The 56,010-nt window shown below is 75.5% G+C and carries 57 protein-coding genes and 1 tRNA gene (1 of these 58 only partly in view); 37 read left to right on the top strand and 21 right to left on the bottom strand.

What is annotated here, in order from left to right; translation table 11 throughout:
• Positions 1-275 carry the 5' portion of a hypothetical protein gene (locus VEW93_03370; protein HYI60827.1) on the bottom strand. 73 nt of this gene lie to the left of the window's left edge, so 275 of the gene's 348 nt are visible here — the first part of the coding sequence; it begins with the start codon at positions 273-275; its stop codon lies off the left edge, out of view.
• Here VEW93_03370 and VEW93_03365 point away from each other — a divergent pair.
• Positions 274-1,044 (top strand): sugar phosphate nucleotidyltransferase, encoded by a 771-nt coding sequence (locus tag VEW93_03365; GenBank protein HYI60826.1) that lies wholly within the window; start codon positions 274-276, stop codon positions 1,042-1,044. The two genes, VEW93_03370 and VEW93_03365, sit on opposite strands and share 2 nt — an antisense overlap.
• Here the strand turns inward: VEW93_03365 and VEW93_03360 are convergent.
• Positions 1,041-2,462, bottom strand: coding sequence for a lytic murein transglycosylase (locus tag VEW93_03360; protein HYI60825.1), 1,422 nt, complete (start codon positions 2,460-2,462; stop codon positions 1,041-1,043). The two genes, VEW93_03365 and VEW93_03360, sit on opposite strands and share 4 nt — an antisense overlap.
• Positions 2,463-2,517: 55 nt before the next feature.
• A complete protein-coding gene (gene rlmN / locus VEW93_03355) occupies positions 2,518-3,576 on the bottom strand; it encodes a 23S rRNA (adenine(2503)-C(2))-methyltransferase RlmN (GenBank protein ID HYI60824.1) in 1,059 nt (352 codons plus the stop codon).
• A gap of 46 nt (positions 3,577-3,622) precedes the next feature.
• Here rlmN and VEW93_03350 point away from each other — a divergent pair, with 46 nt between their 5' ends.
• Positions 3,623-4,183, top strand: coding sequence for a DUF4870 domain-containing protein (locus VEW93_03350; GenBank protein ID HYI60823.1), 561 nt, complete (start codon positions 3,623-3,625; stop codon positions 4,181-4,183).
• Here the strand turns inward: VEW93_03350 and mshD are convergent.
• Positions 4,165-5,019, bottom strand: coding sequence for a mycothiol synthase (gene mshD, locus VEW93_03345; GenBank protein HYI60822.1), 855 nt, complete (start codon positions 5,017-5,019; stop codon positions 4,165-4,167). The two genes, VEW93_03350 and mshD, sit on opposite strands and share 19 nt — an antisense overlap.
• 31 nt (positions 5,020-5,050) lie before the next feature.
• On the opposite strand from mshD, the gene nth reads away from it, so the two are divergent.
• Positions 5,051-5,707 (top strand): endonuclease III, encoded by a 657-nt coding sequence (gene nth, locus VEW93_03340; GenBank protein HYI60821.1) that lies wholly within the window; start codon positions 5,051-5,053, stop codon positions 5,705-5,707.
• Between the two features lie 188 nt (positions 5,708-5,895).
• On the opposite strand, the gene VEW93_03335 is transcribed toward nth, so the two are convergent.
• Positions 5,896-6,099, bottom strand: coding sequence for a hypothetical protein (locus VEW93_03335; GenBank protein ID HYI60820.1), 204 nt, complete (start codon positions 6,097-6,099; stop codon positions 5,896-5,898).
• Between the two features lie 63 nt (positions 6,100-6,162).
• Between VEW93_03335 and hisD the strand changes: the two genes are divergently transcribed.
• Genes hisD through hisA form a run of 5 tightly spaced genes read left to right on the top strand, consistent with a single transcriptional unit; the run spans position 6,163 to position 10,571 of the window.
• The gene (gene hisD / locus VEW93_03330; GenBank protein ID HYI60819.1) at positions 6,163-7,467 is read left to right on the top strand and encodes a histidinol dehydrogenase; all 1,305 of its coding nucleotides are present in this window, start codon (positions 6,163-6,165) and stop codon (positions 7,465-7,467) included.
• Positions 7,464-8,528, top strand: a complete 1,065-nt coding sequence (gene hisC / locus VEW93_03325) for a histidinol-phosphate transaminase (GenBank protein HYI60818.1) — start codon at positions 7,464-7,466, stop codon at positions 8,526-8,528. The genes hisD and hisC overlap by 4 nt, the downstream gene beginning before the upstream one ends.
• Entirely contained in the window at positions 8,525-9,133 is a 609-nt protein-coding gene (gene hisB, locus VEW93_03320; GenBank protein HYI60817.1) for an imidazoleglycerol-phosphate dehydratase HisB, read from the top strand. Before hisC ends, hisB begins: the two co-directional genes overlap by 4 nt.
• Positions 9,134-9,183: 50 nt before the next feature.
• On the top strand, positions 9,184-9,837 hold the full coding sequence (gene hisH / locus VEW93_03315; protein HYI60816.1) for an imidazole glycerol phosphate synthase subunit HisH: 654 nt from the start codon (positions 9,184-9,186) through the stop codon (positions 9,835-9,837).
• Entirely contained in the window at positions 9,837-10,571 is a 735-nt protein-coding gene (hisA, locus tag VEW93_03310) for a 1-(5-phosphoribosyl)-5-[(5-phosphoribosylamino)methylideneamino]imidazole-4-carboxamide isomerase (protein ID HYI60815.1), read from the top strand. Before hisH ends, hisA begins: the two co-directional genes overlap by 1 nt.
• Before the next feature lie 2 nt (positions 10,572-10,573).
• On the opposite strand, the gene VEW93_03305 is transcribed toward hisA, so the two are convergent.
• The gene (locus VEW93_03305) at positions 10,574-11,386 is read right to left on the bottom strand and encodes an isocitrate lyase/phosphoenolpyruvate mutase family protein (protein HYI60814.1); all 813 of its coding nucleotides are present in this window, start codon (positions 11,384-11,386) and stop codon (positions 10,574-10,576) included.
• Between the two features lie 86 nt (positions 11,387-11,472).
• On the opposite strand from VEW93_03305, the gene hisF reads away from it, so the two are divergent.
• The 13 genes from hisF (at position 11,473) to VEW93_03240 (ending at position 23,169) form a co-directional block, all read left to right on the top strand.
• Positions 11,473-12,246 (top strand): imidazole glycerol phosphate synthase subunit HisF, encoded by a 774-nt coding sequence (hisF, locus tag VEW93_03300; protein ID HYI60813.1) that lies wholly within the window; start codon positions 11,473-11,475, stop codon positions 12,244-12,246.
• Between the two features lie 38 nt (positions 12,247-12,284).
• Positions 12,285-12,602, top strand: coding sequence for a co-chaperone GroES (locus tag VEW93_03295; GenBank protein HYI60812.1), 318 nt, complete (start codon positions 12,285-12,287; stop codon positions 12,600-12,602).
• Between the two features lie 50 nt (positions 12,603-12,652).
• Positions 12,653-13,009: a phosphoribosyl-AMP cyclohydrolase gene (gene hisI, locus VEW93_03290; GenBank protein ID HYI60811.1), complete on the top strand. Its 357-nt coding sequence runs from the start codon at positions 12,653-12,655 to the stop codon at positions 13,007-13,009.
• On the top strand, positions 13,002-14,576 hold the full coding sequence (locus tag VEW93_03285; GenBank protein HYI60810.1) for a chorismate-binding protein: 1,575 nt from the start codon (positions 13,002-13,004) through the stop codon (positions 14,574-14,576). Before hisI ends, VEW93_03285 begins: the two co-directional genes overlap by 8 nt.
• Positions 14,577-14,634: 58 nt before the next feature.
• Positions 14,635-15,471: a hypothetical protein gene (locus VEW93_03280; protein HYI60809.1), complete on the top strand. Its 837-nt coding sequence runs from the start codon at positions 14,635-14,637 to the stop codon at positions 15,469-15,471.
• Positions 15,472-15,475: 4 nt separating this feature from the next.
• The gene (locus tag VEW93_03275) at positions 15,476-16,360 is read left to right on the top strand and encodes an alpha/beta hydrolase (protein ID HYI60808.1); all 885 of its coding nucleotides are present in this window, start codon (positions 15,476-15,478) and stop codon (positions 16,358-16,360) included.
• Positions 16,353-16,913, top strand: a complete 561-nt coding sequence (locus VEW93_03270; GenBank protein HYI60807.1) for a J domain-containing protein — start codon at positions 16,353-16,355, stop codon at positions 16,911-16,913. Before VEW93_03275 ends, VEW93_03270 begins: the two co-directional genes overlap by 8 nt.
• A 30-nt stretch (positions 16,914-16,943) precedes the next feature.
• Positions 16,944-17,756, top strand: coding sequence for an indole-3-glycerol phosphate synthase TrpC (gene trpC, locus VEW93_03265; GenBank protein ID HYI60806.1), 813 nt, complete (start codon positions 16,944-16,946; stop codon positions 17,754-17,756).
• Between the two features lie 43 nt (positions 17,757-17,799).
• Entirely contained in the window at positions 17,800-18,465 is a 666-nt protein-coding gene (locus VEW93_03260; GenBank protein ID HYI60805.1) for a phosphoribosylanthranilate isomerase, read from the top strand.
• A gap of 2 nt (positions 18,466-18,467) precedes the next feature.
• Positions 18,468-19,667, top strand: coding sequence for a tryptophan synthase subunit beta (gene trpB / locus VEW93_03255; GenBank protein ID HYI60804.1), 1,200 nt, complete (start codon positions 18,468-18,470; stop codon positions 19,665-19,667).
• Positions 19,664-20,452 carry a tryptophan synthase subunit alpha gene (gene trpA / locus VEW93_03250; protein ID HYI60803.1) on the top strand — a complete coding sequence of 263 codons (789 nt, stop codon included), beginning with the start codon at positions 19,664-19,666 and terminating at the stop codon, positions 20,450-20,452. The genes trpB and trpA overlap by 4 nt, the downstream gene beginning before the upstream one ends.
• A 1-nt stretch (position 20,453) precedes the next feature.
• Complete coding sequence (locus VEW93_03245) at positions 20,454-21,452, top strand: 2-oxoglutarate and iron-dependent oxygenase domain-containing protein (GenBank protein ID HYI60802.1); 999 nt, start codon at positions 20,454-20,456, stop codon at positions 21,450-21,452.
• 121 nt (positions 21,453-21,573) lie between these two features.
• Positions 21,574-23,169, top strand: coding sequence for a DUF222 domain-containing protein (locus VEW93_03240; protein HYI60801.1), 1,596 nt, complete (start codon positions 21,574-21,576; stop codon positions 23,167-23,169).
• Positions 23,170-23,231: 62 nt separating this feature from the next.
• On the opposite strand, the gene VEW93_03235 is transcribed toward VEW93_03240, so the two are convergent.
• The 4 genes from VEW93_03235 to VEW93_03220 form a co-directional block, all read right to left on the bottom strand.
• Positions 23,232-24,479, bottom strand: coding sequence for a hypothetical protein (locus VEW93_03235; protein ID HYI60800.1), 1,248 nt, complete (start codon positions 24,477-24,479; stop codon positions 23,232-23,234).
• Positions 24,480-24,617: 138 nt separating this feature from the next.
• Entirely contained in the window at positions 24,618-25,148 is a 531-nt protein-coding gene (locus VEW93_03230) for a sigma-70 family RNA polymerase sigma factor (protein HYI60799.1), read from the bottom strand.
• A 26-nt stretch (positions 25,149-25,174) separates the two neighbouring features.
• Complete coding sequence (locus VEW93_03225; protein HYI60798.1) at positions 25,175-25,693, bottom strand: hypothetical protein; 519 nt, start codon at positions 25,691-25,693, stop codon at positions 25,175-25,177.
• A 10-nt stretch (positions 25,694-25,703) separates the two neighbouring features.
• Entirely contained in the window at positions 25,704-26,375 is a 672-nt protein-coding gene (locus VEW93_03220; protein HYI60797.1) for an alpha/beta fold hydrolase, read from the bottom strand.
• 85 nt (positions 26,376-26,460) lie between these two features.
• Between VEW93_03220 and ilvD the strand changes: the two genes are divergently transcribed.
• Positions 26,461-28,167, top strand: a complete 1,707-nt coding sequence (gene ilvD / locus VEW93_03215; protein HYI60796.1) for a dihydroxy-acid dehydratase — start codon at positions 26,461-26,463, stop codon at positions 28,165-28,167.
• A gap of 21 nt (positions 28,168-28,188) precedes the next feature.
• On the opposite strand, the gene mce is transcribed toward ilvD, so the two are convergent.
• A complete protein-coding gene (mce, locus tag VEW93_03210) occupies positions 28,189-28,605 on the bottom strand; it encodes a methylmalonyl-CoA epimerase (GenBank protein ID HYI60795.1) in 417 nt (138 codons plus the stop codon).
• Positions 28,606-28,790: 185 nt separating this feature from the next.
• Between mce and VEW93_03205 the strand changes: the two genes are divergently transcribed.
• The 4 genes from VEW93_03205 (at position 28,791) to VEW93_03190 (ending at position 35,918) form a co-directional block, all read left to right on the top strand.
• Positions 28,791-31,913 carry a DEAD/DEAH box helicase gene (locus VEW93_03205; GenBank protein ID HYI60794.1) on the top strand — a complete coding sequence of 1,041 codons (3,123 nt, stop codon included), beginning with the start codon at positions 28,791-28,793 and terminating at the stop codon, positions 31,911-31,913.
• The gene (locus VEW93_03200; GenBank protein HYI60793.1) at positions 31,910-32,200 is read left to right on the top strand and encodes a hypothetical protein; all 291 of its coding nucleotides are present in this window, start codon (positions 31,910-31,912) and stop codon (positions 32,198-32,200) included. Before VEW93_03205 ends, VEW93_03200 begins: the two co-directional genes overlap by 4 nt.
• 65 nt (positions 32,201-32,265) lie before the next feature.
• On the top strand, positions 32,266-33,603 hold the full coding sequence (locus VEW93_03195) for an alpha/beta hydrolase (GenBank protein ID HYI60792.1): 1,338 nt from the start codon (positions 32,266-32,268) through the stop codon (positions 33,601-33,603).
• Positions 33,603-35,918 carry an arylsulfatase gene (locus VEW93_03190; GenBank protein ID HYI60791.1) on the top strand — a complete coding sequence of 772 codons (2,316 nt, stop codon included), beginning with the start codon at positions 33,603-33,605 and terminating at the stop codon, positions 35,916-35,918. The genes VEW93_03195 and VEW93_03190 overlap by 1 nt, the downstream gene beginning before the upstream one ends.
• A 10-nt stretch (positions 35,919-35,928) precedes the next feature.
• On the opposite strand, the gene VEW93_03185 is transcribed toward VEW93_03190, so the two are convergent.
• A complete protein-coding gene (locus tag VEW93_03185; protein ID HYI60790.1) occupies positions 35,929-36,312 on the bottom strand; it encodes a type II toxin-antitoxin system VapC family toxin in 384 nt (127 codons plus the stop codon).
• A gap of 5 nt (positions 36,313-36,317) precedes the next feature.
• On the bottom strand, positions 36,318-36,548 hold the full coding sequence (locus VEW93_03180; GenBank protein ID HYI60789.1) for a type II toxin-antitoxin system Phd/YefM family antitoxin: 231 nt from the start codon (positions 36,546-36,548) through the stop codon (positions 36,318-36,320).
• A 72-nt stretch (positions 36,549-36,620) separates the two neighbouring features.
• Between VEW93_03180 and VEW93_03175 the strand changes: the two genes are divergently transcribed.
• A complete protein-coding gene (locus VEW93_03175; protein HYI60788.1) occupies positions 36,621-37,487 on the top strand; it encodes a hypothetical protein in 867 nt (288 codons plus the stop codon).
• Between the two features lie 10 nt (positions 37,488-37,497).
• On the opposite strand, the gene VEW93_03170 is transcribed toward VEW93_03175, so the two are convergent.
• Positions 37,498-38,820, bottom strand: coding sequence for an acyl-CoA dehydrogenase family protein (locus VEW93_03170; GenBank protein HYI60787.1), 1,323 nt, complete (start codon positions 38,818-38,820; stop codon positions 37,498-37,500).
• Between the two features lie 123 nt (positions 38,821-38,943).
• Between VEW93_03170 and VEW93_03165 the strand changes: the two genes are divergently transcribed.
• The 3 genes from VEW93_03165 to VEW93_03155 all read left to right on the top strand — a co-directional run bounded on the left by VEW93_03165 (position 38,944) and on the right by VEW93_03155 (position 42,016).
• Positions 38,944-40,050, top strand: a complete 1,107-nt coding sequence (locus VEW93_03165; GenBank protein ID HYI60786.1) for a hypothetical protein — start codon at positions 38,944-38,946, stop codon at positions 40,048-40,050.
• A 56-nt stretch (positions 40,051-40,106) separates the two neighbouring features.
• Positions 40,107-41,144 carry a 1-acyl-sn-glycerol-3-phosphate acyltransferase gene (locus VEW93_03160; protein ID HYI60785.1) on the top strand — a complete coding sequence of 346 codons (1,038 nt, stop codon included), beginning with the start codon at positions 40,107-40,109 and terminating at the stop codon, positions 41,142-41,144.
• A 68-nt stretch (positions 41,145-41,212) separates the two neighbouring features.
• Positions 41,213-42,016, top strand: coding sequence for an HAD-IIB family hydrolase (locus VEW93_03155; GenBank protein ID HYI60784.1), 804 nt, complete (start codon positions 41,213-41,215; stop codon positions 42,014-42,016).
• On the opposite strand, the gene VEW93_03150 is transcribed toward VEW93_03155, so the two are convergent.
• From VEW93_03150 to VEW93_03140, 3 genes are all read right to left on the bottom strand, one after another.
• A complete protein-coding gene (locus VEW93_03150) occupies positions 42,013-43,290 on the bottom strand; it encodes a serine/threonine-protein kinase (protein HYI60783.1) in 1,278 nt (425 codons plus the stop codon). The genes VEW93_03155 and VEW93_03150 overlap by 4 nt on opposite strands.
• A gap of 83 nt (positions 43,291-43,373) precedes the next feature.
• The gene (bfr, locus tag VEW93_03145) at positions 43,374-43,850 is read right to left on the bottom strand and encodes a bacterioferritin (GenBank protein ID HYI60782.1); all 477 of its coding nucleotides are present in this window, start codon (positions 43,848-43,850) and stop codon (positions 43,374-43,376) included.
• A 133-nt stretch (positions 43,851-43,983) separates the two neighbouring features.
• On the bottom strand, positions 43,984-44,181 hold the full coding sequence (locus tag VEW93_03140; protein ID HYI60781.1) for a (2Fe-2S)-binding protein: 198 nt from the start codon (positions 44,179-44,181) through the stop codon (positions 43,984-43,986).
• Between the two features lie 114 nt (positions 44,182-44,295).
• On the opposite strand from VEW93_03140, the gene VEW93_03135 reads away from it, so the two are divergent.
• Both VEW93_03135 and VEW93_03130 read left to right on the top strand, forming a co-directional pair.
• The gene (locus tag VEW93_03135) at positions 44,296-45,390 is read left to right on the top strand and encodes an S-(hydroxymethyl)mycothiol dehydrogenase (GenBank protein HYI60780.1); all 1,095 of its coding nucleotides are present in this window, start codon (positions 44,296-44,298) and stop codon (positions 45,388-45,390) included.
• Positions 45,390-46,031 carry an MBL fold metallo-hydrolase gene (locus VEW93_03130; GenBank protein HYI60779.1) on the top strand — a complete coding sequence of 214 codons (642 nt, stop codon included), beginning with the start codon at positions 45,390-45,392 and terminating at the stop codon, positions 46,029-46,031. The genes VEW93_03135 and VEW93_03130 overlap by 1 nt, the downstream gene beginning before the upstream one ends.
• 12 nt (positions 46,032-46,043) lie before the next feature.
• On the opposite strand, the gene VEW93_03125 is transcribed toward VEW93_03130, so the two are convergent.
• From VEW93_03125 to VEW93_03115, 3 genes are read right to left on the bottom strand one after another with little or no spacing between them, the layout of a single operon-like run.
• Complete coding sequence (locus VEW93_03125) at positions 46,044-47,234, bottom strand: cytochrome P450 (protein HYI60778.1); 1,191 nt, start codon at positions 47,232-47,234, stop codon at positions 46,044-46,046.
• A 9-nt stretch (positions 47,235-47,243) separates the two neighbouring features.
• Positions 47,244-47,918: a hypothetical protein gene (locus VEW93_03120; protein ID HYI60777.1), complete on the bottom strand. Its 675-nt coding sequence runs from the start codon at positions 47,916-47,918 to the stop codon at positions 47,244-47,246.
• A gap of 6 nt (positions 47,919-47,924) precedes the next feature.
• Positions 47,925-48,692, bottom strand: coding sequence for a glucose 1-dehydrogenase (locus tag VEW93_03115; GenBank protein ID HYI60776.1), 768 nt, complete (start codon positions 48,690-48,692; stop codon positions 47,925-47,927).
• A 79-nt stretch (positions 48,693-48,771) separates the two neighbouring features.
• On the opposite strand from VEW93_03115, the gene VEW93_03110 reads away from it, so the two are divergent.
• The 5 genes from VEW93_03110 to VEW93_03090 all read left to right on the top strand — a co-directional run bounded on the left by VEW93_03110 (position 48,772) and on the right by VEW93_03090 (position 55,578).
• On the top strand, positions 48,772-50,106 hold the full coding sequence (locus tag VEW93_03110) for a glycine--tRNA ligase (protein ID HYI60775.1): 1,335 nt from the start codon (positions 48,772-48,774) through the stop codon (positions 50,104-50,106).
• A 196-nt stretch (positions 50,107-50,302) separates the two neighbouring features.
• Entirely contained in the window at positions 50,303-51,418 is a 1,116-nt protein-coding gene (locus tag VEW93_03105) for a TerC family protein (protein ID HYI60774.1), read from the top strand.
• Positions 51,419-51,517: 99 nt separating this feature from the next.
• On the top strand, positions 51,518-54,244 hold the full coding sequence (gene dnaG, locus VEW93_03100; protein ID HYI60773.1) for a DNA primase: 2,727 nt from the start codon (positions 51,518-51,520) through the stop codon (positions 54,242-54,244).
• Positions 54,241-55,431 carry an RNA polymerase sigma factor RpoD gene (gene rpoD / locus VEW93_03095; protein HYI60772.1) on the top strand — a complete coding sequence of 397 codons (1,191 nt, stop codon included), beginning with the start codon at positions 54,241-54,243 and terminating at the stop codon, positions 55,429-55,431. Before dnaG ends, rpoD begins: the two co-directional genes overlap by 4 nt.
• Before the next feature lie 71 nt (positions 55,432-55,502).
• Positions 55,503-55,578: transfer RNA gene (locus VEW93_03090), tRNA-Asn, on the top strand.
• Positions 55,579-55,697: 119 nt separating this feature from the next.
• Here VEW93_03090 and VEW93_03085 read toward each other — a convergent pair.
• The coding region (locus tag VEW93_03085) for a hypothetical protein (GenBank protein ID HYI60771.1) at positions 55,698-56,010 on the bottom strand (313 nt) is incomplete at its 5' end.

Here is a 56,010-nt window from a genome sequence, read left to right as displayed (position 1 = left end):
AGCAGGCCCAGCACGGCGTCGAGGCCGGCGACGCCGAAGGTGAGCAGGGCGAAGAGCAGGCCCACGGCCGAGACGACCACGCCCAGCACCCAGCCCCACCGGCGCTCGTTGGCGATGCCCAGCCCGGCGGCCGCCGAGCCGACGACCAGGGCGGTGCCGACGGGGAACACGAACACCTTGCCGAACAGGCCGAAGACGGCGTCGATGTAGAGCAGGAACATCCCGATCTGCAGGGTCTGCGGGAGGGACTGGTTGCTCCACCGGTGCAAGGGCATGGCTGACAGTCTGGCAGCCGTCGTCCTGGCCGCCGGAGCCGGGACCCGTCTGCGGCCCCTGACCCGGCGCCGCCCCAAGGCCCTGTGCCCGGTCGGGGATCGGCCCCTGGTCGACCACGCCGTGGCCCGGGTGGCGGCCGTGGCCGGGGCGCCGGTGGCGGTCAACGTGCACCACGGCCGCGAGGCCATGGAGGCCCACCTGGCCCGGGCCGGCGCCGCCGTGCACGTCTCGGTCGAGGAGGGGCAGGCCCGGGGCACGGCCGGGGCGCTGGGGCTGCTGAGGGAGTGGGTCGACGGTCGCCCCGTGCTGGTCACCAACGCCGACGCCTGGCTGCCCGCCGACCTGGGCCCGTTCGTGGCCGGCTGGGACGGCGAGCGCACCCGCCTGCTGTGCGTGGTGGATGCCGCCCGGGGCGACTTCGGACCCCTCCGCTACTGCGGGGCCGCCCTCATGCCGTGGGCCGCGGTGGCGCCCCTGGGGACCGAGCCCTCGGGCCTCTACGAGGTGGCCTGGCGGGCGGCCCGCCTGGCCGGCACCCTCGACCTGGCCGTCCACGACGGGCCGTTCGTGGACTGCGGCACCCCGGCCGACTACCTGGCCGCCAACCGGGACTGGTCGGGGGGTGGCAGCGTGGTGGGGGTGGGCGCGGTGGTGGGCGAGGGGGCCCGTGTGGTGCGCTCGGTGGTGTGGCCCGGCTCCGAGGTGGCCCCGGGGGAGCACCTGGTCGACGCGGTGCGGGCCGAGGACCTCACCGTCCTGGTCCGCTAGCCCCCCGCGGGGGCCGGCGGCACCGCCGGCACGGTGAGGGCGGCCTGGTAGCGGCGGGCCTCGGCCAGCACGGCCTCCACGTAGGCCCCCGAGTGGTTGTAGGAGAAGTAGCCGGCCCGCAGCTGGGCCTCGTCGGTCAGGTCGCTGCGCCCGGCGCACAGGTAGGCGGCGGCCGCCGCGGTGGCGTCGTAGAACGACTGGGGGTCGGCGGTGCCGTCGCCGTCGCCGTCGCGGGACCACGCCCGCCACGTCGAGGGGATGAACTGCATGGGGCCCACGGCCCGGTCGTACGCCGCGTCGCCGTCCCAGGCCCCGCCGTCGCTGTCGCCCACCACCGCGAAGGGACCGCCGTCGAGGCGGGGCCCGATGATGGCCCTGGTGGGCCGGCCCCGGGCCGTGAGGGTGCCGCCCCCGTAGGTGCCGTGGCGCCCCTCGACCTTGGAGATGCCGGCCAGGGCCCACCACTCCAGGCGGCAGGGGGCGGTGTCGGCCGCCTTCACCCAGGCGTCGAGGGCCACCAGCTGGAAGTCGAGCCCCACCACGTCGGCCCGTAGCCGGGCCGGGCCCAACCGGTCCAGGGCCACCAGGACCTCGCCCTCGCGGCGCTGCACGTCGGCCGCCGCCACGGCCTCGTCCTCGACCGTGCGCCGGGCCTCGGCGTCGAGGTCGGCGATGTGCTGCTCGGTGGCCCGGCGGGCGGCGATGGCGTCCCGCTCGGCCTGCTCGGCCCGGCGGCGGGCTTCGAGGGCCCGGCCCCGGGCGGCCAGGGCGTCGTCCCGGGCCACGGTCAGCTGCTCGACGTCGCGGGCCCGGCCGGCCACCGTCGACTCGCCCAGGGTCAGGCGCACCAGCGAGTCGTTGATCCCGCCGGTGCCGGACAGGGCGGCCAGCTCGTCGGCCACCGCGGTCGAGCCCGACATGTAGGAGTCGACCAGCAGCCCCCGCAGGCGGTCCTGGGCCCGCCCCAGGCGCAGCCCGGCCTCCTTGGCCTCGGCTGCGCGCTGCCGGTGGGCTCGGACGGCGGCGGCCCGCTCCTCGCCCCGCTGGGCCTCCTCGGCCCGGCGCTGCTCCAGGGCGGTGACGGTGGCCGCCCGCTCGGCGGCGATGTCGACCAGCCGCTGGCGCAGCTCGTTGCGGTGGCGGACGGCGGCGTCGCGGCGGTCCCGGGCCTCGTCCAGGACGCCCCGGCGGCTGTCCAGCTCGTCGCTGGCCAGCCCCACGTCGTCCAACCGGGGCGAGATCGGGTTGGTGGGCAGGGGCACGTCGGGCTCCGGGGCCTGGACCGGCGGCGGGCCCGGGGCCCGGGCCGGCCCGGGCAGCGCGGCGGCCGCCGGGTCCCCGGCCAGGACGGCGGCGGCCAGCGCCGCCACCAGGACGACGGCCGGGGCGCGGCGAGCGGGGGGCGCCGTCGGCTGCACGTTCCGTCGTCGGGGGATCACGTCGCTCCGGGTGGTCGGCTGCCCCCCGGTGACGCTACCGCCGGGCTCGCCGGACGGTGGGGGCGGCCAGCGGGGTGGCTGCCCCGGCGGCCAGCTGGCCGCAGGCGGCGTCGATGGACGTGCCCCGGGTGTCGCGGACGGTGACGTTCACGCCCCGGGCCGCCAAGTCGTCACGGAAGGCCTCGACCCCGGCCGGCGGGGTGCCGCGGGTGGGGTAGCCGGGCGTGGGGTTGAGGGGGATGAGGTTGACGTGCGCCCGCAGGGGCCTGGCGTAGTCGGCCAGCTGGGCGGCGTCGCGGGGCTGGTCGTTGACCCCGTCGATCAGGGCCCACTCGAAGGAGAGCCGCCGCCCGGTGGCCTCCACGTGCTGGCGGCAGGCGTCGGCCAGCACCGCCAGCGGGTAGCGGCGGTTGATGGGGACCAGCTCGTCCCGGCGGGTGTCGTCGGCCGAGTGGAGCGAGACGGCCAGGTTGACCGGCAGGTCCTCGGCGGCCATGCGCCGGATGCCGGGCACGATCCCCACCGTCGACACGGTCAGGTGCCGGGCCCCCAGGCCCAGGTCGCCGTGGATGCGGCGGATGGCGCCCCAGGTGGCGTCGTAGTTGGCCAGCGGCTCGCCCATGCCCATGAACACCACGTTGGCCAGGCGGCGCCCGTCGTCCCGGGCCCGGCGGGCGGCCCGCACCACCTGCTCGACGATCTCCCCGGCGCTCAGGTGGCGGGAGAACCCGGCCTGCCCGGTGGCGCAGAAGCCGCAGCCCATGGCGCAGCCGGCCTGGCTGGACACGCACACCGTGGACCGCCCCGGGTAGTGCATGAGGACGGTCTCGACCCGGGCCCCGTCGGCCAGGCTCCACAGCCACTTCACGGTGTCTCCGCCGTCGGCGGTGGCCTCGGTGGCCAGGGCCAGGCCCGCGGGCAGGGCCTCGGCCAGGTGGCGCCGCAGGGCCAGGGGGATGTCGGTCATCTCCTCGGGCCCGGCCAGGCGCTGGTGGAGGCCGGTCCACACCTGGTCGACCCGGTATCGGGGCTGGCCCTCCAGCAGGGCGCCCAGCGCGGCCCGGTCGACGTCGTAGCGGGAGGGCCGGACCACGCCCCGAGGGTACGCCCGCCCCGGGGCCGGGCCGTAGCCTGCGGCCATGGACGCCACCACCGTTCCCGAGCAGCCGGGCTGGTACGCCGATGCCGAGGGGGCCTGGTGGTGGTGGGACGGCCTGTCGTGGACGTCGGCCCGGGTGGCCGTGGCCGCCGGGGTGGGCCGCGCCCCGCGCCCCGGGGCGGACCCGGCCGCCGAGCGGACGCAGGCCCTGTTGGTGTGGGGGCTGAGCCTCGTCACCTGGATCGGTCCCCTGGTGCTCTACTTCGGGGCCAAGGACCGTCCCTTCGTGCGGCACCACGCCGCTGAGGCCCTGAACCTGGCCCTCGTGGGCCTGGTGCTCTCGTTTCCCTTCGCCCTGGTCTCGGTGGCGATCCTCTTCGTGGGCCTGGCCGCCAGCGAATCGGGCGGGTCGTCGGGGGGCGTCGTCGCCCTGGTCGTGATCGGGGTGCTGACGCTGGCCTCGGTCGGCTACAGCGTGGGCATCTCCGTGGTGGGCCTCGTGCGGGCCCACCGGGGGATCTGGTGGCGGGCTCCGCTCCCGTTCCGGTGGGTGCCGGGCGCGGCACGGCCCGGGGAGGAGCCCTACTCGGTCCGGCCCTGACCGGGTGGGAGCCCGGGGCCGGCGCGGCGGGTGCGGACCCGGCGGGTGCGGTGGAGGGTGAAGCCCAGGCCGTCGTAGAGGCGGCGGGCCGGGGCGTTGTCGGCGTCCACGTAGAGCAGGGCCAGGCCCACGCCTCCGGCGGCCAGGTGGGCCAGGCCGGCCACCACCAGGGACCGGCCCAGGCCCCGCCCCCCGGCCGAGGGGTCGACGCCGATCACGTAGATCTCGCCCCGGCGAGGGCCGTCGCCGTCGGCGGGGTGGACCTTGGTCCAGCAGAAGCCGTCCAGGTCGCCGCCCTCGTCGACCGGGGGGTGGCCGTCGGCCACCAGCAGGCCGGCCGGGTCGAACCAGGGCTCGGCCATGGTGGCCCGCAGCGAGGCCACGGTCTCGTGGCCCTGGTCGGGGTGGCCGGCGAAGGAGCGGTTGTTGCACCGCACCCAGGCCTCCTCGTCCGTGGTGCCGGGGCGTAGGGGCCGGACGGCGACGGGAGCGGTGACGGCCACCAGGCCGTCCTCCAGGGGGAGGGGGCGGCGGAGGTGGAGGATGGCCCGCTGGGCGGGCAGGCCGGCGGCGGTGGCCACGGCGTCGACGGTGGACTCGTCGTCCTCGGTCTCCCAGTGGGCGGCCGGGGCCCCGGCGGCCAGGGCCCGGGTGGCCAGGGCGTCCAGGAGGGCGGATGCGGCGGCGGCGGCCGGGCCGGTCCCGGCGGGCAGGGGATCGGTGGCCATCCACAGGTCGCCACCCCGCACCCGGGCCCGGGCCCGCAGGCCGGCGGCCGGTCCGTCGGCCACCTCGCCGCCGGCCTCGGTGAGGCGCAGGTCGGGGGGGCCGGGCACGGCGGCGACCCTACCGGCCTACTCTCCGGGCATGGCTCGCCCTCGCTCCCCCCAGGGCCGGGCTCGGGTGGTCCACGAGCGGCTCGGCGAGCTGTACCCGGGGACGGCGACCGAGCTTTGCGCCCTCGACCACCGCAACGCGTACGAGCTGCTGGCCGCCACCATCCTGTCGGCCCAGTGCACCGACGAGCGGGTCAACCTGGTGACGCCGGCCCTCTTCGCCCGCTACCCGACGCCCCACGACCTGGCCGGGGCCGACCCGGGCGAGGTGGAGGAGCTCATCCGCCCCACCGGGTTCTTCCGCAACAAGGCCAAGAGCCTGCTGGGCATGGCCCACGCCGTCGACACAAGCTTCGGGGGCGAGGTGCCGTCCCGCATGTCCGACCTGGTGACCATCCCGGGGGTGGGGCGCAAGACGGCCAACGTGGTGCGCACCGTGGCCCTGGGCCAGCCCGGCCTGCCGGTCGACACCCACGTGGGCCGGGTGTCGCGCCGCCTGGGCCTGACCGAGGAGACCGACCCGGTGCGGGCCGAGCGGGCCCTCAACCCCCTGGTGCCGGCGGGGCAGCGGGGCATGTTCAGCCTGCGCCTCATCCTCCACGGCCGGGCCACCTGCCGGTCGCGGTCGCCCCGCTGCGGGGAGTGCGTGCTGGCCGACGTCTGCCCCTCGGCCGGTCAGGTGCCCTGATCCCGACATCGGGACAGCAACTGCCAAAGAAAAGACCCGGCGGGCGGGTCGAAGGGCTGGACGGGGTCCGGGTCTACGTGCGTATGATGACGGCTGACCAGGTTCCCGCCACCTGGTTCCTGCGACGCTGGGATCCGCCGCCCGGTGTCGCCTCGACGGGGGCGCCTCTGGCGCCCCCGTCGTCTTTTTCACCCCAGCCTGCGCCCGGCGGCCTCCAGGGCCCGGCGGGCCGACCGCAGGGCCCGCTCGGCGTCGTACAGGGCGGCCGACACCGCCTCGGTGCCGTCCCGGTCGGTGGCCCGGGCCCCGACCAGGGTGCGGGCCAGGAGCTCGTCGACCTGCGAGGTCATGGTGCTGAGGGAGGCGGTGGTGGGCATGTCGGGGGCGGCCATCGTCCCAGTGTGGCGGCCGGAACCGGTGGGGGACGGCCCTCCTGGCTTCGGTAGCGTGCTGCCGTGCTCACCCGCCTCGACCTGCGTGGCGTCGCCGACGGCGCGCTCGCCGACCTCCTGCCCCCGGTGGCCCTCGACGGCGACGGCCCCCGGGCCGCGGTGCGCGAGGTGCTGGAGGCGGTCAGGGCTGGCGGCGACGCCGCGGTGCGCCAGCTCACCAGTCGCTTCGACGGCGTCGACGTGGCCGAGACCCGGGTCCCCGAGGCGGCCCTGGCCGCGGCCCGGGCCGCGGTGCCGGCCGAGGTGGGCGCGGCCCTGGAGGCGGCGGCGGCCGGCATCGAGGACTTCCACCGCCACCAGCTCCGGCCGGCCACCACCTACCGGAGGGACGGCATCACCATCGCCGGGCGGGCCCAGCCCGTCGACCGGGCCGGCTGCTACGTGCCCGGTGGCCGGGCCCTGTACCCCTCGACCGTGCTCATGACCGCCATCCCGGCCCGGGTGGCCGGGGTGCCGGAGGTCGTCCTGTGCGTGCCCCCCGGGCCCGACGGCGAGGTCCCGGCCCTGACCCTGGCCGCCGCCGCGGTGGCCGGCGTGGCCGAGGTCCACCGGGTGGGCGGGGCCCAGGCCATCGCCGCCCTGGCCTACGGCACCGAGTCCATCCCCCCCGTCGACGTCATCGTGGGGCCGGGCAACGTGTACGTGGCCGAGGCCAAGCGCCAGGTGGCCGGGGAGGGCCGGGTCGGCGTGCCCTCCGCCTTCGCCGGCCCGTCCGAGGTCATCGTGGTGGCCGACGCCTCGGCCCCGCCGGCCCTGGCCGCGGTGGACGTCATCCTCCAGGCCGAGCACGGCCCCGGCGGCCGGGCCTGGCTCATCACCTGGGACGAGGCCGTGGCCGATGCCGTCGATGCCGAGATCGCGGCCCAGGTGGCGACCTCCCCCCGCCGGGCCGACATCGAGGCCACCTTCGCCGCCGGCGGCCACCTGGCCCTGGTCGACGGGCCGGCCCAGGCCGCGGCGGTGGTCAACCTGGTGGCCCCCGAGCACCTGGAGGTCATCTGCGAGACGACGGCGTCGGACCAGGTGGTGGCGGCCGTCCGCCACGCCGGGGCGGTGTTCGTGGGGCCGTGGGCCCCGGCCTCGGTGGGCGACTACGTGGCCGGGCCCAGCCACGTCCTGCCCACCGCGGGCACGGCCCGGTTCGGTTCGGCCCTCACCGTCACCGACTTCACCAAGGACGTCCACGTGGTCACCCTCGACCGTGAGGCCCTGGCCCTGGTCGGTCCCCACGTGATGGCCCTGGCCGAGGCCGAGGGCCTGCCGGCCCACGCCGACTCCGTCCGCCGCCGCCTGGCGCCCTCGCCATGACCCCGCTGGTCCAGCCGCGCCCCGACCTGTCCCTGGTGGAGGGCTACCACTCGCCCCAGGTCGACGTGGAGGTCCGGCTCAACACCAACGAGTCGCCGGTCCCGCCGCCCGCCGCCTTCCTGGAGGCGGTGGCCGCCGCCGTGGCCCGGGTCGACTGGCACCGGTACCCCGACCGGGGGGCCACCGCCCTGCGGGCCCGCATCGCCGCCCTCCACGGCGTCGAGCCGGCCCAGGTGTTCGTGGCCAACGGGTCCAACGAGGTGCTCCAGACCCTGTCCCTGGCCTACGCCGGGCCCGGGCGGTCGGTGGCCGTGTTCGAGCCCACCTACGCCCTCCACTCCCACATCGCCCGCATCACCGGGGCCACCGTGGCCGAGGGCGAGCGGGCCGCCGACCTCTCCCTCGACCGGGACGAGGTGCGCCGGGTGCTGGCCGGCGCCGATCCCGCCCTCACCTACCTGTGCTCGCCCAACAACCCCACCGGCATGGTCGAGGCCCCGGAGGTGGTGGCCGAGGTCCTGGGCCTGGTGCCCGGGCTGCTGGTGGTGGACGAGGCCTACGGCCAGTTCGCCCCGTGGTCGGCCCTGGAGCTGGTGGGGGAGGGCGTCCCCCTGGTCGTCACCCGCACCTTCTCCAAGACGTGGTCCATGGCCGCGGCCCGCCTGGGCTACCTGGTCGGGCCGTCGTGGGTGGTGGCCGAGCTGGACAAGGTGGTGCTGCCGTACCACCTCGACGCGCTCAAGCAGGTGGCCGGGGTGGTGGCCCTCGACTTCGTGGGCGAGATGGAGGCCCGCGTCTCCCACCTGGTCGAGGAGCGGGGCCGGCTGGAGGCCGGCCTGCGCGACCTGCCGTGCGACGTGTGGCCGTCGGCCGCCAACTTCATCCTGTTCCGGCCCCGGGCCGCCGATGCCGCCGCCGTGTGGCGGGCCCTGGTCGACCGCTCCGTCCTGGTGCGCGACTGCTCGTCGTGGCCCCGCCTGCAGGGCTGCCTCCGGGTCACCGTCGGCACCACCGACGAGGACGACCGCTTCCTCACCGCTCTCCGAGAGGTCCTCGCATGACCGAGCCCCGCCCCGCCCGCGCCGCCTCCCGGTCGCGCACCACCAAGGAGACGGAGATCTCCGTCACCCTCGACGTCGACGGCCCGCAGGGCCAGGTGGCGGCCCGCACCGGCCTGCCCTTCTTCGACCACATGCTCGACCAGGTCGGTCGCCACGGCGGGTTCGACCTGACCGTCGAGGCCACCGGCGACCTGCACGTGGACGGCCACCACACCGTCGAGGACGTGGGCATCCTGCTGGGCGAGACCTTCCGCGAGGCGCTGGGCGACAAGGCCGGCGTGCGCCGCTTCGCCTCGGGCCTCTACCCCCTGGACGAGGCCCTGGTGGAGGTGGCCCTCGACCTCTCGGGGCGCCCGTTCGTGGCCTACGACGTGCCCTTCGGCGAGGTGCTGCCCCTGGGCGACCCGCCGTTCAACCCCGAGATGGCCGAGCACTTCTGGCACTCCTTCGCCACCTCGGCCGGCATCACCCTGCACGTCACCCGGCGGGCCGGCCGCAACACCCACCACGTGCTGGAGGCCACGTTCAAGGGCGTGGCCCGCTGCCTGCGCGACGCCGTGCGCATCGAGGGCACCGGCGTCCCCTCCACCAAGGGCCTGTTGTGACCGCGTCGGCGCAGCCGACCCCGTCAGGGCGGCGGGTGGGGTCGGCGGACGTGAGGGCCCCGCTGGTGGCCGTGCTCGACTACGGCATCGGCAACCTGCGCTCGGCCCAGAAGGCCCTGCAGCTGGTGGGGGCGGACGCCCGCCTCACCGCGGATGTCGAGCTCATCGCGGCCGCCGACGGCGTGGTGCTGCCCGGCGTGGGCGCCTTCGGGCGGTGCATGGAGGCCCTGGCCGAGGCCGGCCTGGCCGACGTGGCCGCGGCCGGGGTGGCCGACGCCACCGCCGGGGGCCGGCCCTTCCTGGGGGTGTGCGTGGGCATGCAGATGCTCTTCGAGGGCTCCGACGAGACCCCTGGCGTCCCCGGCCTGGGCGCCCTGCCGGGCTGGGCCCGGCGCCTGCCGGAGGGGGTCAAGCACCCGCAGATGCAGTGGAACGTCCTGGACTGGCGCCGCCGCCCGGCCCTGGCCGCCGAGCTTCCCGACCCGGCCTGGGTGTACTTCGTCCACTCCTACGCGGTGGAGGCGCCCGACGACCTGGTCGTGGCCACCTGCGACTACGGCGGGCCGGTGGCGGCCATGGTCGAGCGGGGCCGGTGCTGGGCCACCCAGTTCCACCCCGAGAAGTCGAGCGCGGTGGGCCTGGCCCTGCTGGCCGGGTTCGTGGCCGAGTGCGGGGCCGATCGGGCGGTGGGGGCGCCGCGCTGATGGACCTGTTCCCGGCCATCGACCTGCGGGGCGGCCGTTGCGTCCGCCTCACCCAGGGCGACTTCGCCCGCGAGACCGTCTACGGCGACGACCCCGTGGCCCAGGCCAAGGTGTTCGCCGACGCCGGGGCGCCGTGGGTCCACGTGGTCGACCTGGACGCGGCCCGGACCGGGGCGCCGGTCAACCGGCCGGTCATCGCCGCCATCGCCGCCGCCGTGGCCACCCCGGTCCAGACCGGGGGCGGGGTCCGCTCCGACGCCGACGCCGAGGAGCTGCTGGCCGCCGGCGTGCGCCGGGTGGTGGTGGGCACCGCCGCCCTCGACGACCCGGCGTGGGCCCGGTCGCTGGCCGCCCGCCACCCGGGCCGGGTGGTGCTGGGCCTCGACGCACGGGGCCAGGAGGTGGCGGTGCGGGGCTGGCAGGAGGGCTCGGGCCGGGCCCTCCTGGACGTGGCCCGGGAGATGGACGACGCCGGCTTCGCCGCCTACGTCGTCACCCAGATCGACGTCGACGGCGTGGGCTCCGGCCCCGACCTGGACACCTACGCGTCCCTGCTGGACGAGCTGGAGACCGAGGTGGTGGCGTCCGGCGGCGTGGGGGCGGCCGAGCACCTGCGGGCCCTGGCCGGCCTGGAGTCCGGCAACCGGGTGCTGGCCGGCGTCGTGGTCGGCAAGGCTCTCTACGACGGCTCCCTCACCATCGACGACGCCCTGGCCGCGGCCGAGACCGCCTGAGCTCAGCCCGCGGCGTCGGCGCGGAAGGCCCGGGCGGCGACGGGTCCGGGGACCTGCGGGGTGGCGGGGTCGAGGGTGCCGTGGTCCAGGAGCCCTTGGGCGGCGGCGGCCACCGCGCCGTAGGCGGCCGAGGACAGGGCGCTGCCCACCGACACCCGGCGCACCCCGGCGGCGGCCAGGTCGGCCACCGACGGGCCGCCGGGCAGGAGCAGCACGTTGACCGGGACGCGGAGCTCGTCCACCACCCGGCGGATGACGTCCAGGTCGAGCAGGAGCGGGGCGTAGACCACCTCGGCCCCGGCGTCCCGGTAGGCCGACAGGCGGGCCACGGTGTCGTCCAGGTCGTCGACGCCGTGCAGGTGGTTCTCGCAGCGGGCGGTGAGGACCAGGCCGTGCTCCCTCGCCGCCTCGGCCGCGGCGGCCACCCGGGCCACCGCCTCGTCCTGCGGGTCGATGCGCCCGGCGGCCGGGTCCCAGTCCTCGATGGAGCAGCCCGCGGCCCCGGCCTCGGCCAGCAGGCCCACCGTCTCGGCCACCCCGGCCGGATCGGCGGCGAAGCACCGCTCGGCGTCCACGTGGAGGGGCAGGTCGGTGGCCGGGGCCAGGTCGGCCACGTGGTCCAGCAGCACGTCCCGGGTGATGTGCATGTCCTCCCGGCCCCGGCTGTGGGCCAGGCCGGCGCTGGTGGTGGCCAGGGCGGCGAAGCCCTGGGCGGCCAGGATGCGGGCCGAGCCCCGGTCGAACGGGTTGGGGATCACGAACGTGCCCTCCCGGTGGAGGTCGCGGAGGCGGGTGCGGCGATCGGCGGCGGTCATGGGCCGCAGTCTGCCGGTGGTCGCCGGCCCGGGGGCCGCGGGATCCGACGAGGAGGCCGGGGGCGGGGAGCGGTACCGTCGCCGCCGTGCGCACCGCCCGGGTGATCCCCTGCCTCGACGTCACCGCCGGCCGGGTGGTCAAGGGCGTGAACTTCGTGGGCCTGCGCGACGCCGGCGACCCGGTGGAGCTGGCCGCCCGCTACGACGCCGAGGGGGCCGACGAGGTGGTGTTCCTGGACATCACCGCCAGCTCGGACGACCGCGACACCATGGTCGACGTGGTGGCCCGCACCGCCGAGCAGGTGTTCATCCCCCTGACCGTGGGCGGGGGCATCCGCACCGTCGAGGACGCGCGGCGCATGCTGCGGGCCGGGGCCGACAAGGTGTCGCTCAACACCGCGGCCATCGCCCGGCCCGAGGCCATCTCCGAGGTGGCCGCCGAGTTCGGCAGCCAGTGCGCGGTGGTGGCCATCGACGCCCGGCGCCGGGTGGCCGACGACCCCTCGGCCGGCTGGGGGGTGTTCACCCACGGGGGCCGCCACCCCACCGACCTCGACGCCGTCGAGTGGGCCGCCGCGGCGGAGCGCCGGGGGGCGGGGGAGATCCTGCTCACCTCCATGGACCGCGACGGCACCCGCGACGGCTTCGACGTGGAGCTGACCCGGGCCGTGACCGACGCCGTGGGCGTCCCGGTCATCGCCAGCGGCGGGGTGGGCACCCTCGACCACCTGGCCCGGGGCGTGCTCGACGGGGGGGCCGACGCCGTGCTGGCCGCCTCCATCTTCCACTTCGGCGAGCACACCGTGGCCGAGGCCAAGGCGGTCATGGCCGCGGCCGGCATCACCGTCCGCCCCGGGTGACCGGCGGCGCCGGCCGGGGTGACCGGTAGCCTCGACGGGTGGCCGACAAGCTCCCGATCAAGATGCTCAACGACCGGGTCCTGGTGCGCATCCAGAGCGACGGCGAGCGCAAGAGCACCGGCGGCATCCTCATCCCGGCCACGGCCCAGCAGGCCAAGCGGCTGGCCTGGGCCGAGGTGGTGGCGGCCGGGCCCAACGTCCGGTCCATGGAGGCCGGCGACCACGTCCTGTTCAACCCCGAGGACCGCTACGAGGTCGAGGTGCGGGGCGAGGACTTCGTGATCCTGCGCGAGCGCGACGTCCACGCCGTGGCCTCCGAGCGCCTCGAGGACAGCCCCACCGGCCTGTACCTGTAGGCCGAACCCGTGGGGGAGGGGCGGCGGCCCGGGCCCTATCCTCGGCGGCCATGCCCACCCCCATCGACGCCCGCCCCGAGGACCTGGACCGGGTCCGCTACGACGAGCGGGGCCTGGTGCCGGCCATCGTGCAGGAGCACGGCACCGGGCAGGTGCTGATGATGGCCTGGATGAACGAGGCCACCCTGGCCCGCACCCTGGCCGAGGGGCGGACCGTGTTCTGGAGCCGGTCCCGCCAGGAGGAGTGGCGCAAGGGCGACACCTCGGGCGACATCCAGATCGTGCGCGAGGCCTACTACGACTGCGACGGCGACACCCTCCTGTTCGTGGTCGACCAGGAGGGCGCCGGGGCGTGCCACACCGGTGAGCACACCTGCTTCTACCGGTCGTTCCGCCACGATGGCTGAGGCCGCCGCCCTGCCCCTCACCCCGGGGCCGGAGGAGTTCGCAGCCCTGGCCCGGGCCCACCGGGTGGTGCCGGTGGCCGTGCACCTGGTGGCCGACACCATCACCCCGGTGGCCGCCTTCGGCCGCCTGTGCCGGGGCGAGCCCGGCTTCCTGCTGGAGTCGGTGGAGCACGGCGAGCGGTGGGGCCGCTGGTCCTTCGTGGGCCGGCGCCCGGCCGCCACCGTCGTCTCGCACCACGGCCGGGTGGAGCTCCGGCCCACCGCGGACGGCCGCCCGGGGGTGGCGCCGCCCCCCGGCACCACCGCCGTCGACGCCGGCGGCGGGGTGCTGGCCGCCCTGGAGGAGCTGCTGGGCGCCTACCGGTCGCCGGCGGTCGAGGGCCTGCCCCCCCTCCACGGTGGGCTGGTCGGCTACCTGGGCTACGACGTCATCCGCGAGGTCGAGCACCTGCCCGCCGTGCCCCCCGACGACCAGGACCTGCCCGAGGCCATCCTGTCCCTGGTGGGGGAGCTGGCCGCCTTCGACCACTGGCGCCAGCGGGTCACCCTGGTGGCCAACGTGTTCGTGCCCGACGACGCCGACGACGCCTGGCTGGCCGCCGCCTACGCCACCGCGGCGGCGCGGCTGGCCGCCCTGGCCGCCGACGGGGCCACGGCGGTGGACGAGCCCCTGGTCGCCCCGCCGAGCCCCGACGACCCCCTGCCCGAGGTGACCCCCACCGTGCCGCCCGAGGCCTTCGCCGCCGCGGTGGAGGTGGCCAAGGAGCACATCCTGGCCGGCGACGTCTTCCAGGTCGTCCTGTCGCAGCGCTTCGACCTGGACCTGGACGCCGACCCCTTCGACCTCTACCGGGTCCTGCGCCAGGTCAACCCCAGCCCGTGCATGTACCTGGTCCGCCACGACGAGGTGACCCTGGTGGGGTCCTCGCCCGAGCCGCTGGTGCAGCTGCGCGACGGGCGGGTCATCTCCCGGCCCATCGCCGGCACTCGCTACCGGGGGCGCACCGAGGAGGAGGACCGCCGCCTGGCCGCCGAGCTGGTCGAGCACCCCAAGGAGGTGGCCGAGCACGTGATGCTGGTCGACCTGGCCCGCAACGACGTGGGCCGGGTGGTGCGCTTCGGAACCTGCCGGGTCGAGGAGATGATGACCCTGGAGCGCTACAGCCACGTCATGCACCTGACCTCGCAGGTGGCCGGGGAGCTGGCCGAGGGCCTCACCCCCATCGACGTGCTGCGGGCCACCCTGCCGGCCGGCACCCTGACCGGCGCCCCCAAGGTCCGGGCCATGGAGATCATCGACGAGCTCGAGCCCACCAAGCGCGGCCCCTACGGCGGGGTGGTGGGCTACGTGGACCTCAGCGGGGTCATCGACACGGCCATCACCATCCGGACCATGGTGTGCCTCCCGGACGGGCGGGCCTCCATCCAGGCCGGGGCCGGCATCGTGGCCGACTCGGTGCCCGAGCACGAGGAGCTGGAGTGCCGCAACAAGGCCCGGGCCCTGCTGGCCGCGGTGCCCGCGGCCCGGCGCATGACCGCGGCCAGCCGGGCGGCCGCCCCGACCTGACCGGCCGGCGGGCCGTCAGGCCGACCGAGGGGGCGCCGCCGCCGCGTACCCTCTGGTGATGGCCGACACCGTCACCGTGACCGAGATCCGACGGGACGTGGTGACCCTCGTCGGTCCGGAGACCACCGCGTACCTGCAGGGCCAGCTCAGCCAGGACGTCGCCGCCCTCAGCAAGGGTGAGGTGGCGCTCTCGTTCGTGCTCCAGCCCCAGGGCAAGGTCGACGTGTGGCTGCGGGTCCTGCGCACGGGCGACGACGCCTTCCGGCTCGACGTCGATGCCGGGGCCGGCGAGGCCCTGGTGGCCCGGCTCCAGCGCTTCAAGCTGCGCACCAAGACCGACATCGCCCTGGTCGCCGGGGTGGCGGTGCGGGCCGTGCGGGGCGTCGACGTGGCCGGCGGCACCCCCTGCCTGTGGCCCGGCGGACCGGGGACCGACCTCCTGCCCGAGGACGGGGCGGCGCCCCCGACCGAGGCCGTGACCCTCGACCAGGAGGCCTACCAGGGGCTCCGCATCGCCTGCGGCGTGCCCGCCATGGGGGCCGAGATCACCCCCGAGGTCATCCCGGCCGAGCTGGGGCCGTGGGTCATCGGGGCCTCGGTCAGCTTCACCAAGGGCTGCTACACCGGCCAGGAGCTGGTGGCCCGCATCGACAGCCGGGGCGGCAACGTCCCCCGCCACCTGCGGGGCCTGGTGGTGGCCGGGCCGCCTCCCGCCCCGGGGACGGCGCTGGAGGTCGAGGGGCGCCAGGTGGGCGCGGTGACCAGCGCCGCGGTCGATGCCGGCGGCCGCACCGTGGCCCTGGCCCTGGTCCACCGGTCGGTGGCCGCCCCGGCCGAGGTCGGCGTGGGCGACGTGGTGGCCCGGGTGGTCGACCTGCCCATCCCCGGGCCGTGAGGGCGTGACCGCCGTCGCCCACGGCCTGCCGCTCAAGGCCCACGAGCGGGTGGGGCCGGCCGACCTGGCCGTCATCGAGGCCGGTCGCCCCGGGGCGCCGCCGGTGCTGTTCCTGCACGGCTTCCCCACCCACGGGGTGGTGTGGCGCAAGGTCCTGCGCGACCTGGGCGACGAGGTCCACGCCCTGGCCCCCGACCTGCTGGGCCTGGGCGACACCGTGGTCTCGCCGTACGAGGACTTCGGGGCCCCCGTGCAGGCCGAGCTGCTGCTCGAGTGGCTGGCCGGCCGGGGCCTGGACCGGGTGGTGGTGGTGGGCCACGAGCAGGGCGGGGCGGTGGCCCAGCAGGTGGTGGCCACCCATCCCGAGCGGGTGGCCGGCCTGGTCCTGGTGGACACGGTGGCCTACGACAACTGGCCCATCCCCCTGGCCGCCCAGGTCATGCGCCTGGCCCGCACCCCGGGCCTGGACGTGCTGGCCTACGCCCTCGACCTGCCCCGGCGGGTGGCCCGCAACGCCCACCTGGGCTTCGGCCGGGCCGTGTACGACCGCCGGGCCCTCGACCCCGACGTGGTGGAGGAGTACCTGCGCCCCGTGCTCACCGCCGAGGGGCGGGAGCGGGCCCGCCGCTTCCTGCTGGCCGGCGACGCCCGCACCACCCTGGAGTGCCGGCCCGGCCTGCGGGCCTACCCGGGCCCGGCCGCCGTGGTGTGGGGGGCCGACGACGCCTTCCTGTCGCCGTCGTGGGGCAGCCGCCTGGTCGACGACCTGCCCGGCGCCGACGAGCTGACCCTGGTGCCGTTCTGCGGGCACCTCGTCCCCGAGGAGCGGCCCGACGCGGTGGCCGCCGCGGTGCGGGCCGTGCTGGCCCGGGGGGAGCCCCGTGGCTGAGCCGACCCCCACCCCGTACGAGGTCCTGGGCGTGGCCCCCGGCGCCGACGCGGCCGAGATCCGGCGGGCGTACGTGGCCCTGGCCCGCCGCTTCCACCCCGACGCCCACGCCGGCCGCAGCCCGGCCGAGCGGGCCCACGCCGAGCGGCGCATGCGCGACGTCAACGCGGCGTGGGCCACCCTGTCGGACCCGGCCCGCCGCCGGGACCACGATGCCCGGGCGGCCCGGCGCCCGCCCCCGGTGCGGGAGCGCCCGGCCGGGCCCGGGTGGCGCCCCCTCCCCGACGACGACGCCTGGATGGACGACTTCGACGGCTGGCGGCGGGAGACCGACCTGCTGCCCCCCGACGTGCCGGGGCCCCGGCGCCCGGTGCGGCTCCTGCCCGCCGGGTTCCTGGCCGCGGCGGCGGTGACGGCGTCGGTGGGCCTCGTCCTCTCGTCCCGCCACGTCATCGCCGCCGCCAGCTCGCTGGCCCTCATGTCGCTGGCCCTGTGGATCTGGCTCCCCCTGATGGAGCTGTCCCGCAGCCGTCGCCACGACCCCGACCGCTGACCCCTCGTCCCCCCTGGAGATCCGATCCTCGTGGCCACCTACCTCGACCACATCGTGGCCGCCCACCGCCAGGCCGCCGCCGCCGACGGGCGCCGGCCCGCCGCCGTGCGGGAGGCGGCCGAGCGGGCCGCGGAGGACGGGCCGGCCCGGGGCTTCCGGGCCGCCCTGGCCGCCGACCACACCGCCGGCCACCTGGCCGTGGTGGCCGAGATCAAGCGGCGCTCGCCCTCCAAGGGCGACCTGGCCGCCGACCTGGTGGCGGGCCGGGTGGCCGAGGCCTACGCCGAGGGCGGGGCCGCCGCCCTGTCGGTGCTGACCGACACAGAGTTCTTCGGCGGCTCGCCCGGCGACCTCCGGGAGGCCCGCTCGGCCTGCGAGCAGCCGGTGCTGCGCAAGGACTTCACCGTGGTCGAGGCCGACGTCTACGACGCGCGGGCCATGGGGGCCGACGCCGTGCTGCTCATCGTGGCCGCCCTGGACGACCGGGAGCTGGCCGACTTCCGGGCCCTGGGGGCCGAGCTGGGCCTCGACGTGCTGGTCGAGGCCCACGACGAGCGGGAGGTGGAGCGGGCCCTGGAGGCCGGCGCCGACCTGGTGGGCGTGAACCAGCGCGACCTGGCCACCTTCGAGGTCGACACCGCCCGGGCCGTGCGGGTGGCGCCGGAGATCCCCGACGGCGTGGTCCGGGTGGCCGAGTCGGGGGTGCGGGGCCCCGACGACGCCCGGGTCCTGGCCGCCGCCGGCTACCACGCCGTGCTGGTGGGGGAGTCGCTGGTCACCGACGGCGACCGGGCCGCAGCCGTCGCCGCCCTCCGGGCTGCCCGGGCCCCCGCTCCCGGCTGAACCGGTGCGAGGGGGGCGCAGGGTCGTCCCGTAGCATCGGCCCGTGTTCGTCAAGATCTGCGGGATCACCTGCGAGGAGGACGGCCTGCTGGCCGTGGCCATGGACGCCGACGCCGTGGGCTTCATCTTCGCCCCCTCGCCCCGCCAGATCGCCCCCGTGGTGGCCCGCGACATCGTCCGGCGCCTGCCCTCGGACATCATCACCGTGGGCGTGTTCCGCGACGAGGCGCCGGAGCGGGTGGTCGACATCGTCCACTCGGCCGGGCTGCGGGCCGCCCAGCTCAGCGGGCACGAGTCGGCCGAGGCCACCCGGTTCGTGGCCGAGCGGGTGCCGCTGGTCATCAAGGCCGTCACCGCCGGCTCGCCCCAGATGACCCGGGCCGCCGACTATGGGACCGAGGTGCTCATGGTCGACGGGGCCCGGCCCGGCAGCGGCGAGGCCTGGGACCTGGAGCTGCTCGACGGCCTGCCCCCGGGCCAGAAGGTGCTGCTGGCCGGGGGCCTGCGGCCCGAGACGGTGGCCGCCGCGGTGGAGCAGGTGCGCCCCTGGGGGGTGGACGTGGCCTCCGGGGTCGAGCGCCAGGGCGGCGCCCCGGGCCGCAAGGACCCCCGCAAGGTGCGCATGTTCGTGGCCAACGCCCGGGCCGCGGCCCCGGCCTGGGAGCCCGAGGCCGACGACACGCCCTACGACTGGACCGAGGACACCTGACCATGTCGGAGACCGCATCAGCGATGGCCGAGCCCGACGGCGCCGGGCGCTTCGGGCGCTTCGGCGGGCGCTTCGTGCCCGAGACCCTCATCCCGGCCCTGGCCGAGCTGGAGGAGGGCTTCCGGGAGGCCTGGGCCGACCCCGCCTTCCGGGCCCGCCTCGACGGCCTGCTCAAGGACTACGCCGGCCGCCCCTCGCCCCTCACCGAGTGCGAGCGCCTGTCCGAGCGGCTGGGCCTGCGGCTACTGCTCAAACGGGAGGACCTGAACCACACCGGCTCCCACAAGATCAACAACGTGCTGGGCCAGGCCCTGCTGGCCCAGCGCATGGGCAAGGAGCGGGTCATCGCCGAGACCGGGGCCGGCCAGCACGGCGTGGCCACCGCCACCGCCGCCGCCCTGCTGGGCCAGGAGTGCCTGGTCTACATGGGCGAGGTCGACATGGAGCGCCAGGCCCTCAACGTGTTCCGCATGCGCCTCCTGGGCGCCGAGGTGCGTCCGGCCATGACCGGCAGCCGCACCCTGAAGGACGCGGTGAACGAGGCCATGCGGGACTGGGTGGCCACCGTGGAGACCACCCACTACTGCCTGGGCTCGGTCATGGGCCCCCACCCGTACCCGTGGATGGTGCGGGAGCTGCACCGGGTGCTGGGCGCCGAGGCCCGCGAGCAGTGCCGGGCCCTGACCGGGGCCGACCCCGACGTGGCCGTGGCCTGCGTGGGCGGCGGGTCCAACGCCGCCGGCCTGTTCAGCGGCTTCGCCGATGTGCCCACCCGCCTGGTGGGGGCCGAGCCGGCCGGGGGGGCGGCCGTGGGCCGGGGGGTGCCCGGCGTGGTCCACGGCTCCAAGTCGTTCCTGCTCCAGGACGAGTGGGGCCAGGTCACCGAGGCCGAGTCCATCTCGGCCGGCCTCGACTACCCGGGGGTGGGCCCCGAGCACGCCCACCTGGCCGACGTGGGGCGGGCCGAGTACGCCGCCGTCACCGACGAGGAGGTGGTCGACGCCTTCGTCACCCTCAGCCGGCTGGAGGGGATCATCCCGGCCCTGGAGTCGGCCCACGCCCTGGCCTGGGTCATCCGCGAGCGCGAGTCCCTGGCCGGCCAGACCGTGCTGGTCAACCTGTCGGGCCGGGGCGACAAGGACGTCGAGCAGGTGTCGCGCCTGCTGGGCCCGGCCGCCGGCGCCGATCGGGGCCTGCGTTGAAAGCCGCCGACGGCTTCCTGGAGAGCCACCTGCGGGCCCGCCGCGACGGCGGGCGCAAGCTGCTCGTCCCCTACATCACCGGCGGCATCGACCCCCGCTGGATCGACCTGGTGCGGGCCGCGGCCGATGCCGGGGCCGACGCCATCGAGGTCGGCATCCCGTTCAGTGACCCGGTCATGGACGGGCCCACCATCCAGGCCGCCTCGGAGCGGGCCCTGGACCAGGGGGCCACCCCGGGGTCGATCCTGGACGACGTGGCCGGGGCCGACGTGGACGTGCCCCTGGTGGTCATGACCTACTTCAACATCGCCTTCCGGGTGGGGGTGGAGCGCTTCGCGGCCGAGGCCCGGGAGGCCGGCATCTCGGGGATGATCCTGCCCGACGTGCCCATGGAGGAGATGGGGGAGTGGGAGCCGGCGGCCCGGGCTGCCGGCCTGGAGACGGTCATGTTGGCCAGCCCCCTCACCCCCGAGGCCCGGCTGCCGGTGCTGACCGGGCGATCGCAGGGCTTCGTGTACGGCGTGAACCTGCTGGGGGTCACCGGTGAGCGGGCCGCCATCGGCGACCACGCCGCCTCCCTGGGCGCCCGGCTGAAGGCGGTCACCGACCTGCCGGCCATCATGGGCTTCGGCGTTTCCACCCCGGACCAGGCCGCGGCGGTGGCCGCCCACGCCGACGGCGTGGTGGTGGGCTCGGCCCTCATGCGCCGGGTCCTGGACGGCGAGGGCCCCCTGCGGGTGGGCCAGGCCGTGGCCGACCTGCGGGCCGGCCTCGACGGGGGCTGAGGTGGAGGGCCTCCCGGTCATCGACGTGGCCGCCCTGGTGGCGCCGGGCACCGATCCCGAGGACCGCCGGGCCGTGGGTCGGGAGCTGGACGCCGCCTGTCGGCGCCACGGCTTCTTCATCGCCGCCGGCCACGGTGTGGACCCCACCCTCCAGGACCGCATGGATGCCGCGGCCCGGGCCTTCTTCGCTCGCCCCGAGGCCGAGAAGGCCGGGGTGGCCATGACCCGGGGGGGCCGGGCCTGGCGGGGCTGGTTCCCGGTGCGGGGCGAGCTGACCTCCGGGGTGGCCGATCACAAGGAGGGCCTGTACCTGGGCATCGAGCTGCCCGACGACGACCCCCGGGTGCGGGCCGGGCTCCCGCTCCACGGCCCCAACCTGTGGCCGGCCCAGCCGTCTGACCTGCGCCCGGCGGTGGAGGCCTGGACGGAGGCCATGACCCGGCTGGGCCACGTGCTCATGGGCGGCCTGGCCCTGGGGCTGGGCCTGGACCGGGACTGGTTCGCCCGCCACCTCACCGGTGACCCGGTGACCCTGTTCCGCATCTTCCACTACCCGCCGGTGCCGCCCCCGGCCGAGGGGTGGGGCGTGGCCGAGCACACCGACTACGGGCTGCTGACCGTCCTGGCCCAGGACCACCACGGTGGCCTCCAGGTGCGGGCGCCCGAGGGCGGGTGGATCGACGTGCCGGCCGAGCCCGGGGCCCTGATCTGCAACATCGGCGACATGCTCGATCGCCTCACCGGCGGCCGCTACCGCTCCACCCCCCACCGGGTGCGGCCGTCGGTCGGTCCCGGCGGGCGCCTGTCGTTCCCGTTCTTCTTCGACCCGGGCTGGGACGCCGAGGTCGAGCCCCTGCCCCTGGTGGGCGAGGTCCCGCCGGATGACGCCGCCCACCGGTGGGACGGCACCAGCCTCCAGCACCTGCACGGCACCTACGGCGACTACCTCACCGCCAAGGTGGCCAAGGTCTTCCCCGACCTGGCCAAGGACGTGATCTGAGGGTGGCGGAGGCGACCCGCGAGGTCGCTCCTCAGCGCCTCAGGGAGGTTCGTTCTTCCCGCGGAAGGTGCTCCGTCGAGCGTCCACGGCACTGTCGCACCCCCTGCTCATACTGGGGTGCATGTCCGATGAGTGGCGGTGGTCGCCCTCTCAGCCTTCTGCCCGCGGGGTCGATTTCGACGCCGTTGTCGAGGCCGCGCCCGGGGAGCTGAGCGAGGAGGAGCTGCGCCAGCTGTTGGTGCAGGCCGACCGGGTGCGGGCCCGTTTGGACGCAGCGGTGGCGGGGTTGGCCGGGGCGTTCGACGGGCGGGCGGCGTGGGCCGCGGACGGGGCCCGAGGGCCGGCACCGTGGCTGGCGGCCCGGACTCAGACGTCGGCCTCGTCTTGGCGGGGTGAGCTGCGCCTGGCCCGGGCCCTGCGGGACATGCCGCTGGTGGAGGCGGCGGCCCGGGAGGGGCGCCTGAGCCGTGACAAGGTCAAGGCCCTGGTGTGGGCTCGGCAGCCCGACCTGGCGGACGTCTTCGCCTGGTGCGAGGAGCAGCTCGTCCGGGAGGTGGAGGCGCCCACGGTGGCGGGGGCGTGGCGTTACGTGCGTCGGTGGGTGCTCTCGATGCGGGAGCTGATGGAGCGCAACGAGCCGGACGGCGCCGAACCCACCGACGGCGAAGGCCGATCGAAGGTGGTGCTGTCCCCGGCGCTCGAGGGCCGCTGGTTCGGCTCGCTCGACCTCTCACCGGAGGACGGTGAGATCGTGGCCACCGCGGTCGACCTCCAGATCCAGGCCCTCTGGGACCGGCAGGTGTTCCGGGCCGACGACGACCTCACTGTGCCGGAGCGCCGAGCCATCGCTTTCGTGGAGGTGTTGCGCCGCGGCACCCGCGGTGGGGCCGAGGACAGCACCGCCCGGCCGCTCGTGCTCGGCATCGTGAGCCTGAGCGACCTCGGCTGCCGATCACGTCGTCGTGAGGTGGCCGACGAGGTCGAGGATGGTGCCGGCTCGGCTGGTCGCCCGCCGGCTGGCGACGGGCCTTTTGACGCCTCCTCTCGCGCGCCAGCTGACCTTGCCGACCCCGGCGAGATGGCCATGCCCTTCGCGGAGCTGTCGCGGTCGGGGCCGGTCGATCTCGAGGTGTTGCGCCGGTTGGCCTGCGAGGGCGATGTGGCTCCGGTGATCATCGGTGAGGATGGCGTGCCGCTGGCGATGGGCCGGCACATCCGCCTGGCCAACCGCCACCAGCGACGGGCTCTCCGGGTCCGGGACGGGTACTGCGCGTTCGCCGGCTGCTCCGTCCCCGCCTCGCAGTGCATCGTCCACCACCTGACCGCCTGGGAGGACGGCGGCCCCACGGACCTGGTGAACCTGTGCCTGCTGTGTCGCTTCCACCATCGGTCGGTCCACGAAGGCCGGTTCCGCATCGGATGGGACCGCGGTGTCCTGGTCACCTTCCGGCCCGACGGCACGCCCATCCTCGACACCCGGCCCGATTGGCCGGGCCCGCTGCACCGCCACCGGCTTCCTCTGCCGGAGGGTATCTCTCCCGCGCCGCGACACCGGAGTGCGACTCGACGGGAGGTGGAGGCGTCCGACCCGGATGCCCTGCACCTCCATCACCTGGCCCGGACTCGCATCGATGCCCTCATCGCTGAGGCCCGTACCCGACGCCACGCCGTGTCGGCCCGAACGCTCGCACCCATGAGCCCTCGAAAGCCCCCCTGACCCTCTGACTCCCAGGGGGGCCTACGACGTCATCGCGGCTCAGGATGTCGGCCCGGGTCTGCTCAGGGCCGCGGACGGCTGGGGTTGGCTACGTGGACCACTTGGCCCGTGTCCCCGAAGGGCGGGACGATCAGGTCGCAGGGATCGTCCCGTTGGCACACGTACAGGTGCCACCGTTGGTCGGTCCGGCGCGCGTTCGTGGCCGAGGCCAGGGCCATCACGGTGCCGTCGGCGCCGGCCCACAGGTCCTCGACGCTGAAGGTCAGGCGCCCGAGGGCCACGGTGGCGGTCCGGGTGACGCTCACCGTGCCGTCGGCCCCCTCGGCCACGGCCAGCTCCACCACCGACTGGTCGCCGGACGGCTGGAAGGTGGCGCCCAGCAGCCGGTCGTCGCCCACCCAGGTCAGCGTGGTCAGGCCCCCCACGTCGGGCCCGGGATCGACGGAGCCGATCACCGCCCCGGTGCCCAGGTCCACCACCCGGGGCGGGGGCACGTCGGCCGGCGGGGCGTCGTGGACCGGTTCCTCGCCGGGGCTCGCTCCGGCCACCACCGCCCAGCGCCCGTCGGGTCCGACCGCCAGGGCCCGGCCCTGGGGGGAGAGCTCCCGACCCGGGCCCGGGCCGTCCAGGACGTGGAGGCTGGTGGCCTCCGACTCGGGCAGGCCCCGCTCCACCAGCAACCGGTCGCCGGCCCAGGCCACCACCTGCTGCTCGCCGGGACCCGGGCTCCACGTGGTCCGGGTGCCATCGGGCGCCACCACCACCACGTCCGCCTCGAACGAGAGGTTCTGGCGCCGGACGGGGTCGCGCCCGACGGCCACGGCCAGGGCGCCGTCGGACCGCAGGGCCACGGAGGTCACCCCCGTCTCGACCAGGGTGTCCCGACCGCCGGAGAGGTGGCGCAGCTCGGGCCAGGCGATGGGGTCGCCGGTGGCGGGGTTGCCCCGGGCCCGGGACGACACCTGGGAGGAGATGTAGTACACGCCCCCGGCCCCGTCGGGCAGGGCGGTGGGGCCGGTGGTGCCGAAGGTGTCGGCGGGGGAGAGCATCGGGGTCTGGTCGCCGGTGGACAGGTTGACCAGGCCCACGTCGCTGGCCGCCACCAGGCCGCTGGCCCCCAGGCCGGGCAGGTCGACCAGGGACACCGCCGGCGGGTCGGGGTCGTGGCTCGGGCGTCGGCCCTCCGGGTCGGCGGTGACTGGCGCGGTGGCCCGGTCGGGCCCGGGCCGGTCGGCCGGGGAGGACGAGCGCACCACCAGGGCGGTGCCCACCGCGGCCACCGCGAAAGCGGCCACCGCCCCCACCAGCACCAGGCGCGGGGGATGGCCCAGGTCCGGGCACCGGCCCCGGCCCCGCCGGGCGGAGGGCGGCCCGGCCGTCGGCCAGGTCGTCGAGGGCGGCGCCGGCGGCCCGGAGGCGCCGGTCGAGGTCGGGCTCGGTGAGGTCCGTCATGACGGTTCTCCCAGGTGGGCCCGGAGCCGGGCCAGGCCCCGGGTGACGTGGTTGGTGACGGTGGTGGTGGGGACGCCCAGCACCTCGGCCACCTCGGGGTAGGTCCAGCCGTGGGCCTTGACCAGGAGGACGGCCACCCGTTGGGGCGGCGTCAGGGTGTCCAGGGCCAGGAGGGTGAGGATGGTCTCCCGGTGCTCGTCGCCGTCGGGGAGCCGCTCCGGGGGCACCGCCACCGACGGGGTCCGCTGCCGCCACCGGTGGTAGCGACGGCTGCGCGACTGGGCCACCCGGTAGAGGTAGCCGACCGGGTTGTCCAGGTGGTCCAGCCGAGCCCGGTTCTCCCAGGCCCAGGCCATGACCTCGGCGCACAGGTCGACGCCGACGTCGGGGCCGTGGTGCGCCACCAGGACCCGGCGCAGGCGGGGCTCGGCCCGCGCCACGAAGTCCTCGAAGGTGGCGTCGGTGACATCGGTGACCGCGCCGTCGTTGCCCACGATGAGAGAGACCGGCGGGGGGCGTGATCCCATTCAGCCGGGCACGACGGGACCGGCGGTCAGCCCTGGTCGACGTAGATGGTGGCGATCTGCCAGCCCTGGGGCAGCCGGGCCGCGTTGACGGTGACGTAGGCGCCGGTGGCCCGGTTGCGGAGGTTGCAGGTGCTGGTGTCGAACTCGCCGGTGTCGCAGCCGTAGACGCCGAATCCGGCCGGGTCCAGGCTGAACAGGGCGTCGACCACCGCTCCCGGGGCGATGGCCCGGGCCCGGGCCTGGTCCCCGGCCTGCCACGCCGCCGCCAGCTCGTTCACCGCGTCGCGGGCCTGGACGGTGAAGGCCGTGGGCTGGCTGGGCGGCGCCGTGGTGCGGGTCTCGGTGGGGACGGCGGAGGAGGGGGAGCTGGCCGTCGTGCCCCGGGTGACCGTCGTGGTGCCGCGACCGACCTCGGTGTCGGCGGCCGAGCCGCCGCCGTCACCGCAGCCGGCCAGCACGACCCCGGCCAGCACGACCCCGGCCAGCAGGGCCCCGGCCAGGGTGGCGGTGAGGGCAGCGGTGGCCCGGCGGGTCGGCGTCGGCATGGCCGCGACCCTAGGAGGTCGTGTCGAGGTGGCGGCGGAGGAAGGCCACGGTGCGGTCCCAGGCCGCGGCGGCGTCGGTGGGGGAGTAGGCCGCCTCCCGGTCCTCCTCGAAGAACCAGTGGCCGGCCCCCGGGTACCGGTGGACGGTGACGTTCAGGCCCACCAGGCGCATGTGGGCCTCCATGAGGGCGGCGTCGTCCTCGGCCTCCAGCTCGTCCCGCCCGGCCACGTGGGCCTGGACCGCGGCCCGGACGGGGGCGAAGTCCACGTCGGTGGTGCCGTAGAAGGCGGACACGGCGGCCACGTCCTCGGGGTCGCGGGCCGCGGCCCGCAGGGCCAGCGACGCCCCCATGGAGAAGCCCAGGACCCCGATGGCGCCGTCGGGGGTGACGGGCAGGCGGCGCAGCACCTGCACCGAGGAGGCCACCAGGTTCACCATGGCGGTGGCGTCGGTCCCGGCCAGCAGCGCCTGGGCCTCCTCCGCGGTGTCGGCCGTGGCCCCCCCGAACAGGTCGGGGGCCAGGGCCACGAACCCGGCGTCGGCCAGGCGGTCGGCCACCTCCCGGAAGAACGGCGTCAGGCCCCACCAGGCGTGGAGCACCAGCACGCCGGGACCCTCGCCGCCCTCCGGCGCCACCACGTAGGCGGTGCCGGCGTGCCGTCGCGCTCCGGTGCCGTCCACCCCCCGACCCTACGAGACGGCGCCCGGCGCCGGACCCGGTAACCGAGGGCCGTGGCCGCAGGGCCCCGCAGTAGGTTTCGGCCCCATGGCCGACGCACCCGAGACCCCCGTCGACGTCAAGCCCCGGAGCCGCGACGTCACCGACGGCCCCCAGAAGGCCCCGGCCCGGGCCATGCTCCGGGCCGTCGGCATGGGTGACGACGACTGGGACAAGCCCCAGGTGGGCGTGGCCTCGGCCTGGAACGAGATCACCCCCTGCAACGCCACCCTGCGGAAGCTGGCCGAGCACGTGAAGGTCGGGGTGCGCGACGCCGGTGGCTTCCCCATGGAGTTCGGCACCATCACCGTCAGCGACGGCATCAGCATGGGCCACGAGGGCATGCGGGGCTCGCTGGTCAGCCGGGAGGTCATCTGCGACTCGGTGGAGACGGTGGTCTTCGCCGAGCGCCTCGACGGCGTCGTCGGCCTGGCCGGCTGCGACAAGAGCATCCCGGCCATGCTCATGGCCGCCGCCCGCCTCGACCTGGCCAGCGTCCTCGTCTACAACGGCAGCATCCTGCCCGGCCACCACGGCGGCCGGGCCCTGGACATCACCAGCGTGTTCGAGGCGGTGGGGGCCCACGCCCTGGGCACCATCGACGACGAGGAGCTGGCCGCCATCGAGCGCAACGCCTGCCCGGGCGAGGGCGCCTGCGGCGGCATGTTCACGGCCAACACCATGAGCAGCATCGGCGAGGCCCTGGGCATGTCCCTGCCCGGCTCGGCCTCGCCCCCGGCCATCGACGGTCGCCGCGAGGGCGACGCCCAGCGGGCCGGCGAGGCCGTGGTCGAGCTCCTGCGCAAGGGCATCACGTCCCGCCAGATCCTGACCAAGCCCGCCTTCGAGAACGCCATCGCCGTCACCTCGGCCCTGGGCGGCTCCACCAACGCGGTGCTGCACCTGCTGGCCATCGCGAATGAGGCCGACGTGGCCCTGGACCTCGACGACTTCAACCGCATCGCCGCCGAGGTCCCCCACATCGCCGACATGAAGCCCGGCGGCCGCTTCCACATGAGCGACCTGGACGGCGTGGGCGGGGTGCCGGTGGTGCTCCAGGTCCTCCTCGACGCGGGCCTGCTCCACGGCGAGACGTTGACCGTCACCGGCCGCACCATGGCCGAGAACTTGGCCGAGCTGGCCCCCCCGGCCCCCGACGGCGAGGTGGTCCGCCCCCTGGACCGGCCCCTGCACCGGGAAGGGGGCCTCAACGTGCTGACCGGCACCCTGGCGCCCCGGGGGTCGGTGGTGAAGGTGGCCGGCCTGTCCGACGACCAGAAGCGCTTCGAGGGCACGGCCCGGGTCTTCGACGGCGAGGACGCGGCCATGGAGGCCATCCTGGGCGGGGCCATCGAGCCGGGCACCGTGCTGGTCATCCGCTACGAGGGCCCCAAGGGCGGCCCCGGGATGCGCGAGATGCTGGCCGTCACCGGCGCCCTCAAGGGCGCGGGGCGGGGGGCCGACTGCGCCCTGGTCACCGACGGCCGCTTCAGCGGCGGCACCTGGGGCTTCTGCATCGGCCACGTGGCCCCCGAGGCCACCGACGGCGGCCCCATCGCCTTCGTGGCCGACGGCGACCGCATCCTGGTCGACGTGCACGAGCTGCGCCTCGACCTGCTGGTCGACGAGGCCGAGCTGGCCCGTCGGCGCCAGGGGTGGGCGCCCCTGCCGCCCCGCTACACCCGGGGTGTGCTGGGCAAGTACGCCCGCCTGGTCCAGGGGGCCGAGACCGGGGCCATCACCAACCCCCGCTGAGCGGGCCCGCCGGGAGCGCTGTCAGTGCCCGGCGGCCGGCTCCACCAGCTCGACCAGCACCCCGCCGGCGTCGCGGGGGTGGATGAAGTTGACCCGGGAGCCGGCGGTGCCGCCCTTGGGCTCGTCGTAGAGCAGGGTCACGCCCCGGGACCGGAGGGTGGCGCAGACCTCGTCGATGTCGGCCACCCGGTAGGCCATCTGCTGGATGCCGGGCCCGGACCGGTCCAGGAACCTCCCGATGGGCGAGTCGGGGCGCAGCGGGGCCAGGAGCTGGATGCACGAGCCGGAGTCGCCGACGGCCAGCATGGCCTCGCGGACGCCCTGCTCCTCGTTGACCTCCTCGTGCACGGCGTGCATGTCGAACGTCTCGGCGTAGAAGGTGAGCGCCTCGTCGAGGTCGGCCACCGCGATCCCCACGTGGTCCAGGTGCGTGAACATGGCGAGAGTCTGCCCGGAGGCTCGGCGCGCCGGCCAACGTGGGGTAGGCTGCCCAGGTCGGGCGTCCCACCTTCCGGGTGGTGGAGCTGGTCCGGGGCCGGACGACCCTCCGAGACGCCGAGCAGAGACGTCCCCCTCCCTGGGTCAGCAACAGAGGGGTCGGCGCAAGGAGCGCCGCAACGCACATGGAAGACCACACACGAGCCTTCGAGGACGCCGTCTGGGCGGCCGTCGAGGGGAGAGCCAACGACAGCCAGCGGGGCTTGCTGGAGGCCGATCCCGGCCTCCACCTGCGCCTGGTCGAGCGCTTCATCGACGACACCGACGAGCACCTGGAGGCGGCCCGCCAGCTCCGGGGGCCCGAGCGGGCGCTGGTGGTGGCCGACTTCGAGAGCGACCTGGCCCGGCTGGAGGCCACCCACGACCTCATGACCCGGGCCGCGGCCTCGGCCGCCGCCGGCCTGGTGGCCGACCCGGCCGGCGAGGTCCTGCTCCAGGCCTCCTGGACCAACGGCGACGTGGTGCTGTGGGCCGGTGGCCCGGGCATCCCCCCGGCCCCCAACGAGGTCCTCTCGGCCCGCATCGAGGCCACCGGGGCCCCGGCCACGGGTTGGTCCGTGCACCCCGGCGTCCGCCTGCCCGGCGGGGTCCACGCCGAGGCCCTGTCCATCCCGGTGGCCGACTCCCTGGGGTGGCTGGTGGCCGTCGGTGGCGGCCTGGGCGGCGACGGCGTGGGCCTGAGCGTCACCTGGTTGGGTCGGGTGGCCGTGGCCGCCGTCCGCCTGGTGGCCCAGGGGCGCGTCGTCCCCGGCCTCCGCAGCGACGGCCGCACCGAGGGCGAGGTCATGGAGCTCAACGTGCGCTGGGCCCCGGCCCTGGTCGACGAGGACGAGGTGACCGACCTGGCCGAGGCCATGCCCGGGCCCATCACCGCCCTGGCCGGCAACGACCCCAAGGTGGTCACCCACAACGTGCTGGGCGCGGTGGTCGACGCCATCGCCGCCGGCGCCGCCGGCCGCCTGGAGCTGCCGGCGCCGCCCCCCGCCACCCGCACCGCCTCGGCGGTGGCCGAGGCGGTCATCACCCGTCTCGACGGGTCGACGTTCGTGGCCCCGGTGTCCGCCGGGGCCGAGGTGTCCAAGCGCCTCCAGCGCTGGTCCAAGCCCGTCGTCAACCCCAACCGGCCCACGCTGGTGGTCCAGCTCGACCCGCCCGACTCGGGCGGCGCCTGGTTCCTCTCGGTGCTGGGCCCGGGAGCCGAGGGCACCCTCCTCGACATCGAGGTGGCCATGGTCGACGGCAAGGACAGCAAGGCCCTGGCCGACGAGCTGGCCCGCCTGGAGCGGGTCTACGACGTGCTCCTCCGCCCCGGTGGCCGCCGGCGGGGCCAGGTGTACCTCAGCCAGGACGAGGCCTGGGAGCTGATGACGGTCATGGGGCCGGCGCTGGCCAGCGCCGGGTTCGACGTCCGGGTCCCGCCCCTGTCGCGCCGCAAGCCCTCGCCCGGCCTGCGGCTGTTCACCGAACCGGCGGGCGACGCCGTGGTCGGGGCCCACCAGCTCAGCAACGTGCGCTGGACGGCCCTGTTCGACGACGTCGAGCTGACCGCGGCGGAGGTGGCCCGCCTGGCCGCCGAGGCCCGCCCCCTGGTGCGGTCCCACGGCCGGTGGGTCGAGCTGGACCGGGCCGACCTGAAGGAGGCGGCCGCCGCCCTGGCCGAGCGGGCCGAGCTGACCCAGCTCACCGGGGCCGAGATCCTGCGCCACTCGGTGGGCCTGGAGGGCACGCCGCTGGCCGGTGGCCTCTCGGTCGAGGGCCAGGGCTGGGCCACCGAGCTGCTGGGCAAGGCCCACGCCGCCTCCACCGACCCGGTGACCCGGCCCGAGGGCTTCGTGGGCGAGCTGCGCAGCTACCAGGCCGAGGCCCTGGGCTGGCTCGGCTTCCTCGACGCGGTGGAGCTGGGCGGCTGCCTGGCCCTGGACATGGGCCTGGGCAAGACGCCCACCGTGCTGGCCCACCTGGGCCGCTGCGTCGGCGACGGCCAGGCCCTGGTCATCGCCCCGCCGGCCGTGGTCGGCAACTGGGCCAACGAGGCGGCCCGGTTCACCCCCGGGCTGAAGGTCGTGGTCCACCACGGCCAGTCCCGGGCCACGGCCCAGGAGCTGGAGGGGGCCTACGCCGAGGCGGACGTGGTCATCACCACCTACGGCACCGCCGTGCGCGACGTGGAGGCCCTGTCCCGCCGGGAGTGGCGCCGGGTGGTCCTCGACGAGGCCCAGGCGGTCAAGAACGCGTCGAACGAGACGGCCCAGCAGCTGCGCCGCATCCCGGCCCGCACCCGCATCGCCCTCACCGGCACCCCCATCGAGAACGGCCTGGGCGACCTGTGGGCCATCCTGGACTTCACCAACCCGGGCCTGGTCGGGCCCCGGCCGGCGTTCATCGCCCAGCTCTCGGGCGAGGGCGAGGCTGCCCTCCGGGCCCTCAACGGCATCCTCGTCTTCCGCCGGACCAAGACCGAGCCCGAGGTGGCGGCCGAGCTGCCCGACCGCATCGACGAGCTCGACCACTGCTCCATGACCCCCGAGCAGATCGGCCTGTACCAAGCCGTGCTGGACGGCCTGGTGGCGGCGGCGGACGGCTCCCGACCCGAGGTCGAGCCCCAGCAGGGCGCCATCCTGGCCGCCATCACCGCCCTCAAGCAGATCTGCAACCACCCGGTGAACTACCAGGACGACGGGGGTCCGCTGGCCGGGCGCTCGGGCAAGCTGTCCCGCCTGGAGGAGATCGTCGACAACGTCTTCGCCTCCGACGAGAAGGTGCTGATCTTCACCCACTTCGCCTCGTGGGGGGTGCGCCTGGCCGAGCACCTCACCGCGGTGACCGGCATGCCCACCTCCTGCTACCACGGCGGCCTGGCCCGGGGGGCCCGGGACCGCATGATCGAGCAGTTCCAGGCCCGCGACGGGGCGGGGGCGCTGGTCCTGTCCCTCAAGGCCGGGGGCACCGGCCTCAACCTCACCGCGGCCAGCCACGTCGTGCTCTACGACCGCTGGTGGAACCCGGCGGTCGAGGACCAGGCCCGCGACCGGGCGTGGCGCATCGGCCAGACCCGGACGGTGGTGTCGCACCGGCTGGTGTGCCCGGGCACCGTGGACGAGCGGGTCGAGGAGGTGGTGGCGGGCAAGCGTCACATCGCCGACCTGGTGCTGCCCAAGTCCAGCTCCCTCTCCGACCTCGACGCCGACCAGCTGCGGGTGGCCCTCGGCCTGCGCCCCGACACGTTGCTCACGGAGGACACGCCATGAGCCAGGGCCCATCCCGCGCCGGCCAGGGCCGTCGCCGCCGGGGCAAGAAGCCCAAGGCCGTCGACCTGTGGCGTCCCGTCCCCTCCCTGCCGGTGCCCGAGCCCATCGTCCGGGCCGGCGACGCCACCGTGGTGGTCCGCTCGCTGGGCGCGCCGCCGTTGAAGGGCCAGGGGACCCTGGCCGAGGCCCACCTGGCGCTGGCCGTGGAGCGGGCCGCCGACATGGCCATGGCCCTGGCCCTCAGCGCCGGCCTCATGGCCGACCCCGCCGCCCCCGACGACGACTGAGCCCGGGCCCGCCCGACCGGGCCCCGCCCCGACGCGGGCCGGGCCCGAGGGGGCATGATGGCGGGATGCCCCGCCTCGGACGCACCCCGGAGCCGCGCCGCCGGGCCCGGAGGGCGGGCCACCGCCTGCTGGCCGGCTCGGCCCTCGGCGCCCTCACCACGGCCAACGCCAGACGACCCCTGAGCCGCACCGGCCGGGGCGCGGTGGCCTGCTTCTTCCCGGGCTGGATCACCTCCGAGCTGCCCCTCCACGCCCTCGCCGGCCAGGTCCTGGCCACGGCCAACCAGGCCCGCAAGGGCGCCCTGCGCACGCCCAGCGGGCTGGTCGGCCTGGGCCTGTCGCTGGGGTCGTGGGCCACCCTGGCCCGGATCTGGTCGGAGGCGGCCGGCGCCTCGGAGGTCTTCGACACGGCCCTCCGGGAGGGCCTAGGGGAGGAGCTGGAGGAGGGGCGCGACCCCCTCCCGGCGGCCGACACCTCGGTGGTGCGCCGCCGGCTCGTCGCCGGGCCGTTCAACCCCCACATCCGCACCTGGCGGCGGGCCCGGGACATCGCCTACGGCGAGGCCGGCCGCCGCAACCACCTCGACATCTGGGCCCGGGCCGACCTCGACCCCGACGCCGCCGCCCCGGTGCTGCTCCAGGTCCACGGCGGGGCCTGGGTGGTGGGCAACAAGGAGCAGCAGGCCATGCCCCTCATGGCCCACATGGCCGAGCGGGGCTGGGTCTGCGTGTCCATCAACTACCGGCTCAGCCCCCGCAGCACCTGGCCCGACCACATCGTGGACGTGAAGCGGGCCATCGCCTGGGTCAAGGAGCACATCGCCGAGCACGGCGGCGACCCCGACTTCGTGGCCATCACCGGCGGCTCGGCCGGCGGCCACCTCAGCTCCCTGGCCGCCCTCACCCCCAACGAGCCGGCCTTCCAGCCCGGCTTCGAGGAGGCCGACACCTTGCTGGTGGCCGCGGTGCCGTTCTACGGCGTCTACGACTGGACCAACCGGGACGGCACCGGCCTGGTGGGCATGGAGGACTTCCTGGCCCGCCACGTGCTCAAGACCAGCATCGACGAGGCCCGCGACGTGTGGGAGCAGGCCTCCACCATGAGCTGGGTCGGCCCCGACGCCCCGCCGTTCATGGTGGTGCACGGCACCAACGACACCCTGGTCCCGGTGGAGCAGGCCCGCGCCTTCGTGGCCATGCTGCGGGACGCCTCCAAGGAGCCCGTGGTCTACGCCGAGCTGCCCGGCGCCCAGCACGCCTTCGAGGTCTTCGACTCCCGGCGCACCCTGGCCAGCGCGTCGGCGGTGCACCGCTTCCTGGCCGCCGTGCGGGCCCGGGCCGACCACGACGCCGGCACCGGCGCCGAGGTGGCGGCGGCGGGCCAGGACACCGTCGAGGGCTGATGGCCGACGAGGCCCCCGCCGGCTCCGGCCGGCGGCGCACCTACCCCGGCTTCGGCGGCACCGTGGGCCGCACCTTCGCCGGCTCCGAGCCGTGGTGGCCCGAGCGGCCCGACCCGACCGGCCGGCCCAACGTGGTGGTCATCCTGGCCGACGACCTGGGCTACAGCGACCTCGGGTGCTACGGCTCGGAGATCCGCACCCCCCACCTCGACGCGCTGGCCGCCGGGGGGCTGCGGTTCACCGACTACCACGCCACGCCCATGTGCTCGCCCACGCGGGCCAGCCTCCTCACCGGGCTGAACCCCCACGCCGCCGGGGTGGGCACGGTGGCCCACAGCGACCCGGGGTTCCCGGGCTACGCCATGGAGATCGCCGCCGATGTGGCCACCGCGGCGGAGATCTACCGCGACGCGGGCTGGTTCACGGCCATGGTCGGCAAGTGGCACCTGGCCAAGGACTCCGACGCCCACGACGCCGGGCCCCGGCGCTCGTGGCCGTGCCAGCGGGGCTTCGACCGCTACTACGGCTTCCTGGACGGGTTCACCAACCTGCACCACCCCCACCGCCTGGTCGAGGACAACCACGCCGTCGAGGTCGACCGGTACCCCGACGGCTACTACTTCACCGACGACATCACCGACCGGGCCGTCGCCATGCTCACGGCGGCCAAGGCGTCGGACCCGACCAAGCCCTTCTTCCTCTACGTGGCCCACGGCGCGGTGCACGCCCCCCTCCACGCCAAGCCCGACGACATCGCCCGCTACCGGGGTCGCTACGACCGGGGCTGGGACGTGCTGCGCCAGGAGCGCTTCGCCCGGCTGGTGGAGCTGGGCATCCTGGCCCCGGGGACGGTGCTGCCGCCCCGCAACGCCGAAGCGGGCCACGACGTGGCCCCCTGGGACGAGCTCTCCGACCCCCAGCGCCGCCTGGCCGCCCGGTACATGGAGATCTACGCGGCCATGGTCGACAACGTCGACCAGAGCACCGGCCGGCTGATGAGCGCCCTGGAGGCCATGGGCGAGCGGGACAACACCATCGTCGTGTTCACCTCGGACAACGGCGCCTCCCGGGAGGGCGAGGTCGACGGCACCGCCTCGTACTACGTGCACCTGATGGCCGAGACCGACCTGGCCACCGACCTGGCCCGCATCGACGACATGGGCGGACCCACCACCACGCCGCACTACCCGCGGGGCTGGGCCATGGCCGGCAACACCCCCTTCCGCCTGTACAAGATCAACGCCCACGCCGGTGGCCACCAGGTGCCGCTCATCGTGCACGGCCCGGTGCCGGGCCGGGCCGGGGAGCTGCGCCACCAGTACCAGTACGTCACCGACGTGCTGCCCACCCTGCTGGAGCTGTGCGGCGTGGCTCACCCCTCGGCCGCCGGCCGCGGTGGGGCCCGGCCCGTGCACGGCACCAGCTTCGTGCCCGTCCTGGCCGACGCCGGCCACCCCTCCACCCACCCCGAGCAGTACACGGAGATGATCGGCCACCGGGGGTACCGCCGCGGCGGCTGGGAGGCGGTGACCCTGCACCAGCCCCTCACCCCGTTCGACGACGGCGAGTGGGAGCTCTACGACGTGGCCGCCGACCCCACCCAGGTGGCCGACCGGGCCGGGGAGCGGCCCGAGGTGCTGGCCGACCTGCGGGCCCGGTGGGAGGAGGCGGCGTGGGAGAACCGGGTCTACCCCCTCGACGAGGGCACCGCCCTCAAGTACCTCCTCCGCCCGCCGCGGCAGGCCGCCTACGAGCAGCCGGTGACCCTGCTGCCGGGCACGCCCACCCTGGAGCGGTGGCGCTCGCTCCAGCTCCTGTTCCTGCGCAGCGTGGCCGTCACCATCCGGGTCACCGTCGGCCCCGGCGACGAGGGCATCCTGGTGGCCCACGGCGACCAGGGCGGCGGCTACGCGGTGTGGCTCGACCCCGAGGGCCTGCACGTGGCCCACAACGACGGGTGCGGCACCCTGCGGGGCATCGACGCCCCCCGGCCCGCTCCCGGCCCGCGGGAGGTGGTGCTGCGCCTGGACGCCCCCGGCGGCGCGGTGTGGCACGCCTCGCTGGCCGTGGACGGCGCGGTGGTGGGGGAGGGGGCCGAGCCGTGGCCCTGCCTGTACGCCATGGCCCCGTTCGAGGGCATCGACGTGGGCATCGACCGCCGCTCGCCGGTGGTGTGGCGCCTGTACCAGGCGCACGGCCCCTACCCCTACACCGGCGCCCTGACCTCGGTGACCTACCAGCCCGGCGACCGCCCGCCCGACGCCCCGGCCCACCTGCTCCCGGTCCTGCGGGAGATGGGCCTGCGCTACGAGTAGCCCGCCGGGCTCAACGGTCGGCGGGCAGGACCTCGACGTCGTAGGCGGCCAGGGCCCGATCCGCGGTGACCAGGACGTGGCCCTCGACCCGGGCCTGGGCCACCAGCATCCGGTCGAACGGGTCCCGGTGGTGGAGGGGGAGGCGGCCGGCGGCCAGGGCGTGATCGAGGGTGATGGGCAGCACGCCGAGGTCGGTGGCGGCGAGGGCGACGGCCAGGTCGTCCGGGGCGTCGAGCTTGCCGGACGCCGCCTTGATCGAGATCTCCCACACCGACGCGGTGCTCACCAGGACGGCTTCGCGGGGGTCGACGATGGTCCGGTGGGCCACGGCCCCCAGCCGAGGGTGCTCCTCGAGGGCCCACAGGAGGGTGTGGGTGTCGAGCAGGTAGCTCACGGGGGTCAGTCGCCGTAGAAGCTGTCGATGATGTCCTGGGGCGTCTGGTCGAAGTCGTCGGCCACCCGGACCTTGCCCTTCCACACGCCCAGCCGGCGGGGCTCACCGGGCGGGTCGAGGGGGACCAGGCGGGCCACGGGCCGGCCGGCGCGGGCGATGGTGATCTCCTCGCCGGCCTCCACCCTCTCGACCAGGCGGGACAGATGGGTCTTGGCCTCGTGCATGTTCACGACCACCCCCGTACCCTATCCCGGGTTAGCTAACCCTGACTAGGGCGCGGCGGGGGGCGGGGGGCGTAACCTGCGGGGGTGACCTCAGCGGTGCCGGGCGGTGCGGCCGGGGGCCCGACGCCCTGGTGGGCGGCGTGCCTGGGCGAGACCCAGATGCGCGTCCAGCGCCGGGGCTCCGGGGCCTTCCTGGGCCTCGACCCCGACGAGCCCTTCGGCATGGCCGTGGCCGTGGCCCTCCTTCCGCCCGGCCAGCGGGCCGCGGCCCTGGGCCGCTCGGCCCTCATCCCCCACACCCCCGACTGGTCCGAGGCCGGCCTGGGCCCCGTCCACGGGATCAGCGTGCGCATCCCGGCCTGGTGCGCCCAGATCGTGCGCTGGCACGGGCGCATGGAGCTGGAGCCCCCGCCCCACCTGCCCAACGTGTTCGACCTGCCGGTCTGGGTCGACCCGGCCACCGGCAAGGCCACCGACGTGATCCACCCGACCCTGGTGCAGGAGTGGGGGCCGTGGCGCGACCTGGCCGTCGGCCTGTGGAAGCGGGACGAGGCCCCGCTGGCCACGGTGCGCCAGGTGCTCGGCGCCCCGGCCACGGTGGGGCGGTTCGGGCGGGGGGCCCTGGGCGCGGTGCGGGAGATGATCCACGAGATCCGCCACCTGGGCGACACCGCGGCGCCCCCGCCGGCCGGGGACCGACCCGACGACACCAGCCACCCGCCCGTCGAGGGGGTGGGCTACCGGGCGTGGGTCACCACCTCGGCCCTGTTGGAGCGCGACGAGGTCCACCCCACCCACCGGGAGGCGTTCACCGCCCACCGGGGCGTCCACCCGGGGCGGTGGGAGGTGGTGGACGCGGCCTGGCGGGACCGGGCCGGCCGGGACCCGGTGCTGGCCGCCTGGGCCACCTTCGACCGGGAGCGCCTCCTGCCCCTCGGGGCCCGGTGGTAGCGGCCGGCCCTCAGCCGTTCTTGGGGAGCTCGGAGTAGGGGGTGTCCTTGGCCGGGCCCGGCTCCTTGGGGAGGCCGAGGACCCGCTCGCCGATGATGTTGCGCTGGATCTGGTCGGTGCCGCCGTAGATGGGCGGGCCCTGGGCGAAGAGCGCCATCTCGGTGATCATGGGCGTGGCCGCCGGCAGCTCCGCCGCCTTCATGGCGTCGCGCCCCTCGCCGTCGTAGGTGTGGATGGTGCCGGCCGGGCCCAGGACCCGCAGCCCCAGGTCGCGGGCCAGGCGCAGGATCTCGCTCATGGACAGCTTGGCCATGTTGCCGTAGCCGGGGATGTCCCGGCCGGCGGCCTTCTCGGCCTTGAGGCGCTGGCCCCCGACCCGGGCGATCTCGTTCAGGGTGTGGAGCCGCATCAGGTCCTGGCGGACCAGCGGGTCGTCGAGCTGCCCGGTGGTCCGGGCCGTCTCCAGGATCAGGCCGTAGGCGCCGGCCAGGGCGCCCGGGCCCCCGCCCCCGCCCCGGCGACGGGTGCCGCTCACGAAGTCGCCGGCCCGCCGGTCCAGGTCGCCGCTGACCGTGCCGGGGGTGGCGAGCGAGGCGGCGGCGTGGCCGCTGCCGGCGCCCAGGCCGGCCCGCTCGAAGGCCAGGGTGGTGTTGGCCACGGCCCAGCCCTGGCCGTAATCGCCGATCACGTTGTCGGCCGGCACCCGGGCGTCGGTCAGGAACACCTCGTTGAACAGGGCCCGGCCCGTCATCTCCTTGAGCGGCACCACCTCCATGCCGGGCTGGTGCATGTCGATGCCGAAGTAGGTGATGCCCCGGTGCTTGGGGGCGTCGGGGTCGGTGCGGGCGATGAGCATGCCCATGTCGGCCACGTGGCCGGCCGAGGTCCACACCTTCTGGCCGTTGACCACCCACTCCTCGCCGTCGCGGACGGCCTTGGAGTTGAGGCCGGCCAGGTCGGAGCCGGCGCCGGGCTCGCTGAAGAGCTGGCACCACCCCTTCTGCCCGGTGACGATGTCGCGCAGCCACACCTTCTTCTGCTCGTCGCTGCCGTGGGTGACGATGGTGGGCCCGGCCAGGAGCAGGCCCAGGCCGCCGGGGGCGCCCAGGGCGCCGTGGTCGGCGATGGCCCGGGCCACCCGGCCGGCATCGGAGGGGGAGAGGCCCCGGCCGTAGTTGGCCTCGGGCCAGGCCGGGGCCGACCAGCCCTCGGTGCCCAGCTTCTCCCACCACTCGGCCACGGTGAGGTCCGGGTTCCACTCGGCATCCAGGAACGCCTGCAGCTCGTCGAGGTAGGCCTCGGAGGCGGACGTGCGGTCGGCGGTGTCGGTCATGGGAAACCCCGGGGTGGCGCGCGGACGGACGGGACGCGAGCGTGCCCGATCTTGACCAACGGGTCAAGACGGCTCGGGGGGCGACGGCTCGGGCCCGGCGGCCGTCCCGGTACGGTCGGCCGGGTGCCGTCGCCCGACCCCGCCCCGGCCGTCCTCGACCTGGCCGAGGTGCAGGAGGTGGTGGTGGCCGCCGCCGCCGCCGGGGAGGAGGCCGGGGCGCTGACCCCGGCCGTCGTCGCCGCCTTGCGCCGGGCCGGGCTGTTCGCCCTCCACCAGCCCCCCGACCTGGGGGGCCACGGCCTGCCCCTGCCGGTGGCCTGCGCCGCCATCGCCCGGGTGGCCGAGGCCGACGGGGCGGCCGGGTGGGCGGCCATGATCGGCTCCGGCCCGGCCTGGTTCGCCGGCCACATGGACCCCGAGGGGGCGGCCGAGGTGTTCGGGGACGGCGGGGCGGTGGCCGGCTCCGGCCAACCCGGGCGGGCCCAGCCGGCCGGGGGCGGGGACTGGCGGGTCTCGGGCCGGTGGCGCTGGTGCAGCGGGGCGCCGTGGGCCGAGTGGTTCACGTTCAACGCCGCCGACCCCGACGGGGAGGTCGTCACCGTGGCCGTCCCCGCCGCCGAGGTGACCGTGCACCCCGGCACCTGGGACGTGCGCGGCCTGCGGGCCACGGCCAGCCTGGACGCCTCGGTCGACGGCGCCGTCGTGCCCGCCCACCGGGCCTTCCGGGTCGGGTCGGCCCCCCGGCGGCCCGAGGCCGTGTTCCACGTCCCGTTCGTGGCCTTCGCCCAGGCCACCATGGGCGCGGTGCCGGTGGGGGTGGCCCGGCGGGCCGTCCGGGAGGCCGCGGCCCTGGCCGGGGCCAAGGTCCCCACCCACGGGGACCGGCCCCTGGCCCAGCAGCCCCCGGCCCGCCAGTCCTTGGCCGGGGCGGCGGCCGCGGTGGCCGCGGCCGAGGCGGGCCTGGAGCGGGCCACCGAGGAGGTCTGGGCCGCGGTGGCCGACGGCCGGGAGCCCGGGGCCGATGCCCTGCTCGGCCTGGGGCTGGCCGCCATCCACGCCGCCCGCACGGGGGTGCAGGTGGCGACCGACCTTGGGGTGGTGGCCGGCATGTCGGCCCTCGACCGCTCCTCGGCCCTGGGCCGGGCCCTGGCCGACCTCCCCGCCGCGGCCCGCAACACCCTCCTGTCCGAGGCGCGCCTGGCCGAGGTCGACCCCGCCGCTCTGGCCTGAGCCCGCCCCGCCGTCCGTCCCGGGGCGGTGGCGGCCGGTGCCGGTAGCGTCGGCCCGTGCCCGCCCCCACCCTCCCCCGTTGGGCCCGGCGGGCGGTGACGGTGCCGGCCGCCCTGGCCGCGCCGTGGGCCCTGGGGGCGGCGGCGCCGGGGGCGGTGCCGGTCGCCGTGGCCCGCGACCTGGCCGACGGGGACGGGCGCATGTGGCGCACCCGGGCCTACGCCATGGCCCTGGCCTACGCCGGGGCCGAAGCGGGGGGCCTGGCCGCCAGCGGCGTGTTGTGGGCCGCCTCGGGACCGGAGGGCACCGGCTCGGCCCGGTCCCAGGGGTGGCACCACGACCTGCAGCGGGCCTGGGTGGCGTCCATCGCCACCGCCGGGCGGGCCCTGCTGGACCTGCGCATCGAGGCCGAGGGCCTCGACGACCTGGGGGAGGGACCGCTGGTGGTGCTGGGCCGCCACGCCAGCCTGCCCGACGCCTTCCTGCCCGCCGAGCTGTTCGCGGTGCGGGCCGGCCGCCGCCTCCGCATGGTGGTCAAGCGGGACCTGGAGTGGGTGCCCTGCCTGGACGTGGTCGGCCACCGGCTCCCCAACGCCTTCGTCGACCGGGCCCCGTCGTCGGCCTCCGAGGCGGCCGAGGCGCTGGCCGGGGTGGCGGCCGGCATGGACGCGGAGGACGTGGCCGTGATCTTCCCGGAGGGGACCTACCCCTCGCCGGCCGCTCGGGAGCGGGCCCTGGCCCGCCTGGCCGAGCGCCAGCCCCGGCTGCGGGCCCGGGCCGAGGGCCTCCGCCACCTGCTGCCGCCCCGGCCGGCCGGCACCCTGGCCCTGCTGGACGCCGCCCCTCGGGCCGACGTGGCCATCCTCGGGCACGTCGGCCTCGAACACCTCTCGTCCCTGGCCCGCCTGGCTCGCTCCCTGCCCCTGCGCCACCCGGTGCGAGCCCGCCTGTGGCGGGTCGACCGGTCCGAGGTGCCCCGGGGTCGGGCCGCCCGGGTCGAGTGGCTGTGGGAGCGCTGGGAGGCCCTGGACACCTGGGTCGACCGGGAGTTGGCCGCCCGCCCCGGCGGCCGGGAGGTGGCGGCGGCCCGCTGACCGGCCACCGGTCGGGGTCGCCGGTGCCCGGTTCGCCCGGGTGGGGGCGGCCCGGCCAGCATCGGCCGGTGCTCCCCCTGGTGTTCATCGACGTCGACGGCACCCTGGTGGGCTCCACCGGGGCCCCCACCGAGGCGGTGTGGGCCGCGGCCGCCGCCGCCGTGGCCCGGGGCCAGCACCTGGCCCTGGCCACCGCCCGGCCCGCCTTCGGGGCCACCTGGGACTGGGCCCGCCGCCTGGACCCCGGCGGGTGGCACCTGTTCCAGTCGGGCACCAGCCTGGTCCACACCGGCACCGGCGAGATCCGCCACCAGCCCCTGCCGGTGGCCGCGGTGGAGGCGCTGGTGGCCACCGCGGCCGACCGGGGGTGGGTGCTGGAGCTCTACAGCGACCGGGAGCTGGCGGTGGACAGCGACGCCCCCCTGGCCGTGGCCCACGCCGACCTCCTGGGCATCCCCCATCGGCGGCGCCGGTGGCAGGAGCTGGACGACGTCGTGGTCCGGGCCCAGCTGGTGGTGCCCATCCCCGAGGCGGCCCGGGCCCGGGCCGCGGCCCCGGACGGGACGGTGGGCCACTCGGCCACCTCCCCGGCCATGCCCGGGGCGGCCTTCGTGTCCGTCACCACGGAGGGGACCGACAAGGCCTCGGGGGTCCTGGCCCTGGCCGCCCTGGCCGGCGTGGAGCCCGGGGCGGTGATGATGGTGGGCGACGGCAACAACGACGCCGCCGCCCTGGCCGAGGTGGGCCACGGTGTGGCCATGGGCAACGCCGAGCCCGAGACCCGGGCCGCGGCCCGCCACCAGGTGGGGCCGGTCGACGACGACGGCCTGGTCGAGGCCCTCGACCTGTCGGCCGCCCTCGACCCGCGCTAGCCCGAGCCCCGGGCCGAGGCGCCGATCCCCGGCTCCTCGGCGGGCGGGTCGCCGGCCGTTCCCTCGGGTTCGGTCTCGGGCTTGGTGTCGTCGCTCTCGGCCGTGGTGGTGGCCGGCGGCTCACCGGCCGGCCGGTCCGGCTGGCCGGCCTCGGTGGTGGTGGCGGCGGCGTTGGTCGAGGCCGTGGTCCCCGCGGTGGTGGGGCTGGTCGGGCCCACGGAGCCGGCCGGGACCTGGTCGGGGACCTGGTCCCGCTCCTCCTCCATGAAGGCGGCGGTGCCCAGCAGCACGGCCAGGACGGTGAGGGCCACCACCGCCACCACGGCCACGATCAGCCAGGCCCGGCGGCTGGCCCGGGCCGCAGGGTCCTCGGTCGGCATGGGCATGGCCGGCCCGTCGGGCCCCGGGCCCGGGGGCCCGGCCGGGAGCGGCAGGGGGGCGGCGACGGGCAACCGCCCCTCGATGGCGGCCAGCATGTCGGTGGCGGTGGTGAAGCGGTGGGCCGGGTCGTAGCTGAGGGCCCGGTCGAGGGCCCCGGCCAGCGCCGGGTCGATGTCCGGGCGCTCCATGGCCATGGGGGCCAGGCGGGTGTGCTGCACGGCGTGGGCCACCTCGATGGGGTCGTTGCCGTCGAAGGGGCGCCGGCCGGTGAGCGCCTCGCGCAGGACGACGGCCGCGGCCCACAGGTCGGTGGCCGGGGTGGCGGGCCGGCCGTCGAGCTGCTCGGGGGCGAGGTAGGCGGGGGTACCGACGGCCACGCCGGCCAGGGTGAGGTGGGCGGTGGAGGCAAGGTCCTTGGCCACCCCGAAGTCGCCGACCTTCCAGCGACCGCCGGCCGAGCGGATCAGGTTGCCGGGCTTGATGTCGCGGTGGATCAGGTGGTGGGCGTGCGCCGCGGCCAGGCCGGCCAGCATGTCGGCCGCCACCCGGCGCACCTCGTCCTCGGCCATGGGGCCCTCGGCCAGTCGCCGGTCGAGGGAGGGGCCGGGGAGCCGCTCCATCACGATGAAGAGCAGGCCCTCGTCCTCGTCGATGTCGTAGACGTTGACGACGTTGGGGTGCTCCAGGGCCGCCGCGGCCCGGGCCTCGACCGCGAACCGCTCCCGGAACGAGGGCTCGTCGGAGAGCTGGGCCAGTAGGACCTTGACGGCCACGTCGCGCTGCAGGCGCCGGTCGCGACCGATCCAGACCTCTCCCATGCCGCCCCGCCCGACCTGCTGGCGCAGTTCGTAGCGGTCGAGCAGGACGCGCGCCTCAGCGCCGGTCTCGGCCACGGGCGGAGGCTATCCCCCCTGGTCAGGCCGACTGGCCGACCCCCCCGGGAAAGGGGGGGCCACACCCCCCGGGGATCGCCGCCTCAGTCGCCGTCGTGGAGCTGCTGGGCCAGGTAGCGCTCGAGGCCGACGGCCTGGATGAGCCCGAGCTGGGCCTCGATCCAGTCCAGGTGCTCCTCCTCGCCCACCAGGTGCTTCTCGAACAGGGCCCGGGTGCCGTTGTCGCCCTTCTCGACGCACAGGGCGATGCCCCGGTTGTACCGCTCGACGGCGGCCTGCTCGACGGCCATGTCGGCGGCCAGCTGCTCGGGCACCGTCTCGCCCACCCGCACCGGGTTGAGCCGCTGCATGTTGGGCACGCCCTCGAGGAAGAGGATGCGCTCGATGACCCGGTCGGCGTCCTTCATCTCGTCGATCGACTCGTGGCGGGCGTGATCGGCCAGCCGGCGCAGGCCCCAGTTGTCGAGCATGCGGTGGTGGACCCAGTACTGGTTGACCGCGGTGAGCTCGGCGGTGAGCACCTCGTTCAGGATCTCGATGATGGCGGGATCACCCTGCATGACGGTCCTCTCGGTGGCTCCGGCCAGGGCCGGGGCGGGTGGCTCCGCCCATCATGGCCGACCGAACGCGTGTGTGGGGTGCCTCTCGTCGCGGGGCGCGGGGCACCCGGCGGTGCGCTGTGCAGGCCCCTTGTCAGGCGACGGCAACCCGGCTGCGCTGGGGCAGGGGGGTCGGGATCTCGCTCAGGATCTCCTCGATGGCCGGACGGCAGCCCCCGCACACGCCCCCGGCGCCGCAGGCCGAGACGATGTCGCGCACGCAGGAGGCGCCGCAGAGGGCAGCGGCCTCGATCTGGCGGTGGTTCACCGCCCGGCAGTGGCACACGAGCATCGCCCAGATGATCGCCCCTCCTCCGCGGCGGTGTCAAGCACTCCTTACACGCAGCGGGGCCCACCGCCCCTCGGTACGGTGTCGCCCGACACGCCCCCGGACGAAGGACCAGTGATGGCGCACGACGTGCGAGCGGTGGTGGCGGCGGCCAAGGGCGAGCCGGTGCAGGTGGCCACCATCTCCGTGCCCGACCCCGGCCCCGGCGAGGCCCTGGTCCGGGTGCGGTCCTGCGGGGTGTGCCACACCGACCTGCACTACCGGGAGGGCGCCATCAACGACGACTTCCCCTTCCTGCTGGGCCACGAGGCGGCCGGCGTGGTGGAGGCGGTGGGCGACGACGTCACCGACCTGGTCCCCGGCGACACCGTCGTCCTCAACTGGCGGGCGGTGTGCGGCACGTGCCGGGCCTGCCGCCGGGGCCGGCCCCAGTACTGCTTCGCCACCCACAACGCCACCCAGAAGATGACCCTCGACGGGGTGGCCCTGACCCCCGCCCTGGGCATCGGCGCCTTCGCCGAGAAGACCCTGGTGGCTGCCGGGCAGGCCACCAAGGTCGACCCCCGGGCCCGCCCCGAGGCCGTCGGCCTGCTGGGCTGCGGGGTCATGGCCGGGCTGGGGGCGGCCATCAACACCGGCGGGGTCGGGCCGGGCGACTCGGTGGCCGTGTTCGGGTGCGGGGGGGTGGGCGACGCCGCCATCGCCGGGGCCCGCCTGGCCGGGGCCACCACCGTCATCGCCGTCGACCTCGACCCCCGGAAGCTGGAGCTGGCCGAGGGCTTCGGCGCCACCCACACCGTCGACGCCTCGGCCACCGACCCGGTCGAGGCGGTCCGCGACCTCACCGGGGGGGTGGGGGCCGACGTGGTGGTGGAGGCGGTGGGCCACCCCGGGGTGTTCGAGCAGGCCTTCCACGCCCGCGACCTGGCCGGCACCCTGGTCCAGGTGGGCGTGCCCGAACCCGAGATGCGCATCGACATCCCCATGATCGACTTCTTCGGGCGGGGCGGGGCCCTCAAGCCCTCGTGGTACGGCGACTGCCTGCCCAGCCGCGACTTCCCCCGCTACGTCGACCTCTACCTGCAGGGCCGGCTCGACCTCGACGCCTTCGTCAGCGAGACCATCGCCCTCGACCAGGTCGAGGAGGCGTTCGGGAAGATGGAGCGGGGCGAGGTCCTCCGCTCCGTGGTGGTGCTGGGAGGGGAGGGTTGATGGCGGCCCCCACCGGACCCCGGATCGACAAGGTCGTCACCTCGGGGACCTTCTCCCTCGACGGCCAGGACTTCGACGTCGACAACAACGTCTGGATCGTGGGCGACGACGCCGAGTGCGTGGTCATCGACGCCGCCCACGACCATGAGCCCATCGTGGAGGGCGTGGCCGGCCGGGCCGTGGTGGCGGTGGTCTGCACCCACGGCCACAACGACCACGTCAACGCGGCCCCGGCCCTGGCCGACGCGGTGGGGGCCCCGGTCTGGCTGCACCCCTCCGACACCATGCTGTGGGAGCAGGTGCACCCCCGGCGGCCGGTGGACGCCTCCCTGCACGATGGCCAGGTCATCGCGGTCGCGGGCCGCAAGCTGAAGGTGATCCACACCCCGGGCCACAGCCCCGGCGGCTGCTCCCTGCACGACCACGCCGGCCGGGTCCTGTTCTCGGGCGACACCCTGTTCAAGGGCGGGCCGGGGGCCACCGGCCGCTCCTTCTCCAGCTTCGCCACCATCATCGACTCGATCCGGGACCGGCTGCTGCCGCTGGAGGACGAGACCGTGGTCCACACCGGCCACGGCGATGAGACCACCATCGGCGAGGAGGCCCCCGACCTGGACCGCTGGATCGCCCGGGGGCACTGAGGGCCACGGGCCTCAGCGGAGGGTGAAGGCCAGCTCGAAGCGCTGCACCGCACCCACGAAGATGTTGGGCTCGATCAGCGGCGGCGTGGCCACCCGCAGATCGGTGATGCGCCGGCTCAGCTCCTCGAACAGGAGGGTCAGCTCCAGCCGGGCCAGGTTGGCGCCCAGGCAGAAGTGGGTGCCCCGGCCGAAGGCCACGTGCGGGTTGGGGTCGCGGGTGATGTCGAAGGTGTCGGGGTCGGTGAAGGCGGCCTCGTCCCGGTTGGCCGCCGGGTAGAGGAGGGCCACCCGGTCGCCCTCGGCCACCGGCTGGTCGCCGATGTGGTCGTCGCGGGTGGCGGTCCGGAAGAAGTTGTTGAGCGGCGTGACCCAGCGGATGACCTCCTCCACCGCCCCCGGCACCAGGGCGGGATCCGCGGCCATGGCCTCCCACTGGTCGGGGTGGTCGCAGAAGGCGGCCAGGCCCCGGCTGATGGCGGTGCGGGTCGTCTCCGCCCCGCCCGAGATGACCAGGCCGGTCTCGTTGATGAGCATGCCCTGGCTCATGGGGCAGCCGCCCACGGTGGCCTGGGCCCAGTCGGTCACCAGGTCGTCGGCCGGTTGGTGGCGCCGGGCCTCCAGGGCCTCGTTCAGCACCGGGGCGAACTCCAGGATGGCCAGCAGGAAGTCGTCGGCCGCGGCCTGGTCGGTGTCGATCTGGTCGTAGCGCATGAGCCGCTCCGACCAGGTCTTGATGGCCGGCCAGTGGCTCTCGTCGAAGCCCAGCAGGTGGGCGGTGAGCCGGGCCGGCAGGGGAGCGGCCAGCTCGCCCACCACCTCCATGGAGCCGCCGGCCAGCGCCCCCTCCAGCAGCTCGTCGACCAGGGCCCGCAGGTAGGGCTCCTGGACCGAGACGCCCCGGGGGGTGAAGCGGCGGTTGACCAGGCGGCGCTGCTCCAGGTGCCCGGGGTCGTCCTGGGCGATCATGTTGTCCTCGTCGGGCTCGTGGTGGGAGCGGTAGCCCCGGCCCGAGCAGAACACGTCGGCCCGCCGCTCCACGTCGAGGACATCGGCGTGACGGGTCACTCCCCACAGGCCGTTGGCCTCGTCCCGGTAGACGGGCTGGTTGGCCCGCATCCACCGGAAGGCGGCGTGCATGCCGTCGAGGTCGCCGTAGAAGGCGGGGTCCAGCAGGTCGTAGGGGCGCACGGCGGTGTCGGTCACCGGTCGGCCCTACACGCCGGGCGGGCGGGGCCGCTCGGGGTCGGTGGGGGGCGGGCTGGTGGTCGTGGTGGTCGTCGACGTGGTGGTGGTCGAGGTGGTCGTCGACGTCGACGTGGTGGTGGAGGTCGACGTGGTGCTGCTCGACGTGCTGGTCGTCGAGGAGGAGCTGCTGGACGTCGAGCTCGACGAGGACGGCGCGGTGGTCGACGCCGTGGTGGTGGTGGTCTCCGGGAGGGTGCCCAGGGTGGTCACCGGCTCGGGCCCGTCGTCGTCGCCGCCGGCCAGGGCCACCACCGCGATCACGGCCAGGAGGGCCAGCACGACCACGACGATGACGGCGATCAGCGCGCCGCGGCCGCGGCGCGGCTCCTCGGGCGGGACGTAGCCACCGGTGGCCGGCGCCCCCGACCCGTAGGCCGCGCCCGCGGCGGCGCCCGCCGCCGCTCCGGCTCCGGCGACCGGCAGGACCTGGGTGGCGTCGTCGGCCGGCCCGGCCGGGGGCGTGCCCAGGGGCGGGGTGGCGGGGGCGCCTCCCTCGGGGCGCCAGGCCTGGGTGGCGTCCGCGGGCTGGTCCGGAGCCGGCTCGCCGGTGGCCCAGGCCCGGGTGGCGTCCTCGGGGGTGGGTGGGGGGCCGGCCGGGGGCTCGTCGTCGGGGCGCCAGGCGGAGGTGTCGTCGTCGCTCATGGGGTCCTACTTGCAGGTGGCGATGCCGCCGTCGACGGGCAGCACCGCCCCGGTCACGTACGAGGCGGCCCGGGAGGCCAGGAAGATGGCCGCGCCGGCCATGTCGTCGGGCCGGCCGATCCGCTGCAGCGGGGCCGAGGCCGCGATCTGGTCGCCGGCGGCGGCCAGGGTGGCGGCCATCATCTTGGACTCGAACGGGCCCGGGGCGATGGCGTTCACCGTGATCCGGGGGGCCAGCCGGCGGGCCAGGTGCCGGGTCAGCTGGTGCACGGCCGCCTTGCTGGCCGAGTAGGAGTACGTCTCCAGGATGGGCACCTGGATGCCGTCGATGGAGCCGATGTTGATCACCCGGGCCGGGTCGTCGTCGGTGGCCGCCGCCTCCAGGAGGGGGAGGGCGAACTTGGTGGTGTGGAACACGCCCTTGACGTTGAGGTCGAGGGTGCGGTCCCACGCCGCGTCGTCGAAGTCGGCCAGCGGCGCTCCCCAGGTGGCCCCGGCGTTGTTGACCAGGACGTGGAGCGCGTCGACCTCGGCCCCCACCGCCTCGACCAGCCGCCGGCACTCGTCCTCCCGAGACAGGTCGGCGGGGACGGCCCGGCACGACCCGACCTGCGACAGCTCGGCCGCCACCTCCTCGCACACCTCGGCCTTGCGGCTGGAGATCCACACCGAGGCGCCGGCCTCCACGAACCCCCGGGCGATCATCAGGCCGATGCCCCGGGTGCCCCCGGTGACAAGGGCGGTCTTCCCCTCGATGCTGAACAGGTCGGCCACGGGGCGCGACCGTAGACCACCCGCCCGGGCCGCCAACGGGGGCCGAGGGGCGGGGGCCACCCCGGTACGCTCGCCGGCCATGGCCACCGACCGCACCCCCGACGCCGACCCGGCCCTGTTCGACACCATCGTCAACCTGAGCAAGCGGCGGGGCTTCGCCTTCCCGTCGGCGGAGATCTACGGCGGCTTCCGCTCCACCTACGACTACGGGCCCGTGGGCGTGCTCCTGCTGCGCAACGTGAAGGACGCCTGGTGGCGCTCCATGGTGCAGCTGCGCCACGACGTGGTGGGCCTGGACGCAGCCATCCTGTCCCCCCCGGCCATCTGGGAGGCCTCGGGCCACCTCCAGAACTTCACCGACCCGCTGGTCGACTGCACCAACTGCAAGGAGCGGTTCCGCCTGGACAAGCTGGACGACCCCGACCAGTGCCCGAGCTGCGGGGAGCGGGGCTCCTTCACCGAAGCCCGCCAGTTCAACCTCATGTTCTCCACCCAGGCCGGCCCGGTGGCCGACGCCGGGGCCACCGCCTACCTCCGGCCCGAGACGGCCCAGGGCATGTTCGTGGACTTCACCCAGGTGATGACCACGGCCCGCAAGAAGCCGCCGTTCGGCATCGCCCAGATGGGCAAGTCGTTCCGCAACGAGATCACGCCGGGCAACTTCGTGTTCCGTACCCGCGAGTTCGAGCAGATGGAGATGGAGTTCTTCGTCCCGCCGGCCGAGGCCGCCGACTGGTACGAGTTCTGGTGCCGGGAGCGGTTCCAGTGGTACCTCGACCTGGGGATGCCCGAGGACAAGCTGCGCCTCCGGCCCCACGACGCCGACGAGCTGAGCCACTACTCGTCGGGCACCAGCGACGTGGAGTTCCTGTTCCCGTGGGGGTGGGACGAGCTGGAGGGCATCGCCAACCGGGGTGACTTCGACCTCTCGGCCCACGCCGCCGCCTCGGGGGAGAAGCTCGACTACTTCGACCAGGCCACCGGCGAGCGCTACACGCCGCACGTGATCGAGCCCGCGGCCGGGGTCACCCGGGCCGCCTTCGCCTTCCTCCTCGCCGCCTACGACACCGAGGAGGTGCGGGGCGAGACCCGCGTCGTGCTCCGCCTCCACCCCCGCCTGGCCCCCTACAAGGTGGCCGTCCTCCCGCTGTCCAAGAAGGTCGAGCTGACCGGGCCGGCCCGGGACGTGTACGCGAGCCTGGCCGAGCACTGGATGTGCGACTACGACGAGACCCAGGCCATCGGCCGCCGCTACCGGCGCCAGGACGAGCTGGGCACCCCCCTGTGCGTCACCTACGACTTCGAGTCCGTCGACGACGGGGCGGTCACCGTCCGCGACCGGGACACCATGGAGCAGGAGCGGATCCCCCTCGACGGCCTGGTGGACCACGTCAGGGCCCGGCTCGCCCTCTGATCGGTGCAGATGCCCGGTGGTGACCCGGGCCCAGGTAGATTGCCGCGGTCTGAGGGAGTATCCGACACGGCCGTGACGTCAGCACGGTGGCCCAGGCCACCCGGGGCGGCCGGCCTCCCGGTGCGATGTGCGCCGGGGGGTGGAGAGACTCAGGCTGAAGACGCCCCCCGTTGATCAGCCGGAGACCGCTGCCCCCATGAACGCCCTCATCCTCGCCGCCAGCGAGGGCTCGACCGATCGGTTCGTGAACCTCGACATCCACCCGTGGGAGTGGGGGGCGCTGGTCCTGTTCATCGCCTTCCTGCTGGTGTTCGACCTCCTGGTCGTCCACCGCAAGCCGCACGAGATCTCGTTCAAGGAAGCGGCGATCGAGAGCGCCATCTGGATCTCCATCGGCATCGCCTTCACCGGCGTCGTGTACTACCTCGGCAAGACGTCGGGCGTGGGGCCGGACGGGGCCCACGGTGTCGACGTGGGGGCCAAGGCGGCCGGGGAGTACATCTCCGGCTTCCTGCTGGAGAAGAGCCTCTCCATCGACAACGTGTTCGTGTGGGCGGTGATCTTCGGCTACTTCTCGGTGCCGCCCAAGTACCAGTTCCGCACCCTGTTCTGGGGGATCTTCGGCGCCCTGGTGCTGCGAGCCGCCTTCATCTTCGCCGGCTCGGCCCTCATCAACGCCTTCTCCGTCACCCTGCTGGTGTTCGGGGCCATCCTCATCTACACGGCCCAGAAGATCGCCTTCCACGGCGAGACCGAGGTCGACCCGGAGAAGAGCGTGGTGCTGCGGGCGGTGCGCAAGGTGGTGCCGTCGACCAACGAGTACGACGGGCAGCGCCTGTTCACCCGCGAGAACGGCAAGCGCCTGGCCACCCCGCTGTTCGCGGTGCTGGTCATGGTCGAGACCACCGACGTGGTGTTCGCGGTCGACTCGGTGCCGGCCATCTTCGGCGTGGCCAACGAGACCTTCATCGTGTTCTCGTCCAACGCCTTCGCCATCCTGGGCCTGCGGGCCCTGTTCTTCTGCCTCAACGGCATGCAGGACAAGTTCCGCTACCTCAACTACGGCTTGGGCGCCATCCTGGGCTTCGTGGGGGTGAAGATGATCCTCACCTTCACCGGCGAGGCCATCGACTTCCCGACCGAGGACTTCCACTTCCCGACCGCGGTGTCCCTCGGGGTCATCGTGGGCATCCTGACCGTCACCATCGTGGCCTCGCTGCGAGCCGACAAGCGCGACCCGCGGGACCCCGACGAGGTCGAGCCCAGCCGGATCGGCGACCCCCAGGACCCCTCCGACACCTCCGTGGACTAGCCGGCCCCGCCCCGTCGGGGGTGTCGCAGGGCACTGGTACCGTCCCGGGGTGGTCGCCCCCGCCGTGTCGTCGCCCCCCGGTGGGCCGGGGGGCGCCTGATGGGCATCGTCGACGAGGACATCGTCACCGTCCGCGAGCGCAGCGACATCGTGGCCGTGGCCAGCCAGTTCATGCAGCTCAAGCGGGTGGGCCGGCGCTGGACCGGCCTGTGCCCGTTCCACGGCGAGAGGACCCCGTCCTTCTCGGTCAACGCCGAGCAAGGCCTTTGGTACTGCCTGGCCGGCGAGACCCGGGTGATCACGTGGGAGGGCGTGCGGGAGATCCGCGACCTCGCCGGAGCGACCCACCGGGTGCTCACCGAGAAGGGCCAGTGGGTCGACGCCCCGTTCCGGTCCTTCGGCGTGCAGCCCCTCCTACGGGTGACCCTGACGAGGAACCGCCAGGTCAAGGTGCTCCATGCCACGCCGGAGCACCGCTGGTTCGTCCGGGGGTCGCGGCGGCAGCGGCACGAGCGCACCACGGCGGAGCTCCGGTCGGGCGACGGGTTGACGTGGACGTTCCCTCCCAACCGGGCCCGCCTCATCAAGGGCCTGTCGCCCTTCGGCATCGCCCACGGCATCACCTACGGCGACGGGTCCCGGTTCGGCCCCGGGGTCGCTCTCGACCTCCACGGCGAGAAGGACCGGCAGCTCCTGCGCTGGTTCCCGGAGAACCGCCGGTACGAGATGACGAGGGCGAACGGGGCGGCCTACACCCGGATCCTCGACCTGCCCCTCTTCTTCAAGGAGCGGCCGTCCCTGGATGAGAGCGCGTCGTACCTGGCGGGGTGGCTGGCCGGCTACATCGCCGCCGACGGGCACGTGGCCAAGGACGGGACGTGCAGCCTCAACAGCGCCCGGAGGGAGGACCTGGAGTTCGTTCGCCTCCTGTGCACGCGCCTCGGCGTCGGCACCTACGGCATCACCGAACAGGTGCGCCGGGGGCTGGGCCAGGAGGACTCGTCCCTCTTCCGCATCCACTTCATCAACGAGGACCTCGACGAACGGTTCTTCCTGATCGACGAGCATCGCGAGCGCTTCGCCAAGGCCGAGAAGCGGTGGGTGCGCCGGGGGTGGGTGGTCCGCTCCGTCGAGCCCACCGACCGGGTCGAGGAGGTGTTCTGTGCCACCGTGCCCGGTACCCACTCCTTCGCCCTCGAGGACAACATCCTCACCGGCAACTGCTTTGGCTGCCAGGCCAAGGGCGACACCATCAAGCTGGTCCAGGAGCTCCAGCACCTGGACTTCGTGGGGGCGGTGGAGTGGCTGGCCGGCCACGCCGGCATCACCCTGCGCTACACCGACCGCGACCAGGGCGAGAGCCGCAAGCGGCGCACCGCCCTGACCGAGATCCTGGGCCGGGCCGTCGAGTGGTACCACCAGCGGCTGCTCACCGGACCCGATGCCGGGGCGGCCCGGGCCTACCTGCGCCAGCGCGGCTTCGACGGCGAGACCGTCCGGCGGTACCGCATCGGTTGGGCCCCCGACGGGTGGGACCTGCTGGCCCGCCACCTGGCCATCGACAGCAAGGTGCTGGCCGACTCGGGCCTGGGGTTCGTCAACCGGGCCGGCATCCAGCAGGACTTCTTCCGGGGCCGGGTCCTGTTCCCCATCTTCGACCCGCAGGACAACGCCATCGGCTTCGGGGGCCGCATCCTGCCCGGGGTCGACGGGCCCAAGTACCGCAACACGGCCCAGACCCCGCTCTACGACAAGAGCAAGGTCCTCTACGGCCTCAACTGGGCCAAGGACCCGGTGGTGAAGGCGGACGAGGTCATCGTGTGCGAGGGCTACACCGACGTCATCGGCTTCGCCCGGGTGGGCGTGCCCCGGGCCGTGGCCACCTGCGGCACCGCCCTCACCGAGGAGCACGTCCGGCTGCTCAAGCGCTTCGCCCGCCGAGTGGTGCTGGCCTTCGATCCCGACGGGGCGGGCGAGGCCGCGGCCGAGCGGTTCTACGAGTGGGAGCAGCGCCACGAGCTGGAGGTCACGGTGGCCGACCTGCCCGCCGGCCAGGACCCCGGTGACCTGGCTGGCAGCGATCCCGAGCGGCTGCGGGCCGCGGTGGCCGACACCCGGCCGTTCCTGGGCTTCCGCGTGGCCCGGGCCCTGGGCGGGGGCAGCACCACCACGCCCGAGGGCCGGGCCCGCACCGCCGAGGCGGCTCTGGCCGTCATCCGCGAGCACCCCAGCGAGCTGGTGCGCGACCAGTACCTCATGCAGGTGTCGGACCACTGCCAGGTCGACATCGAGCGCCTGCGGGCCTCGCTGCGCACCGGCGCCCGCCCCGCGGTCCGGCCCCCGGCGGCGCCCCGGCGGGTGGCCTCGGGGGACCGGCCCGAGACCTCGGCCCTCCGCCTCGCCGTCGACGGCGAGCGCAGCGCCGACATGCTGCCCCTCCTGCACGAGGTGCTGTTCTCCGACGAGCGCCACGCCCTGGCCTTCCGGGCCCTGCGCGACGCCGGCGGCGACCTCCACGCCGCCGTCGACTCCGCCGACCCGGGGGCGGCCGAGTTGCTCCAGCGCCTGGCCGCCGAGGACGACCCGGGGGAGCCGCCCGACGTGCGCCGGCAGCTCCTGCGGCTCGAGGGCCAGCGCGAGGTGGAGCGCCTCCGCCGCCGGATCCGGGCCGCCGCCGACCCCGACGCCGAGGCCGAGGCCCTCAACCCGGTGATCGCCTGGCTCCTCAACCGGCTCGACGCGGTGCGCCTCGACGCCCGCCCCGAGCGTGAGGTGGAGGATGAGTTGCTAGGTTGGTTGGCCGAGAGGGCAGAGGAGAGGGCATGACCGACGCCGACGGCGCAGTTCCGCCACACCCCGCTCCGGAGGCGGAGGCGGAGGACGCGCACGGGGGCGTCCCGCTTGCCGTCGCCCCGCCGGCGCCGTCGCTGCCCCCCCTGGTGCCGGGCCCGGCCACGGCTCCGGTCGCCCCGCCGGTCCCGGGCGCCCCCCGCCGGGTGCTCGACAGCCGGCCCCGGCCCGCCCCGTCGGCCGGGAACCGCCGGCCGCCCCGCATCACGGTGGGGGAGAAGTCGGCGGGTGGTTCGGGCGACTCGGTCCGCATCTACCTGCGCGAGATCGGCCGGGTGCCGCTGCTCAACGGTCCCCAGGAGGTCGACCTGGCCCAGCGCATCGAGGCCGGGGCCGACGCCGCCGAGCGCCTGGCCGACCTGTCGGCCGCCGACGGCCTCGACTCCCTGGCCTTCGCCGAGCGCCGCCGCCTGGAGCGGATCTGCCGCGACGGCGAGCAGGCCAAGTCGCAGCTCATCCAGGCCAACCTGCGGCTGGTGGTGTCGGTGGCCAAGCGCTACGTGGGCCGGGGCATGCAGCTCCTCGACCTGATCCAGGAGGGCAACCTCGGCCTCATGCGGGCCGTGGAGAAGTTCGACTGGACCAAGGGCTTCAAGTTCTCCACCTACGCCACCTGGTGGATCCGCCAGGCCATCACCCGGGCCATCGCCGATCAGTCCCGCACCATCCGCATCCCGGTGCACATGGTCGAGTCCATCAACAAGGTGCACCGCATCCAGCGCCAGATGCTCCAGGAGCTGGAGCGGGAGCCCACCGTCGAGGAGCTGGCGGTCAAGGTGGACATGCTGCCGTCGCGGGTGCGGGAGATCCTGCGCATCGCCCAGGACCCGCTGTCGCTCGACTCCCCGGTGGGGGAGACCGACGACTCCAACCTGTCCGACTTCATCGAGGACATGCAGGCCGAGGCCCCGGCCGACGCCGCGGCCCGCACCATGCTGGTCGACGCCGTGGTCGAGGCCATGAGCGAGCTGAACGAGCGCGAGCAACAGGTGGTGCGGCTCCGCTTCGGGCTGGAGGACGGCCAGTCCCGCACCCTCGAGGAGGTGGGCCGGGAGTTCGGCGTCACCCGCGAGCGCATCCGCCAGATCGAGTCCAAGACCCTGGCCAAGCTGCGCCACCCGCACCGCAGCCAGAAGCTCCGCGACTACCTCGACGCCGACTGATCGGCCACCCCGCCGGGCCGTCCGATCCGTCTCGGTGGTCCCAAGGGGCTCTGCTACCGTGACCGTTTCCTTCCGGGGTAGCTCAGCTGGCAGAGCAGCTGACTGTTAATCAGCTTGTCGTGGGTTCGAGCCCCACCCCCGGAGCCATCGGTTCACCTGGGTATGCCTGCCCTGACCCTGGGGCAGGCACACTGATTCCCCTGCCCTGACCTGCGTGCCATCGTCAGGCCGTTGGGTCCTGTTGCCCGGGGGACCTCTTCCGGTCGCTAGAAGCGGGTCTGGGCGGTGGTGCGGTAGTCGGGGAGTGAGGCGAGCGCGGTGGCGGCGGCGATGTCGTTGCCGTCGTTGGCGGCCAGCACCGCCCGCCAGTACCTGGCGTGCAAGGGGTCGAGATCGCGTTGGAGGTAGCGCTGGGTGAGGGTGGTGAGGCGGGCGTTGCGGCTTTCGTCGGATTGGTAGATGGCGCGGCCGACGGCGCCGTGGGTGGAGGTGGTGAGTTGGCTGACCCAGAAGGCGCGGTCGGTGTTGGAGGGGGTGCGGCCCAGGGTGGTGAGGTAGAGGCGGTTGATGAAGCCGTCG

The sequence above is a fragment of the Acidimicrobiales bacterium genome, assembly GCA_035630295.1.
In the GTDB taxonomy this organism is placed as follows: domain Bacteria; phylum Actinomycetota; class Acidimicrobiia; order Acidimicrobiales; family Iamiaceae; genus Iamia.
Note: the sequence above shows the minus strand (reverse complement) of the source record. Positions and strands in the feature narration are given on the sequence as shown.

Bases quoted from the DNA above. Each gene is read 5' to 3' on its own strand.
- VEW93_03365 (HYI60826.1), top strand. From the start codon at position 274: ATGGCTGACAGTCTGGCAGCCGTCGTCCTGGCCGCCGGAGCCGGGACC.
- VEW93_03350 (HYI60823.1), top strand. From the start codon at position 3,623: ATGGACGCCACCACCGTTCCCGAGCAGCCGGGCTGGTACGCCGATGCC.
- nth (HYI60821.1), top strand. From the start codon at position 5,051: ATGGCTCGCCCTCGCTCCCCCCAGGGCCGGGCTCGGGTGGTCCACGAG.
- VEW93_03335 (HYI60820.1), bottom strand. From the start codon at position 6,099: ATGGCCGCCCCCGACATGCCCACCACCGCCTCCCTCAGCACCATGACC.
- hisC (HYI60818.1), top strand. From the start codon at position 7,464: ATGACCCCGCTGGTCCAGCCGCGCCCCGACCTGTCCCTGGTGGAGGGC.
- hisB (HYI60817.1), top strand. From the start codon at position 8,525: ATGACCGAGCCCCGCCCCGCCCGCGCCGCCTCCCGGTCGCGCACCACC.
- hisA (HYI60815.1), top strand. From the start codon at position 9,837: ATGGACCTGTTCCCGGCCATCGACCTGCGGGGCGGCCGTTGCGTCCGC.
- VEW93_03305 (HYI60814.1), bottom strand. From the start codon at position 11,386: ATGACCGCCGCCGATCGCCGCACCCGCCTCCGCGACCTCCACCGGGAG.
- hisI (HYI60811.1), top strand. From the start codon at position 12,653: ATGCCCACCCCCATCGACGCCCGCCCCGAGGACCTGGACCGGGTCCGC.
- VEW93_03285 (HYI60810.1), top strand. From the start codon at position 13,002: ATGGCTGAGGCCGCCGCCCTGCCCCTCACCCCGGGGCCGGAGGAGTTC.
- VEW93_03280 (HYI60809.1), top strand. From the start codon at position 14,635: ATGGCCGACACCGTCACCGTGACCGAGATCCGACGGGACGTGGTGACC.
- trpB (HYI60804.1), top strand. From the start codon at position 18,468: ATGTCGGAGACCGCATCAGCGATGGCCGAGCCCGACGGCGCCGGGCGC.
- VEW93_03240 (HYI60801.1), top strand. From the start codon at position 21,574: ATGTCCGATGAGTGGCGGTGGTCGCCCTCTCAGCCTTCTGCCCGCGGG.
- VEW93_03230 (HYI60799.1), bottom strand. From the start codon at position 25,148: ATGGGATCACGCCCCCCGCCGGTCTCTCTCATCGTGGGCAACGACGGC.
- VEW93_03225 (HYI60798.1), bottom strand. From the start codon at position 25,693: ATGCCGACGCCGACCCGCCGGGCCACCGCTGCCCTCACCGCCACCCTG.
- ilvD (HYI60796.1), top strand. From the start codon at position 26,461: ATGGCCGACGCACCCGAGACCCCCGTCGACGTCAAGCCCCGGAGCCGC.
- mce (HYI60795.1), bottom strand. From the start codon at position 28,605: ATGTTCACGCACCTGGACCACGTGGGGATCGCGGTGGCCGACCTCGAC.
- VEW93_03205 (HYI60794.1), top strand. From the start codon at position 28,791: ATGGAAGACCACACACGAGCCTTCGAGGACGCCGTCTGGGCGGCCGTC.
- VEW93_03200 (HYI60793.1), top strand. From the start codon at position 31,910: ATGAGCCAGGGCCCATCCCGCGCCGGCCAGGGCCGTCGCCGCCGGGGC.
- VEW93_03195 (HYI60792.1), top strand. From the start codon at position 32,266: ATGCCCCGCCTCGGACGCACCCCGGAGCCGCGCCGCCGGGCCCGGAGG.
- VEW93_03190 (HYI60791.1), top strand. From the start codon at position 33,603: ATGGCCGACGAGGCCCCCGCCGGCTCCGGCCGGCGGCGCACCTACCCC.
- VEW93_03170 (HYI60787.1), bottom strand. From the start codon at position 38,820: ATGACCGACACCGCCGACCGCACGTCCGCCTCCGAGGCCTACCTCGAC.
- bfr (HYI60782.1), bottom strand. From the start codon at position 43,850: ATGCAGGGTGATCCCGCCATCATCGAGATCCTGAACGAGGTGCTCACC.
- VEW93_03140 (HYI60781.1), bottom strand. From the start codon at position 44,181: ATGCTCGTGTGCCACTGCCGGGCGGTGAACCACCGCCAGATCGAGGCC.
- VEW93_03135 (HYI60780.1), top strand. From the start codon at position 44,296: ATGGCGCACGACGTGCGAGCGGTGGTGGCGGCGGCCAAGGGCGAGCCG.
- VEW93_03130 (HYI60779.1), top strand. From the start codon at position 45,390: ATGGCGGCCCCCACCGGACCCCGGATCGACAAGGTCGTCACCTCGGGG.
- VEW93_03120 (HYI60777.1), bottom strand. From the start codon at position 47,918: ATGAGCGACGACGACACCTCCGCCTGGCGCCCCGACGACGAGCCCCCG.
- VEW93_03110 (HYI60775.1), top strand. From the start codon at position 48,772: ATGGCCACCGACCGCACCCCCGACGCCGACCCGGCCCTGTTCGACACC.
- VEW93_03105 (HYI60774.1), top strand. From the start codon at position 50,303: ATGAACGCCCTCATCCTCGCCGCCAGCGAGGGCTCGACCGATCGGTTC.
- dnaG (HYI60773.1), top strand. From the start codon at position 51,518: ATGGGCATCGTCGACGAGGACATCGTCACCGTCCGCGAGCGCAGCGAC.
- rpoD (HYI60772.1), top strand. From the start codon at position 54,241: ATGACCGACGCCGACGGCGCAGTTCCGCCACACCCCGCTCCGGAGGCG.